52 protein-coding genes and 3 pseudogenes (1 of these 55 only partly in view) are annotated in these 57,147 nt (G+C 55.9%); 31 read left to right on the forward strand and 24 right to left on the reverse strand.

What is annotated here, in order from left to right; genetic code table 11:
• The coding region (locus tag INT33_RS13830) for a transposase (RefSeq protein WP_193092183.1) at positions 1-552 on the forward strand (552 nt) is incomplete at its 5' end.
• A gap of 566 nt (positions 553-1,118) precedes the next feature.
• Here the strand turns inward: INT33_RS13830 and INT33_RS13835 are convergent.
• From INT33_RS13835 to INT33_RS13855, 5 genes and pseudogenes are all read right to left on the reverse strand, one after another.
• Complete coding sequence (locus tag INT33_RS13835) at positions 1,119-1,457, reverse strand: hypothetical protein (protein ID WP_193092184.1); 339 nt, start codon at positions 1,455-1,457, stop codon at positions 1,119-1,121.
• 80 nt (positions 1,458-1,537) lie between these two features.
• A pseudogene (locus INT33_RS13840) lies at positions 1,538-1,759 on the reverse strand (bacteriophage T4 gp5 trimerisation domain-containing protein); the annotation flags it as partial.
• A 156-nt stretch (positions 1,760-1,915) separates the two neighbouring features.
• Positions 1,916-2,395 carry an SMI1/KNR4 family protein gene (locus tag INT33_RS13845; protein WP_192539968.1) on the reverse strand — a complete coding sequence of 160 codons (480 nt, stop codon included), beginning with the start codon at positions 2,393-2,395 and terminating at the stop codon, positions 1,916-1,918.
• A 187-nt stretch (positions 2,396-2,582) separates the two neighbouring features.
• Positions 2,583-3,395 (reverse strand): PoNe immunity protein domain-containing protein, encoded by an 813-nt coding sequence (locus tag INT33_RS13850; protein WP_192538830.1) that lies wholly within the window; start codon positions 3,393-3,395, stop codon positions 2,583-2,585.
• A complete protein-coding gene (locus INT33_RS13855; RefSeq protein ID WP_192538829.1) occupies positions 3,392-4,150 on the reverse strand; it encodes a PoNe immunity protein domain-containing protein in 759 nt (252 codons plus the stop codon). Before INT33_RS13855 ends, INT33_RS13850 begins: the two co-directional genes overlap by 4 nt.
• A 126-nt stretch (positions 4,151-4,276) precedes the next feature.
• On the opposite strand from INT33_RS13855, the pseudogene INT33_RS21180 reads away from it, so the two are divergent.
• Positions 4,277-4,776: pseudogene (locus INT33_RS21180) on the forward strand (transposase); the annotation flags it as partial.
• Positions 4,777-4,916: 140 nt separating this feature from the next.
• On the opposite strand, the gene INT33_RS13860 reads toward INT33_RS21180, so the two are convergent.
• The 6 genes from INT33_RS13860 to INT33_RS13885 form a co-directional block, all read right to left on the reverse strand.
• Positions 4,917-5,360 carry an SMI1/KNR4 family protein gene (locus INT33_RS13860; protein WP_192538828.1) on the reverse strand — a complete coding sequence of 148 codons (444 nt, stop codon included), beginning with the start codon at positions 5,358-5,360 and terminating at the stop codon, positions 4,917-4,919.
• Between the two features lie 5 nt (positions 5,361-5,365).
• A complete protein-coding gene (locus INT33_RS13865) occupies positions 5,366-6,880 on the reverse strand; it encodes an HNH/ENDO VII family nuclease (protein ID WP_192538827.1) in 1,515 nt (504 codons plus the stop codon).
• Positions 6,877-8,028 (reverse strand): DUF2169 family type VI secretion system accessory protein, encoded by a 1,152-nt coding sequence (locus INT33_RS13870; RefSeq protein ID WP_192538826.1) that lies wholly within the window; start codon positions 8,026-8,028, stop codon positions 6,877-6,879. Before INT33_RS13870 ends, INT33_RS13865 begins: the two co-directional genes overlap by 4 nt.
• Before the next feature lies 1 nt (position 8,029).
• Positions 8,030-10,237, reverse strand: a complete 2,208-nt coding sequence (locus INT33_RS13875) for a type VI secretion system Vgr family protein (RefSeq protein WP_192538825.1) — start codon at positions 10,235-10,237, stop codon at positions 8,030-8,032.
• A 203-nt stretch (positions 10,238-10,440) separates the two neighbouring features.
• Positions 10,441-10,737: a MarR family transcriptional regulator gene (locus INT33_RS13880; RefSeq protein ID WP_192538824.1), complete on the reverse strand. Its 297-nt coding sequence runs from the start codon at positions 10,735-10,737 to the stop codon at positions 10,441-10,443.
• Complete coding sequence (locus INT33_RS13885) at positions 10,730-13,054, reverse strand: FdhF/YdeP family oxidoreductase (protein WP_192538823.1); 2,325 nt, start codon at positions 13,052-13,054, stop codon at positions 10,730-10,732. Before INT33_RS13885 ends, INT33_RS13880 begins: the two co-directional genes overlap by 8 nt.
• 196 nt (positions 13,055-13,250) lie before the next feature.
• Here INT33_RS13885 and djlA point away from each other — a divergent pair, with 196 nt between their 5' ends.
• Both djlA and INT33_RS13895 read left to right on the forward strand, forming a co-directional pair.
• Positions 13,251-14,012 carry a co-chaperone DjlA gene (gene djlA / locus INT33_RS13890; protein WP_192538822.1) on the forward strand — a complete coding sequence of 254 codons (762 nt, stop codon included), beginning with the start codon at positions 13,251-13,253 and terminating at the stop codon, positions 14,010-14,012.
• 204 nt (positions 14,013-14,216) lie between these two features.
• The gene (locus tag INT33_RS13895; protein WP_192538821.1) at positions 14,217-14,837 is read left to right on the forward strand and encodes a glutathione S-transferase family protein; all 621 of its coding nucleotides are present in this window, start codon (positions 14,217-14,219) and stop codon (positions 14,835-14,837) included.
• A 12-nt stretch (positions 14,838-14,849) separates the two neighbouring features.
• Here INT33_RS13895 and trhA read toward each other — a convergent pair whose 3' ends face one another.
• The 4 genes from trhA to ribA form a co-directional block, all read right to left on the reverse strand.
• The gene (trhA, locus tag INT33_RS13900) at positions 14,850-15,521 is read right to left on the reverse strand and encodes a PAQR family membrane homeostasis protein TrhA (protein ID WP_192538820.1); all 672 of its coding nucleotides are present in this window, start codon (positions 15,519-15,521) and stop codon (positions 14,850-14,852) included.
• Between the two features lie 218 nt (positions 15,522-15,739).
• On the reverse strand, positions 15,740-16,276 hold the full coding sequence (locus tag INT33_RS13905) for a hypothetical protein (RefSeq protein WP_192538819.1): 537 nt from the start codon (positions 16,274-16,276) through the stop codon (positions 15,740-15,742).
• 22 nt (positions 16,277-16,298) lie between these two features.
• Positions 16,299-17,468, reverse strand: coding sequence for a zinc-dependent alcohol dehydrogenase (locus tag INT33_RS13910; RefSeq protein WP_192538818.1), 1,170 nt, complete (start codon positions 17,466-17,468; stop codon positions 16,299-16,301).
• A gap of 160 nt (positions 17,469-17,628) precedes the next feature.
• On the reverse strand, positions 17,629-18,264 hold the full coding sequence (ribA, locus tag INT33_RS13915) for a GTP cyclohydrolase II (RefSeq protein WP_192538817.1): 636 nt from the start codon (positions 18,262-18,264) through the stop codon (positions 17,629-17,631).
• A gap of 227 nt (positions 18,265-18,491) precedes the next feature.
• Here ribA and hemE point away from each other — a divergent pair, with 227 nt between their 5' ends.
• The 7 genes from hemE (at position 18,492) to INT33_RS13950 (ending at position 26,084) form a co-directional block, all read left to right on the forward strand.
• Complete coding sequence (hemE, locus tag INT33_RS13920; protein WP_192538816.1) at positions 18,492-19,604, forward strand: uroporphyrinogen decarboxylase; 1,113 nt, start codon at positions 18,492-18,494, stop codon at positions 19,602-19,604.
• Positions 19,604-20,464 (forward strand): polyamine aminopropyltransferase, encoded by an 861-nt coding sequence (speE, locus tag INT33_RS13925; RefSeq protein WP_192538815.1) that lies wholly within the window; start codon positions 19,604-19,606, stop codon positions 20,462-20,464. Before hemE ends, speE begins: the two co-directional genes overlap by 1 nt.
• A 75-nt stretch (positions 20,465-20,539) precedes the next feature.
• On the forward strand, positions 20,540-21,556 hold the full coding sequence (locus tag INT33_RS13930) for an amino acid ABC transporter substrate-binding protein (protein ID WP_192538814.1): 1,017 nt from the start codon (positions 20,540-20,542) through the stop codon (positions 21,554-21,556).
• A gap of 214 nt (positions 21,557-21,770) precedes the next feature.
• Positions 21,771-22,796, forward strand: coding sequence for an amino acid ABC transporter substrate-binding protein (locus INT33_RS13935; RefSeq protein WP_192538832.1), 1,026 nt, complete (start codon positions 21,771-21,773; stop codon positions 22,794-22,796).
• Positions 22,797-22,918: 122 nt separating this feature from the next.
• The gene (locus tag INT33_RS13940) at positions 22,919-24,109 is read left to right on the forward strand and encodes an amino acid ABC transporter permease (RefSeq protein WP_192538813.1); all 1,191 of its coding nucleotides are present in this window, start codon (positions 22,919-22,921) and stop codon (positions 24,107-24,109) included.
• A gap of 20 nt (positions 24,110-24,129) precedes the next feature.
• Positions 24,130-25,230, forward strand: a complete 1,101-nt coding sequence (locus INT33_RS13945; protein WP_192538812.1) for an amino acid ABC transporter permease — start codon at positions 24,130-24,132, stop codon at positions 25,228-25,230.
• Between the two features lie 125 nt (positions 25,231-25,355).
• A complete protein-coding gene (locus INT33_RS13950) occupies positions 25,356-26,084 on the forward strand; it encodes an amino acid ABC transporter ATP-binding protein (protein ID WP_040460265.1) in 729 nt (242 codons plus the stop codon).
• 15 nt (positions 26,085-26,099) lie between these two features.
• On the opposite strand, the gene INT33_RS13955 is transcribed toward INT33_RS13950, so the two are convergent.
• On the reverse strand, positions 26,100-26,696 hold the full coding sequence (locus tag INT33_RS13955; protein WP_192538811.1) for a histidine phosphatase family protein: 597 nt from the start codon (positions 26,694-26,696) through the stop codon (positions 26,100-26,102).
• A gap of 230 nt (positions 26,697-26,926) precedes the next feature.
• On the opposite strand from INT33_RS13955, the gene phnD reads away from it, so the two are divergent.
• The 9 genes from phnD (at position 26,927) to INT33_RS14000 (ending at position 39,297) form a co-directional block, all read left to right on the forward strand.
• Entirely contained in the window at positions 26,927-27,919 is a 993-nt protein-coding gene (phnD, locus tag INT33_RS13960; protein WP_193092185.1) for a phosphate/phosphite/phosphonate ABC transporter substrate-binding protein, read from the forward strand.
• Positions 27,920-27,976: 57 nt separating this feature from the next.
• Complete coding sequence (phnC, locus tag INT33_RS13965; RefSeq protein WP_192538809.1) at positions 27,977-28,774, forward strand: phosphonate ABC transporter ATP-binding protein; 798 nt, start codon at positions 27,977-27,979, stop codon at positions 28,772-28,774.
• A complete protein-coding gene (gene phnE / locus INT33_RS13970) occupies positions 28,761-29,573 on the forward strand; it encodes a phosphonate ABC transporter, permease protein PhnE (RefSeq protein WP_192538808.1) in 813 nt (270 codons plus the stop codon). The genes phnC and phnE (INT33_RS13970) overlap by 14 nt, the downstream gene beginning before the upstream one ends.
• A complete protein-coding gene (phnE, locus tag INT33_RS13975; protein WP_192538807.1) occupies positions 29,567-30,376 on the forward strand; it encodes a phosphonate ABC transporter, permease protein PhnE in 810 nt (269 codons plus the stop codon). Before phnE (INT33_RS13970) ends, phnE (INT33_RS13975) begins: the two co-directional genes overlap by 7 nt.
• Before the next feature lie 103 nt (positions 30,377-30,479).
• Positions 30,480-30,911, forward strand: coding sequence for a host attachment protein (locus INT33_RS13980; protein WP_192538831.1), 432 nt, complete (start codon positions 30,480-30,482; stop codon positions 30,909-30,911).
• A gap of 119 nt (positions 30,912-31,030) precedes the next feature.
• Positions 31,031-32,893 (forward strand): methyl-accepting chemotaxis protein, encoded by a 1,863-nt coding sequence (locus tag INT33_RS13985; protein WP_193092186.1) that lies wholly within the window; start codon positions 31,031-31,033, stop codon positions 32,891-32,893.
• Positions 32,894-32,925: 32 nt separating this feature from the next.
• Positions 32,926-35,037 (forward strand): methyl-accepting chemotaxis protein, encoded by a 2,112-nt coding sequence (locus tag INT33_RS13990; RefSeq protein ID WP_192538805.1) that lies wholly within the window; start codon positions 32,926-32,928, stop codon positions 35,035-35,037.
• A 32-nt stretch (positions 35,038-35,069) separates the two neighbouring features.
• Positions 35,070-37,241 carry a methyl-accepting chemotaxis protein gene (locus INT33_RS13995; RefSeq protein ID WP_226940204.1) on the forward strand — a complete coding sequence of 724 codons (2,172 nt, stop codon included), beginning with the start codon at positions 35,070-35,072 and terminating at the stop codon, positions 37,239-37,241.
• A gap of 133 nt (positions 37,242-37,374) precedes the next feature.
• Positions 37,375-39,297: a methyl-accepting chemotaxis protein gene (locus INT33_RS14000; RefSeq protein ID WP_193092187.1), complete on the forward strand. Its 1,923-nt coding sequence runs from the start codon at positions 37,375-37,377 to the stop codon at positions 39,295-39,297.
• An 8-nt stretch (positions 39,298-39,305) separates the two neighbouring features.
• On the opposite strand, the gene INT33_RS14005 is transcribed toward INT33_RS14000, so the two are convergent.
• On the reverse strand, positions 39,306-40,232 hold the full coding sequence (locus tag INT33_RS14005) for a LysR family transcriptional regulator (protein WP_193092188.1): 927 nt from the start codon (positions 40,230-40,232) through the stop codon (positions 39,306-39,308).
• 164 nt (positions 40,233-40,396) lie between these two features.
• Between INT33_RS14005 and INT33_RS14010 the strand changes: the two genes are divergently transcribed.
• Complete coding sequence (locus tag INT33_RS14010; protein ID WP_018916848.1) at positions 40,397-41,173, forward strand: ferredoxin--NADP reductase; 777 nt, start codon at positions 40,397-40,399, stop codon at positions 41,171-41,173.
• Positions 41,174-41,374: 201 nt separating this feature from the next.
• Here INT33_RS14010 and glnK read toward each other — a convergent pair whose 3' ends face one another.
• The 3 genes from glnK to INT33_RS14025 form a co-directional block, all read right to left on the reverse strand.
• Positions 41,375-41,713 (reverse strand): P-II family nitrogen regulator, encoded by a 339-nt coding sequence (gene glnK / locus INT33_RS14015; protein WP_026285650.1) that lies wholly within the window; start codon positions 41,711-41,713, stop codon positions 41,375-41,377.
• A 163-nt stretch (positions 41,714-41,876) separates the two neighbouring features.
• Positions 41,877-43,124 (reverse strand): ammonium transporter, encoded by a 1,248-nt coding sequence (locus INT33_RS14020; RefSeq protein WP_192538801.1) that lies wholly within the window; start codon positions 43,122-43,124, stop codon positions 41,877-41,879.
• Positions 43,125-43,170: 46 nt separating this feature from the next.
• Positions 43,171-43,509, reverse strand: a complete 339-nt coding sequence (locus INT33_RS14025; protein ID WP_018916845.1) for a P-II family nitrogen regulator — start codon at positions 43,507-43,509, stop codon at positions 43,171-43,173.
• A gap of 84 nt (positions 43,510-43,593) precedes the next feature.
• Here INT33_RS14025 and INT33_RS14030 point away from each other — a divergent pair, with 84 nt between their 5' ends.
• The 5 genes from INT33_RS14030 to INT33_RS14050 all read left to right on the forward strand — a co-directional run bounded on the left by INT33_RS14030 (position 43,594) and on the right by INT33_RS14050 (position 49,664).
• On the forward strand, positions 43,594-43,803 hold the full coding sequence (locus tag INT33_RS14030; protein WP_192538800.1) for a hypothetical protein: 210 nt from the start codon (positions 43,594-43,596) through the stop codon (positions 43,801-43,803).
• Positions 43,804-43,863: 60 nt separating this feature from the next.
• Complete coding sequence (locus INT33_RS14035; RefSeq protein ID WP_192538799.1) at positions 43,864-44,235, forward strand: accessory factor UbiK family protein; 372 nt, start codon at positions 43,864-43,866, stop codon at positions 44,233-44,235.
• A gap of 95 nt (positions 44,236-44,330) precedes the next feature.
• Positions 44,331-46,475, forward strand: coding sequence for a TonB-dependent receptor (locus INT33_RS14040; RefSeq protein ID WP_192538798.1), 2,145 nt, complete (start codon positions 44,331-44,333; stop codon positions 46,473-46,475).
• A 19-nt stretch (positions 46,476-46,494) separates the two neighbouring features.
• Positions 46,495-47,427 carry a helix-turn-helix transcriptional regulator gene (locus INT33_RS14045; protein ID WP_193092189.1) on the forward strand — a complete coding sequence of 311 codons (933 nt, stop codon included), beginning with the start codon at positions 46,495-46,497 and terminating at the stop codon, positions 47,425-47,427.
• A 119-nt stretch (positions 47,428-47,546) separates the two neighbouring features.
• Positions 47,547-49,664 carry a TonB-dependent siderophore receptor gene (locus tag INT33_RS14050; RefSeq protein ID WP_193092190.1) on the forward strand — a complete coding sequence of 706 codons (2,118 nt, stop codon included), beginning with the start codon at positions 47,547-47,549 and terminating at the stop codon, positions 49,662-49,664.
• Between the two features lie 7 nt (positions 49,665-49,671).
• Here the strand turns inward: INT33_RS14050 and soxR are convergent, their stop codons facing one another.
• Positions 49,672-50,103, reverse strand: a complete 432-nt coding sequence (gene soxR / locus INT33_RS14055) for a redox-sensitive transcriptional activator SoxR (RefSeq protein ID WP_192538795.1) — start codon at positions 50,101-50,103, stop codon at positions 49,672-49,674.
• Between the two features lie 125 nt (positions 50,104-50,228).
• Here soxR and INT33_RS14060 point away from each other — a divergent pair, with 125 nt between their 5' ends.
• The 4 genes from INT33_RS14060 (at position 50,229) to INT33_RS14075 (ending at position 53,340) form a co-directional block, all read left to right on the forward strand.
• Positions 50,229-50,642, forward strand: coding sequence for a RidA family protein (locus tag INT33_RS14060; protein WP_192538794.1), 414 nt, complete (start codon positions 50,229-50,231; stop codon positions 50,640-50,642).
• Positions 50,643-50,689: 47 nt separating this feature from the next.
• Positions 50,690-51,217, forward strand: a complete 528-nt coding sequence (locus tag INT33_RS14065; RefSeq protein WP_192538793.1) for a TetR/AcrR family transcriptional regulator — start codon at positions 50,690-50,692, stop codon at positions 51,215-51,217.
• Entirely contained in the window at positions 51,214-52,377 is a 1,164-nt protein-coding gene (locus tag INT33_RS14070) for an MFS transporter (RefSeq protein WP_193092191.1), read from the forward strand. Before INT33_RS14065 ends, INT33_RS14070 begins: the two co-directional genes overlap by 4 nt.
• A gap of 69 nt (positions 52,378-52,446) precedes the next feature.
• Complete coding sequence (locus INT33_RS14075) at positions 52,447-53,340, forward strand: ABC transporter substrate-binding protein (RefSeq protein WP_193092192.1); 894 nt, start codon at positions 52,447-52,449, stop codon at positions 53,338-53,340.
• A 62-nt stretch (positions 53,341-53,402) separates the two neighbouring features.
• Here the strand turns inward: INT33_RS14075 and INT33_RS14080 are convergent, their stop codons facing one another.
• The 3 genes from INT33_RS14080 to INT33_RS14090 all read right to left on the reverse strand — a co-directional run bounded on the left by INT33_RS14080 (position 53,403) and on the right by INT33_RS14090 (position 56,364).
• Positions 53,403-53,903, reverse strand: a complete 501-nt coding sequence (locus tag INT33_RS14080) for a type II toxin-antitoxin system YhaV family toxin (RefSeq protein ID WP_193092193.1) — start codon at positions 53,901-53,903, stop codon at positions 53,403-53,405.
• Positions 53,900-54,238 (reverse strand): type II toxin-antitoxin system PrlF family antitoxin, encoded by a 339-nt coding sequence (locus INT33_RS14085; RefSeq protein WP_193092194.1) that lies wholly within the window; start codon positions 54,236-54,238, stop codon positions 53,900-53,902. The genes INT33_RS14080 and INT33_RS14085 overlap by 4 nt, the downstream gene beginning before the upstream one ends.
• Positions 54,239-54,315: 77 nt before the next feature.
• Complete coding sequence (locus tag INT33_RS14090) at positions 54,316-56,364, reverse strand: TonB-dependent siderophore receptor (RefSeq protein WP_193092195.1); 2,049 nt, start codon at positions 56,362-56,364, stop codon at positions 54,316-54,318.
• Positions 56,365-56,522: 158 nt separating this feature from the next.
• On the opposite strand from INT33_RS14090, the pseudogene INT33_RS14095 reads away from it, so the two are divergent.
• Positions 56,523-57,147: pseudogene (locus tag INT33_RS14095) on the forward strand (YifB family Mg chelatase-like AAA ATPase) (its annotated part continues 224 nt past the right edge of the window); the annotation flags it as partial.

A 57,147-nucleotide genomic window follows, 5' to 3' on the forward strand; every position in this document is an offset into this window, starting at 1 on the left:
AACAGCCGGCTGCTCAAGGAAGTGGACGTCCCCATGATGCTGGTGCGCAAGACCCAATGGCAGGTGGGAGGGAAAGTAGCGGGGACGTTCCGCTTCCAGTATCAAGCCCGCTCCTGGAAATACCCACGCTGGGTGGTGGCCCGCCTAGAAGAAGGTGAGTTAGGCTCTAATCCCCGGTTTATCATCAGCTCTCGTTACGATGACGGCTTCAAGCTTTACTACGAGCAGTACTGTGCCCGGGGTGACATGGAGAACCGGATCAAGGATCAACAACTGAGCCTGTTTGCTGACCGGACCTCCAGCACGCACTGGTGGGCCAATCAGTGGCGGCTGATCTTGTCGGGCTTCGCTTATACGCTGTTCGAGCGCTTACGCACTTACCTGAAGAAGACGCCTTTCGCGCGCATGAGCCCAAGCAACCTGAGGCTCAAACTCATCAAAGTGGGCGCAGTCATCATCCGCAATACGCGCCGAATCCGGGTGTTGATGAGTGACAGCTACCCCTATAAAGCGCAACTATCCGATCTCGTCAGGCGGTTGGTGCCGAACTGAATGCTCGGGCTCCCCCGGCCCGACGCAATGGGGGAAAGGGGGAAGTGTGTCTTAACGACGGAAAGTGGTTAAAAAGTAGGCAATTTAAGATGTACCAATAGGTTTTTAATAGCATGGCGGCCTGGGTGCGGTACTTGCTGAGGTGCTATGAGAAATCCGGGTTAGGAACGGTATAAGTTTCGCCGCCATTGATGACATGCATTTCATGGCGGTGGACGAGGTGGGTTTCGTCGCGGTCGATGTCGGTGGTGCGGCCATTACCTCTTGTCCATAAAGAGGCCATATTCTGACTCAGCTCAGGAGGTAAATTCCACACTCAGTGACTAAGGACCGTTTCTAATGAAGAATCTCCCTTCGTTTAGCTCACGAATCATTCTACTTTTGAGCACCCTGTTTTTTTAGAATTAACATACAGCCAGGCAGGCTACCAAATCATCTAGCATGGGATACTGTACACTCTAAATACAAAAAGTAATGGTGGTTGTTATCTGTGTATTTCTGGGCTTTTTTTCAAATTTTGATTGCAAGGCATAATACCAAATTAAGCACTCTACTAATCATAAAACTCACTCTAGGGTAGCTAGCATATTAACGCAAACTCCTTTTGTTAAAGCTCCTTCTATCTTGGAGTTTGCTAAATAGTGAATTACACTGTCAATTTCCATATGATTATTTTCCTCAAAATCAATATCTTCTCGGCATTCTATGACGTTTGCCCATTTTTCAAGACTTTCAGGATCAAGTTCATCGATTAAGAATCTTTTCAACACTGATCTAATATGTGAAGCAGTAAGAACGATAGGTTCGCCATCATAATCCCAACTATAACTTTTTAGGATATTAGACAATTCATCAACCGGCTCGCTAAACTCAATAAGTTTTTTCAGAACATCAAATCTTTCCATCACTCACCTCATAGCCATTACTGGTATACGCCACAATTAAGCTTGTCTTTAACATGAATAATATTTCCTGATGGATCATAGTTGAGGGTCAGCAGGTCAAGATCCTTCTGGGCGTGAACCCAGATCTGCTCCTCCCCGGCTTCATCTTCGAAGCGCAGCTCATTGAAGCCAGCGGCCTTGTGGCTTTGGGTGCGGATGACCGTGCGGGTCTTGTTGGCCGGCAGTGGGTACGGCGGAATATCCGAGGCGTGATAGGTGCGCCCGGTGATCAGTGGCTGGTCCGGGTCACTCTTCAAAAAACTAAAATATCATGGCCGATACAGGGCTATGCTGCCGTAACCACCTGCTAAGCTCTGGGCCTTATGAGTATAAGAGACCTTCTGTGTTCTTGCTGAACCATTTAAATATTATACTCAATTACAGCATGGTTTTATTTAAAATAAAGATTTCAAGTTAAATTATTCATCATCCTCATAAAGGGCATCTAAAAAACTACTAAAGGTATTAGATACCTTTATGATGCTTTCGGGCAGTATATTGTTACTCGGGTTAAAAGGAGACTTATCTTCGAATTCATGATCTTTGTAAAAGATATGCCCATAAGAGTCATCTCGCAACGACAGTAGAAAAAAGTTACCCCCATGAGTATTTGCAATAAAAACAAGACCTAATGGAAGGTTATGACCAACCTCTTTCATCTTATAGAGAATATCATTTGCTGGCTTTGCATTCAGCCCATAAAACTTTTTCACCTCATCACCTGGCAGATTTAATTTTTCAGCCTCAAAATCAATATAACTTTCTAGCGGCACGCCTCCGTTATATTTTAATAAAAATTTTTTATACGCAACAGGCAATTCATATCCCAGCTCATTCTCAGCTCGTTCCAAATCTTCCGGGCCTAGCCTCTTTCCAGTAGCAGTCATATCACTTAGCATTTTAAACGCCCATTAACGGTAACAAATGCCACTGGAACTCCTGCACGCGATAGACGAGTCGTTGTTTAAACAATGGCCCTACCTGGAGCTTACTCATCAAACCACTCATGAGGCCAGGATAAGCGTCATTATAAAAGTAGATACTGTAATAACTCGGCAGGGCGATACGTTGCAGAGAAAAAGAGCATCAGGCAGAAGTACGAGAGTTCCGATAATACGCAACCAGGTCTGCCGGATAGTTCGGATGATCACGAAAGCTCGTATCATCAATATCATAAAGCGCGACGATCAGAGCGGCTTCGAAGCACCAGTAGCCGACATAAAAATCCGCCAGTTCGTACTCGTCATCCTCGCTGAGATGGTTATCGTACCAGGCGGCTGGAGCGCAGCGTGGATACCAGTCGTCTAGGTAGCGCTGCAGGTATTGCGAACGCAAAGACGGCGCCAACTGGGTGATCTCAAGCAGCGGCGCGTGAATATCGGGATAGCACAGTGAATCCGCAATAGGCCGCTCAAGGGCTGCGAGCCGAGCCGCCAGCTGATCAAACAGCGCATCTTGCCCCGCATTTCCCGTGACCGCCAGCATCCGTTGACGATATTCGTCACTTACGCCCAGGCAAATCGCCAGCGACCACCACCAGAGGTGGTAAAGGTAGGTATCAACGGTGTTGAAGCGAGGGTCGAACTGCTCCAGCGAACGCCGCATGACCTGTTGACGTTCCGGCAGCTTCTCGCCGTACTCGGCCAGTTGCTCGCGTCGCCTCAACACATCATCCAGGTAGGGTTGTAAGCTATCCAGCGCGCTTCCTTGCGAGTAGTGTGCGACCAGGCGATAGAGCGCGCCCTCAAACAGCTGCCAAGCGCTGCGTACCCGGTCGTCCGGCAATCGGTTGACGGGGTCGGTCGGCTCGCCTTGCAAACCCAGGTCCAGTTCGCTGAGAAGCGCGGTGAAATAGGCCGGTGACTTGCGAGTATCGCGCATCGATATTTCAGCACTCATATCGGGTCTCCGTGGATCAAGGCAGCAGGATAGAGCGGGTGGTCGCGGAAGGTACTGTCATCGATGTTGAACAGCTTGACGACCAGCGCGGCCTCGAAGCACCAGTCGCCTGGGTGATTTTTCCATTCTTTCTCACGGATGATAGAGATTCCCCACTTTCTGACGGTATTGGCATAGCCATCAAGAAATTTCTTGATCAATTTACCCTGTTGATCAGTGGGCGCATCCAGTGCCTCATAGAGTGGGGCATAGGGCTTGGGGTAGAGCAGATCTGTGGCCACCGCACGCTCACTATCTCCCAGAGCGATAGCAACTCGGTCAAGCAACGCATCAACTCCGGCGTTATCGATCAGTTCCAGGGCGCGTTTAATATGTGCATCGCCGACTCCCAAACAGACGGCCATGGTTAACCAGCGGCTGTACTCAATATAAGCCCCATCGCTTAAGCGCTCGTACATCAACCTATTCTCTTGCTTTTCCTCAGGTAATGCATCGCTGTAGTAAAGTAGCTTTTCGCGCTGCTCAAGTAAATCCGGTAGGTAGTCTTGGATAATGGTCAAATCATCCCCCCGCGAATAACGGGCGACAAGATATTCCATAATACTCGAAAAAAGCATTGCAGCCCCTATTACCTTCCCCGTCGCCGGAAGAGCATCAGGAGAATCAATTTCGAGCTTGTCTCGAGCGATAGTAGTATCTTTAAAAGCAATATATTTATCGAGATTATCTCTATCCAGGCTCTTCTCACGTAGCATGCGCTTTTCTCCCTAATACTTTAAAAACCCGGGGCATCACCTATTACTCTAGCATTCTCGTCTAGCAATCTTACCCGCGATGAGCCATCGGCTTTGACGCGTATCAAGTATTTATCAACCCTCCCTGCACGCATGGATAGCGTTACGTTGCCAGCCAAAAAAAAGGGGCCGCTACCGGCCCTAGCCCGACAGACCAAGGTTACCCAGGAACCAAGCGGCACTTACTGACAGATCGGCGAGGCGTTCCACTAGTGGTCCTATCATCAGGTGCCAATATGAATGACATGCCACTGAGTGCTTTGCTGGATCATGTTCATCTGGGGTAGGGCCGATGTGAAAGACCACGCAGCCGTCCAGATAAGCTCCACGCTGACAAGGCGTATGATCATCGCCGCTGCCGCCGATCATGCCATATACGAAATATTTAACCTCGTGTCGTGCGCCGAGGCATTGAAGACAGCCAACGATTTGGGCGCCATCGCGGGATAGTCGAACGCACCTTTGCTTGGTTAAGTAAATTTAGGCACCTGGTCACACGGTATGAGCGCCAAGTTGACATCCACTATGCTCTTACGCTTCTTAGCCGCTCGCTTATTTGCTATAATGGATGGCAAGGCAGGTTTTGAAACGTACTCTTATCCTTGAGCAATGGCAAAAAGAGTCCGAAAGGTTTTCTAATGATCCGAACCCTCAATTCGAGGGACCAAACACCTAATTCAGGGGAAAGGTCACTGACAAAGCATTGAACACTCTTAAAGCTATGTAGCTATTCGTCCTCTTCCTCATCTAATAGATAGGAAAAAAATTCTTTGTAACTCCTCCAGGTGTCCGGCTGATTATTAAAACTTAATGAATTAATATTCTTTGCCTCTACTGCATCACACCAGATGACAGCAGGCTGCTCATCAGTGTTTAAAACAATTAAACTCTCAGAGGGTTCAGCTATTACCACATAGCAATCCAGTAAGCCGATAGAATGTCTCAATCTTAATGTTTCCTGAACAATATTTGTGGCCTCACTTATATTTGCTATTTCGTGATGACTGATACCCCCCAGCAGGCCACCGGAATAAAATGTTGATATTTCTTTAAAATCTTCGGGCAGCCTAATACCTAATTTTTCCTCAATCTCAAAGATTGCAAAATCATTACACGGCTCACTCCCGTATATAGCCTCATAACGAGTTCTCAAATTATTTATGTCTGTCATTAAGATTACTCCCTTCTATTTTTTGAGCGCCACTTCCAATATTCGCGCGTATCAACATCGAATTTTCTGCGATCCGGTTGCAGCGTTGGATGTGGTTTACTTCTACCATATTGGCTATGCAGGATATCTTGCCCAGGTTTACCTACACCATGATACCTTGTGCTTGCTTCTACCAATGGCCCTGGAGATTTTTGACCAAGATGGTGAAGCGTCGCAAAATTACCATCAGGTAATTGAGGGGAAAGCCCTTTTGCAGCAGCCTCAGCATTTGTCTTATCAACAAATCGCTTATCACCTGCTGTTCTAATTTGCCCCCAATCAATATCATTTCTTTGGAATACTTCGTAATCGAACTGTGTCCCCTTTGGACGAGATGCACTCCAATCTACTGGTTCATTATTAAAAAACCTTGTATCGCGACTGTGGCTCTCATCACTTTTTAGTCTAGTAGGTGCCTGCTCTACATGCACCCCATGATCAGGGGTTCTAGGCGGCGTCTCCGGTGTACGCCGAGCCACACTCCCCAGCTCGCCCGCCGTCTTGGCCGCTCCCGCGCCTTTGCCGCCTATGAGCTCGAATGTTATCGCTGCTGCGCTCATCTCGATGGCACCGAAGAAGCCGTTGCGCTCCTCGGCTTCCTGCCAGGCTTCCACGCCTGCGTCCCAAATACCGCCCCAAGCATCTCCGGTGCGCTGCAACTCCTCTCCGAGCCGTCCGGCGCGTTCCGCATCGCCGGTGGCCCAGCCGACGGCGCTATCGGCGATGTCCATCAGGCTAGGCCCGGCCAGTGTACTCAGCCCTTCGTAAGTGTCTTTGGTGCTCTGTACGATCCGTCCGCGGGCGGCGTCCGTGGAGGCCTCATCGCGGGTGAAAGGCAGTGATTCCCAGGCCGTCTTGGCCGCCGCTTTGGCACCTTCCCATTTGTCGCGGACGACGCGGCCGCCCTCCTCGCCGGGGTTATAGTCAGGCCCTTCACCGCTCGCTGGCTCGGGCGTACTTTCCACCGTCTTTTGCACGGTGGTGAGATAACCAGCGGCGCCCCCTACTCCAGAGGCATTACAGTTGATCTGGCAGGGGCTGTCATGGCGAGCTATCGGCAAACCGTTGGCTTTGACGTTGTCCTGCCCACCGGTAATCAACACATGCCCGCTGCCCTGCGAAGTGCCGGAAACCACGTGTTGCCCAGCATCGCCCTGTACGCCCTGAAACAGGTCACCGACGCGATAAAGCTCGCGTCCCGCCGCGACCACGTTAGGTGAGTAACGCACCGGATTATCCAGCGTGGCCGTGGAATCGAAGCCCACCACGCTGTTGCCCACGCGGCAAAAATCCGGCTCGCTGCAGGCGGCAAGGTACGTATAATCGGCCAGGCCAACGTGCAGCGTTTGCCCGCTGAGCGGTTCCGTGGGCGGCGGCGGCGGGGGCGCCGACGGCATGTCTTCGTCATCGGGCGGCGGATACCGATCCGCCACCACGGTCAGGGTTTCCAGTCGTTCCGGTTCGTTGAACTCGTCGCTCATGCCCGCCTCCTGGTGCGAAGCGCAGAAGCGGCAACGATCATTCGCCGTACGGGATCATCGGTGGGAAAGAGCGCGCGCCACGTCAGGGTTAGCTCGCGCTCATCGAGATCAATACTGATGGTGTCCAGTGCCAACGTGGTGACGGTGCGCTTGCCGCTAGGCTGCTCGGCCAACGCCTGAATATTGAGGCCAGGCAAGCGGCTCCGGTGGGTATAAAAGCTGCTCGTCCCTTGGCCGGCGGGCATTAATTGGCTCCCGGCCAGGCAATTGGTCAGAATGATCTCTTCATTGCCCTGCACATACTCCGGCATGATGAGGTCGGGATGAGCGCTGTTATAGAAGCGAGAATTGAAGTCCTCCGGCCACAGCGGGTAGCGGTGGGCCAGCCACGTCTCATCGAGTGTGCCTTGATGGTCAAGGCGCGGTTGCCACCAGCGGGCGATGGGCCCGAAGCCGGCCGGTGATGGCCTGTCCAAAGGAGAGGCAATCGGAAAATCAGGATCTTCGAGTTGCGGTGCGGGGAGCTGTGCGATTGCCTCCAGCTCCTGCTTGAGCGGCCTGGCAATCTCTTTAGGCAAGCGCCGGTAATCGGCCCGTGTGGGCAACCAGCCGCAGCCTGCCGGGTTATGTGGATAATAGAGCAAAGAATCCGCGCTGGCGGCCGCATCATGCGCTTCTGCCGGGCTAAAGTGCCCGCCGAAGGCGTAGCGGTAGTCCAGAGGTACTTCATGGACAGGTTCGGGTGGGGTAACCTTCCAGCCACCCATTAGCCGCCACTGAAAATCGCGCGGGCCATATACTCTCAAGTACTTGCTCACTGCCCCAACCTTGACCCCCACCCGCCAGGTGCTGCTGGGCTGGCCCGTGGGCGCGCGCAAAGTGCCGCTGACGTGAATATCCGTTGTTGGCTTGCCGACGATGAGATCGCTGTCGTTGACAACAAAACGCTGTTGACTGCCTTCCGGGCCACCCGCATACGTTTCCTGCCAGCGAATGGGATGCTGGGTAGCGGACAATCCTAACGGCTCTCGATCTCCTCTAAACCGGAAGGTGCCACGTACGGCCAGTACCTGGTATTCCAGACCGCCCGGCCCGAGCTTGCGATACAGCGCATGCGGAAACGGCGTTGGGTTGGTTACATTGGCCATGTCACCACCCTGGAGTATTGCCGTCTTTGACCATGGGGTCGTTCATCGGGTCGCTCTCGGCGCCGTCTTCCTCGCTGCCGGGGGCGGGCTGGGCGGTGCCGGTGTTGAGCAGCACATCATCCGGGCCGTCGATATGCACCTTGGTGCCCGCCTTGACGTGGATCTCGCCCGCGTCGAGGTAGATCGAATTTTCAGTGAGCACCAGCCGGCTGTTGCCCACCTGAAGTGTCAGCTGGTTGCCCGCCTTGAGGGTGATGTTGCGCCCCACGTTCAGCGAATGATTGAGCCCCACTTGCGTGGTCTGGCTCAGCCCCACCAGAGTGTTCATCAGCGCGCCGACGTTGAGGCTGTAGCCCAGGCCTACATTCTCCATGCGCGCCAAGCCGACATTTTGCAGGTACGCCTTGCCGATGGTTTCGGTCTTGTTCTTGCCCACCTTGGTCGACCAGTGCTTGCCGATGCGGTCGGTTTCATTGCCGTCGATGGTCTTGCGCCGGTGCTTGTGCACGGTGTGGGTTTCGTTGCCGTCCACGATATGGGTTTCATGGCGATGAACGAGATGCGTTTCGTCGCGGTCGATGTCCGTGGTGCGGTCCCGGTAGACGTGCAGGGTATTGTCGCGTTTGACCTCTTCGCTACGGTCGTTGAGGGTCAGCAGGTCAAGATCCTTCTGGGCGTGAAGCCAGATCTGCTCCTCATTCGCTTCATCCTCGAAGCGCAGCTCGTTGAAGCCAGCGGCCTTGTGGCTTTGGGTACGAATGACCGTGCGGGTCTTGTTGGCCGGCAGTGGGTACGGCGGAATGTTCGAGGCGTGATAGGTGCGCCCGGTGATCATTGGCTGGTCCGGGTCGCCCTCCAAAAACGACACCAAAATCTCATGCCCGATACGCGGAATGGCCATGCTGCCGTAGCCGCCGCCGGCCCAGCCCTGAGCCACGCGGATCCAGCAGCTGGCGGTTTCGTTCGCCTGGCTGTATCGATCCCAAGGGAACTGCACCTTGACCCGGCCGTGCTCGTCGCAGTAGATTTCTTCGCCTTCAGGGCCCACTACAAAGGCTACCTGGGGGCCATCCACGCGGGGTTTGGGGTTAGGCGTAGGCCGCCAGATCTGGTCCCTCGGCATAATGACCACGTTATTGTGGTAGCGGGTCATCTGCTCGCCCGCCTGGTCCGAGGTCGCGCTGCCACGCGCCATGCCGTCTTCTTCTAGCGCCTGGGGCTGTTCACCATAGTGGACGACGGATACCACCTGCCAATCGCCGTTAAAGCTCTCGACATCGTGGTCGGTCAAAGTAAAGCATCGGCCGGGGGCGAGTTCGGGCAGGTCGCTTTCAGCCTCGGCGGTAGAGGCATCGGCACGCAAAGATTCTAACCGATGGCGGGTGAACGGCTTGCCGGAGGCATCCTTCTTGTAGCGGCCCGGATAATCGTAGTGCTCGTAATCTTCCCGCTGAGCGTGTTCGCCAAGCCCCGGTGCCAGATGCTCATGGCGCTGGGCATAGCCTGGATTTTTAAAGCTGTAATCTTTTAGCGAGGCTGAAGCGGGGCGTACCCGACTAATCTGGCGCAGCTTGCGTATATGCCGCTTGGGTGAAGACCCGCCTGCTCGCGCGTGGTAGGCACGTTCGCCAATATTGGGCAGCATAACCGTGGCATCGGCAAACACTAGCCGATGCGCGCCGCCCTCGGCGTTTTCAAACTCATGAAAATAGAAGCACCCCTCCTCAGCCGCCAAGCGCTCGATAAAGGCCAGGTCTGTTTCTCGATACTGAACCAAAAACTCCCGCGTAGGTGGCGTTCGTGTCGTAGCAAACCCTAAATCAGTAATACCGCGTTCGCTGGCTAAGATATTGATAGCCTGATAAGGATTGGTATCTTGAAAAATACGCGAGTTATGACGCAAAGAAAGCCGCCACAACGCCGGGCGGATTTCCACATGATAGAAGGAGCGGCGGTGCCCGCGGTCTCCGCGGCCAAATTCACTTACAATGCCATGGATGCGGCGTAGCGGCTCGCCATCCTGCCAGATCGTGAGCGTAGCGGCCTGGTCCAGGCAATCGGAAGGTGATAAATCGTGGATGCGGCTGGCGAACTCCACTGAGAGGATAAATGGCTCGGAAAGCGCTTCGCGATGGGTAAATCGCACCACAGCGATGCCATTCGCCCCCGGTAGGGTCAACGTAAATTGCAGCCCTGTCTTATCCGCCATTTTCCCGCTCCTTGGTGCACTACGTGCTAATAAGAAGCGCTTAGAGTAGCGAGCTAGACTGGCAGGGCAAGAGCCCAACGCTTTAAAGCGTCAATGTCCTACAAAAAATTAAGCTATATCTTACAAAATAGTGCCAGACTCACCCTACCAAGTTAGTAATGCCGTGTTGATGCTTCGTCAGGCTAAATCTATATGCTTAACGCTCAAATGCTGGCCAGTAAGCTCACCCGTAACGCCGGGCTGGCGCCGCCTGCGGGCTGGGTACTCACCCAGCCCGCATCTTCAAGCTCCGCGCAAGCGCGGCGGATCAAGGCATGTTCGATATTAAGATGCCTGGCGAGTAGCGCACTGGAAATGCCTTTTTCGGCGGGCGGTGACTCGCGCAGTGCCAGCAACACCAAGGCTGCCAGCGTGTCGAGTTCAGGGTGAGCATCCTGCAGCGCCGCGAGTGCGCGCTGCAGTTCCTGCTGATTCGCCATTTGATCAGATAGATCAAGCAATCCGTGTGCTCGGCTCTAAACGAATGGCAATCGACTTGGACGCTGGGGTATGGCTTTGATCGCCCTTATGATCCAGCGGAATCAGCGGGTTGGTTTCAGGGTAGTAGGCCGCGGCGCAGCCTTCGGGCGTGTCGTAGGCCACGACTTTGAAGCCGTCCACGCGCCGTTCGATACCATCGCCCGACTCACCGATCAAATCCACCCACTGCCCGGCGCTAACGCCTAGCCGGTCGATGTCCTTACGGTTCAGGAAAATCACCTGACGGCCGTTTTCGATACCCCGGTAGCGGTCATTGTAGCCGTATACCGTGGTGTTGTACTGGTCGTGAGAGCGCATGGTTTGTAAGGTGAGCCAGCCGCCTTGGCGGGTCGCCATTTGTTGATGGATGACTTGCTCAGGCAGGGGCGCATCAGAAAACTCGGCCTTGCCGCTCTCGGTAGGAAAGCACAGCTCGAACGCGGGGTTGGTTAGCCAAAATCCCCGCGGCACGCGAACGCGTTCGTTGAAGTTCTCAAAGCCGGGAATGACCGCTTCGATATGCTCGCGAATCACGTCATAGTCTTCGCGCATGGCTGCCCAGTTCACTACCTCGCTGCCCAACAAGCGCTCAGAAATGCCGGTCAAAATGGTGATTTCTGAAGGCAGCGAGGCATCTACCGGGCGATTAATTCCTGCCGAGCTGTGCACCATGCTCATGGAATCTTCTACCGTGATCAACTGAGGCTCACCCGCCTTGTTACGGTCGATTTCGGTACGCCCCAGGCAGGGTAGAATCAACGCATCGCGACCGGTAATCAGATGGCTACGATTCAGCTTGGTGCTGATAAACGCCGTGAGCTGGCACTGCGCCATCGCCGCCTCAGTCACCCGGCTATCAGAAATCGCCCGGGTAAAGTTGCCCGCCAGGCCGATAAATACCTTGCCGGGCTGATGGCGCATGGCGTGCACGGCGGCCACGGAATCCACGCCATGTTCACGCGGCATGGGCTTGTTATAGCGAGCTTCCAAGGCATCCAGCAGTTCATCGGAGGGCTGCTCAAAAATCCCCATGGTGCGGTCACCCTGCACATTGGAGTGGCCGCGTACCGGCGAGGTGCCCGCACCGGGTTTACCTAAATTACCGCACAGCATCAGCAGGTTAACGATCTCACGTACCGTCGGTACCGAGTGCACGTGCTGAGTGATGCCCATGGCCCAGCAGATAATAGTGGCCTTGGAGCGCGCATACAGTTCGGCCGCCTCTTCCATCTGTGCGCGGCTTAAGCCTGATTGAGCCTCCAGCGTTTCCCAGGCGGTTGCTTCCACTAAGGTACGATAAGCATCCAGCTCAATGGTGTGTTCGGCCATGAAAGCGTGATCAAGCACCGCTTCGCCTGCCGCGTCACGCTCAAACAGGGCTTTGGCCATTCCACGCACCGCCGCCATGTCGCCGCCCAGTTTGGGGCAGAAGTAATGGGAACTGATCCTATGGCTGCCGTTATGTAGCATCTCAAGGGGCTTTTGCGGGTCGGCAAACTTCTCAAGCCCGCGTTCGCGCAGGGGGTTGAAGCTGACGATGGTAGCGCCACGCTCAGCCGCTTCGCGCAGCGTGCCCAACATACGCGGATGGTTGGTGCCAGGGTTCTGGCCAAATACGAAGATTGCATCGGCCTTTTCAAAATCTTCCAGCCGTACGCTGCCTTTGCCCGTGCCCAGCGCTTTGGTCAGCGCAACGCCGCTGGCTTCGTGGCACATATTGGAGCAGTCAGGCAGATTGTTGGTGCCATAAAGCCGCGCCAACAGTTGGAAAACATACGCCGATTCGTTGCCCGCCTTGCCCGAGGTATAGAAGATCGCATCATCCGGCGTGGGCAGCGCTTTAAGCTCGGCGGCAACGAGATTCAGCGCCGCATCCCAGGTAATCGGCTCGTAATGATCGGTCTCGGCGTTATAGCGCATCGGCTCGACCAGACGCCCCTGGTCTTCTAGACGGTAGTCATCCCAGGTTTTAAGCTCGCTGACGGTGTGCTTGGCGAAGAAGTCCCGGGTAACACGCTTGGAGGTGGCCTCCCAGGTCACGGCTTTTACCCCGTTCTCGCAAAATTCAAACGAGGAGCCGTGTTCAGGATCGCCCCAGGCACAGCCTGGGCAATCAAACCCATCGGGCTGGTTAAGCTTGAACAGCGAGCGGGCGTTGGTGGCCGGGGAGCGGCTATGCAGCAAATGCTTGCTGACCGCCTTGAGTGCGCCCCAACCGCCTGCCGGGTTGTGATACTCAAAAACCTTGGGATCGTGTACCGTAGAGCTTTTTGGAGCGTCCGGATCTGGCGAGGCCATAGCTTCTCCATAGAAGAGGAAAGGTGAGGGAGCAATTATGGTAAACGATTGCAGTAAACGTTAGCCTGCTTCCTTTTCAACTATAGTAGTACGTTCGGCGAAACACGTCGCCTTGTTTAAACCGCTACTTGAAAGTCTGCATCGCCCTTTGTCCATATCCGGCTGTACACCTGTTCTACTGACGTTAGAGAGAGCCATGCTACTTCTGATTGTGTTTTTTGCCCTGATTGGTCTTGCCATAGGCGGCCCCATTGGTTTGTTAATTGGTGGCGCCTTGGGTTGGTGGTTAGGGCGTCGCCTTGGCCGTCGCCTGATGGAGGCGCGCATGCGTCTTCAAGAAGGCTTTTTAGAATCGATTTTCTCGGTGATGGGCTGCCTTTGCCAGGCCGACGGAAAAGTCACTGACGGCGAGCTCGGCGTTGCCGAAAAGCTGTTTGACCAGATGCACCTTCAAGGCGAGCAGCGGGCCAAGGCACGCGCGGCCTTTGAGCGTGGCCGTGCGGATAACTTCGACCTTGATGCCGAGCTTGCCAGCGTCGGCCGTCTAACCCGCAACCAGCCGGTCATGCGCCAGGTATTTTTACAGGTCCAGCTCTCAGCCATCGCCGCGGACGGCGTACTGCATCCTGAAGAGCATACAATGATCCTGCGAGTAGCACGGGGCATTGGGTGTAGCGAGGCCGAAGTACAGCAAATTGAAGCCATGCTACATGGCGCGGCGGCTAACTCTCAAGGGGCAAGCGAAGAAGCGCTTAAAGATGCCTACCGCGTGCTGGGCGTTTCTGAGGATGCCAGCGACGCCGAAATCAAAAAAGCCTACCGCCGCTTGATGAGCCAAAACCATCCGGACAAACTGGCCGGTAAAGGCTTACCAGAAAGCATGCGCGAGGTGGCCCAGGCGCGCACCAGTGAAATCGGCAACGCCTACGAACGTATCCGTAAAGCGCGCGACAGCTAAGAGTCTCGTAAGCATTGGCCGTTTAACAGGTGCTGCAACGCTTTTATATAGCGCTCTAGCACCAGCTTCAGCGGTGCCGAGTGCGCGGCCCCTCTGCGGGCCGCGTTAATAACCTTGCCTATATCGACATCCTGGCATCGGGCCGCTAGATTGAAGGCGTCTTCTTTTCGCCAGCGACGGCTGGCACCTTGTCAGGAGCACGCCATGATTACGCTGTACAGCTTTCCCCATTCTCGCTCACTGCGCGCCGCCTGGACGCTTGAAGAGTTGGGTATGGACTACGATTGTCGCTATGTCGCGCTAGATAAAGGTGAAGGCCATACTCCGGAGCATCTGGCGCGCCATCCAGATGGCAAAGTGCCGGTGCTGGAAGACGGCGAGCTTACCCTGTTTGAATCCTCGGCCATTTGTCGTTATCTGGCCGAGCAGTATGGCAATGGCAGTTTGCTACCCGCTAACGCCGCCGAGCGAGCCCAAGTTGACCAGTGGCTAAGCTTTATCGTTACCGAAATAGAACAGCCGCTGTGGACCCACGCCAAGCATAAGTTTGCACTGCCTGAAGACAAGCGTGTGCCGACTATCGTGCCGACGGCTACGTGGGAATTTCAGCGTGCACTGAGTGCGTTAGAACGGCGTTTTCAAGGCCAGGAAACCCTGGTGGGCAATACTTTCACGCTGGCGGATATATTTCTCACCCATACGCTTTCCTGGGCGATCAGCATGAAGCACCGCCTGCCAGAGCCGCTTGTGGCCTATCACAAACGCCACACCCAACGCCCGGCCTTGGCAAAAGCGGTGGCGCGTGAGAAGCAAGCGGCCGAGTAAACACTTAACGCTTCAAGTCGAATAAGGCAACACGGCTGCCACTACCGCAAAGTAGTGGCATACGCTGCCCGCCACTACAAACAGGTGCCAAATAGCATGATTATAGGGGATCGCCCGCACGGCGTAGAAAATCACGCCCAGCGTGTAGAACATACCGCCCGCCGCTAACAAGGTAATCCCGGTTACCGAGAGGCTGGCGGTCATTTCTTCGGTTGCCAACACAATCATCCAGCCCATCAGCAGATAAATCACCACTCTCAAGATCGCGAAGCGCTGCGGCCATAGCAATTTGCAGATAATCCCGATCAGCGCGAGCGACCACACGGCGGCAAATAGCGTCCAGCCGGTAGGGCCGCGCATATTCACAAGCAAAAACGGTGTATAAGTACCCGCGATAAGAAGATAGATCGCGCAGTGATCCAGTAGCTGGAAGCGCTGCTTCCAGAGTCGATGCGCAACACCGTGATAAAGGGTAGAAGCGGTATACAGCAACACCAGCGTTATGCCGTACAAGCCAAGGCTCACCAGCTTCCACGGGTCTACGTGGGCAGCAATACTCGCCATCACCAGCAGCACCATGACCCCAATTAAGCTCAGTAACGCGCCTACCCCGTGGCTAATGCTGTGCAGGCGCTCTTCTAAAGCGCTGAATTCTTCAGGTTCAACATCGTGTGCGTTGTTCATGCCCTGCTCCATTTTAAGAGCTGCCGTCATTGAGCGGTGAGAGCCAATCACCAGACATCACTCTACCTCTCAAATATGACAAAGCCCAGGCGCCGTTGGTTGAGCGCCTGGGCTTTGTAAGGTCATGAAACAGTGGCCGCTGTACTTAGAACGCTGTGTTTAATACATAACGCTTAAAACAGCGACATGTCTGCACTATTAAAGTAAATAAAATAAAGCTAAAGCGGCAAGCTGGGTAGCGCATCCTGCATATCATTGGGCACTTTAAAATCACGCGCCGCGCCGCGGGCGCTTTCCAGGCCTTGTGGGAAGCCGCTGCGGTGGCTGTAATCCGGCGTGACACCAGCTTGGTAAGCATGCCGTTTGCTTAACGCCTGGGCACAGTAGACATCGACTGCGGTAATAATCCCCACGGCGGTTAGCGCCAGATAAAGGTTCTTTCGCTTGGGGTTATGTCTATCCTGAAGCGCGTAGGTCAGTGCAGCCAGGTCAAGAGTATCGCCGCCTACCCGGCTCCAGATCGCAGGCGTTGGATTATCGGTCAGTGCGCCAATGCCGCTGATCATTTCACGCGCGCCGCAGGCACGCACCTTGTTCTCATGGCCGCGCAACCCAAGTTGTTCACCTAGCTTATGCGGCGCCAACAGCTGATAAAGCCCCAGGCCCAGACTTAGCCAGCCAAGCCCGCGGGCGACTCTATCGGCGGTGCTTAATGAACGGGTCATATGTTGTGATTGATGATATTGATGGTGCATAGCTACCTCCATGGCTTGTTGATCAAGGTTTGAGAATCACCTTGACGCAACCATCCTGCTTCTCGCGGAAGGTCTTATACATTTCAGGCCCCTGATCCAGGCCTACGGAGTGGGTAATGACAAAAGAGGGATCAATCTGCCCTTCATCGATACGCTTGAGCAGGTCATCGGTCCAGCGATTAACGTGGGTCTGGCCGGTGCGCACGGTAAGCCCCTTGTTCATTAGCGCGCCCATGGGGATTTTATCGACAAGCCCGCCGTAAACGCCGGGAATGGACAGCACGCCAGCTGGACGACATACGTAAATCATCTCGCGCAGAACATGGGCGCGGTCACTTTCCAGCATCATCGCCTGCTTGACCCGATCATAGGCAGAATCCAGTGAGCGCGTGGCATGCGCTTCAAGGCCTACCGCATCGATACATTTTTCCGGGCCTTTGCCGTTGGTCAGCTCCTGCAAGCGGCCAAGCACACTCTCATGCTCGAAATTAATCGTGATCGCCCCGCCCGCCTGGGCCATGGAAAGGCGTTCAGGCACGTTGTCGATCACCACTACCTGGCGGGCACCCAGCAAGACGGCGCTGCGAATACAGAACTGACCAACCGGCCCCGCCCCCCAGATAACGACCGTATCGGTGGGCTGAATATCGCACTGCACGGCGGCCTGCCAGCCGGTTGGGAAAATATCCCCGAGGAATAGCACCTGCTCGTCGGTAAGTGTGTCGGGAACTTTGATATGCGTTGTATCGGCAAACGGCACGCGGACAAATTCCGCTTGGCCGCCTGCATAGCCGCCGGTTAAATGTGAGTAACCAAACAGCCCGGCACCGCCGTGGCCAAAGGCCTTGTCGGCCAGGGATTTATTACGGTTGGAGCGTTCGCAAACCGAGTAATTGCCGCGTTGGCACTGCTCGCATTCACCGCAGAAAATAGTGAACGGCACCACCACCCGGTCGCCGACCTTTAACGTCTTGTTAGCGCTGCCCACCTCCATGACTTCGCCCATAAACTCATGGCCAAGCACGTCGCCGCATTGCATACCGGGTATAAAGTGATCGTAAAGATGCATGTCAGAGCCGCAGATAGCGCAGCTGCTTACATTGATAATCGCATCGCGAGGATGTTCTATTTCAGGATCGGGAACCGTGTCGTAACGAACGTCATTTTTGCCATGCCAGCAAAGTGCTTTCATCGTTGCTCCTCCTTACTCTTTTGCAGATAATTAGCGTCCTGCTATGTATCAGCATCGGTCTGTATCAAAACCGGTCTGTATCAACATAGCCCAGACGCCGGGCAAAAAAGTTTAAGAAAAAGCAATTTTTGGCAGTTTTAACCGCATTAAGGCGTTATTTTCAGCCTTTTCGCTCGATATCCACATCGCTTGCCTGGGTAAAATCACCCAGCGCCATCATATGGCCAAGCTTGCCTGCCTTGGTGGCTAGGTACTGCTCGTTATGCGGGTTGAGGCCGGTGGTGATGGGCAGCCGTTCGACCACATTGACGCCATCCCGAGTCAGCGCATCCACTTTACGCGGGTTATTGGTCATCAGCTTTAGCGCGGTAATACCCAAATGGTTGAGCATAGGCACGCACAAATCATAGCGGCGCATATCGGCACCAAAGCCTAGCTGCTCGTTGGCCTCTACCGTATCCGCGCCCTGGTCTTGCAGATGATAGGCGCGGATCTTATTGAGCAAGCCAATACCGCGCCCTTCCTGGCGCAGATAAAGCAGTACGCCCCGGCCCTCTTCGGCAATACGCTTAAGCGCTTCCTGTAGCTGGTAGCCACAGTCGCAGCGCATGGAAAAAAGCGCATCGCCGGTCAGGCACTCGGAATGTACGCGCCCCAATACAGGCTCACCGCCCTTAACATCGCCGAGCGTTAAAGCGATATGATCTTTGCCCGTCGCTTCGTCTTCGAAGCCATGCATAGTGAACGTGGCCCAAGGGGTGGGCAGTCGGGAAGCAGCAATAAAGCGAATGGTCACAGGTTACCTCGCTGATTAACCAAACCAGTTAACCACACCAATGTTGGTAAAATAGGCGGGTAGTTTATCAGGAAGTCGCCTTTAGCTCACGGGTCGCATAGGGTGTGAGCCACGAGAAAAATTGTCGGGTTGCGACGATTTTTGCCATGCACATCACTGCCTGGCACCTATCTTAAAGTACAATTGCTCGCCTACAATGCGGGCAAATTTCCTAAGGGCTAGTATTTATGACCCCCACACCTCTGCAAAACGACCGTTTCCTGCGCGCGCTGGCGCGTCAACCTGTCGACCGCACGCCGGTGTGGATGATGCGCCAAGCCGGCCGCTATCTACCGGAATACCGCGCCAGCCGTGCAGATGCGGGCAGCTTTATGGACCTGTGCCGCAACCATGACCTGGCCTGCGAAGTCACTCTGCAGCCGTTGGAGCGCTATCCGCTAGACGCTGCGATTCTGTTTTCAGATATCCTGACGATTCCTGACGCCATGGGCCTGGGACTCTATTTTGAAACCGGCGAAGGCCCCAAATTTCGCAAGACCGTGCGCACCCCGGAAGAAGTCGCCGCACTCAGCGTACCGGACGCCGAGCGCGACCTGGACTACGTCATGCGTGCGGTATCCACCATCCGCCGCGAGCTGAACGGGCGTATGCCGCTGATCGGCTTCTCGGGAAGCCCCTGGACCCTGGCGACTTATATGGTGGAAGGTGGCTCAAGCAAGGACTTCCGCCACCTGAAAACCATGCTCTACGACACGCCAGACACCATGCACCAGCTGCTGGATACCCTGGCCCAGTCGGTAACCGACTACCTGAATGCCCAGATTCGCGCAGGCGCCCAGGCGGTGCAGATTTTCGATACCTGGGGCGGCGCGCTGTCTACCCCGGCGTACTTGGAGTTCTCGCTGCGCTACATGGAGCAGATCGTTTCCGGGCTGATTCGCGAGCACGACGGACGCCGCGTGCCGGTGATCCTGTTCACCAAGAACGGCGGCCAGTGGCTTGAGCATATCGCTTGTGCCGGTGCTGACGCACTCGGTATCGACTGGTCAACCGAGCTTTCAAACGCCCGCGCCCGCGTTGGCCATAAGGTCGCGCTACAAGGCAATCTGGACCCTAACGTACTGTTTGCCCGCCCGTCGGCGATTCGTGCCGAAGTCGCCCGCGTGCTGGAAAGTTACGGCCATGGCCCGGGCCACGTGTTCAACCTGGGCCACGGCATCAGCCAGTTTACCAATCCGGATAATGTCACCGCCTTTATGGAGGCACTGCACGAGCTAAGCCCGCAGTATCACCAAGGCATTCCCACCCACTCCAACACCCCTTCCTCAGGAGCCAATTGATGAGCGAATTACGCGACGACCAGTGGTTTACCGAAGTGTTTGATAGCCACGGCAGCGCCTTCTCGCTGAAGATCTCTGAAAAGCTATTGGATGTGCAGAGTGAGTACCAGCACCTGGAAGTGTACGCCACCGAAACCTACGGCAACTTGATGGTGCTGGATGGCTGCGTGATGCTCACCGACCGCGACAACTTCCTGTATCACGAAATGATCGCCCACCCGGCACTGTTTACTCATCCAGCACCCAAGCGCGTGGTGATTATCGGCGGCGGTGACTGCGGCACACTGAAAGAAGTGCTGCGTCATCCAGACGTTGAGAAAGTCACCCAGATCGATATCGATGAGGAAGTCACCAAGGCCGCGGAGCGTTTCTTCCCCGCGCTGGTTGAAGCCAACGACGACCCGCGTGCCGAGCTGCTGTTCGCTGATGGCGTCAAATGGGTGGATGACGCTGCCGATGAAAGCATTGACGTGCTGATTATCGACTCCACCGACCCGGTTGGCCCCGCCGAAGGCTTGTTCAAGACCGACTTCCTGAAGCGCTGTCATCGCATCCTGAAAGCCGATGGCGTGATGGTTCAGCAGAGCGAATCGCCGCTTTATCACAGCGGCTCGATCATTCGCGAGCTGCGCCATGATATGCGCGAAGCGGGCTTTTCAAGCGTTGCCACGCTGCCCTTCCCTCAGCCGGTTTACCCGTCTGGCTGGTGGAGCGTGACGCTGGCCGGTAAAGGCACCAACGTGGAAACCTTCCGCGAAGAGGCTGCCGCTAGCCACGAAATGCCGCTACAGTACTACACAGTGGATGCCCACCGTGGCGCCCTGGCGCTGCCGCCGTTTATGCGCAAAGCATTCGCGTAACGCACGCGCCAGCAAGCGATAAAGGCCGGGCTGCTCTGCCCGGCTTTTTTGTGTCTCAACGTTAAGGAAACAACAATGAAAACCGTACGTTGGTTAAGTATTAGCGCCTGTGCTCTGGTTCCCGTATTCGCCCTGGCGAATACCCTTACGCTTGAAAAAGTGCAATCCCGCGACAGCGTGCGCTGTGGCGTTAATGCCGCGCAGCCCGGCTTCTCCTCTCTGGATGATGGCGATCAGTATCGCGGCCTGGACACTGACGTTTGCCGTGCGGTTGCCGCCGCTGCCCTGGGGGACGCCAGTAAGGTAGATTTTGTACCACTGGACTCGGTCGAGCGGTTTACCGCGCTACAGTCTGGCGAGGTGGATTTGCTGTCTCGCACCACCACCTGGTCGTCAAGCCGCGATACGACGCTGGGCCTGCAGTTTACTGGGGTAACCTACTACGATGGTCAGGCCTTTATGGTCGCAAGCGACCTAGGCGTGCAAAGTGCCGAGGATCTCGACGGGGCGGCGGTATGCACCCAGTCGGGCACGACCAGCGAGCTGAACCTTTCCGACTACTTCCGTATTAATGACATGAGTTACGACGCGGTGGTCTTTGACTCCCCTGAGCAATCCATTGCGGGTTTCGAAGCGGGCCGATGCGATGTTTTAAGCTCTGACGCTTCTCAGCTTTACGCCCAGCGTATGCAGCTGGCCGACCCGAATATGGCCGTCGTACTGCCCGAGATCATTTCCAAAGAGCCACTTGGCCCTGCCGTACGCCAAGGCGATGACCAGTGGTTCAATATTGTGAAGTGGTCGCTGTTTGCCATGCTCAATGCTGAAGAGTACGGCGTGACCAGCGAAAACGTCGATGAACAGCGCAGTACCAATAACCCGGATATCGCGCGCTTGCTTGGTCAAGACGGTAACTATGGCGAAGGCATGGGCTTGAATGAAGACTGGGCCTACCAAATCATCAAGCAAGTAGGCAACTATGCGGAAATTTATGAGCGTAACGTGGGGGCGGATTCCAACTTCAAGATCGCCCGCGGCTTGAACGCGCTGTGGAAAGATGGCGGTATCCAGTACGCGCCGCCCATTCGTTAATCACTTTTAGCAGTCAATCGGCGGTTACTGCACCAAGTCAGAGCGTGCAGTAACCGTTTCTAATTTTTTGCACCTAAACTTTCGTCGGAACCGGGATGTTTTGCGTTGAAAAGCGCTGAATTTGGCGATATCCCATGTTGGCATCTTCCTTGCTAGTTTTATATGTCATGCCTCTGCATGCATAACAAGACTAAACATAATGGGAAACTCTATGATGCTAACTAAAAAACACTTAGTACTGCTGGCCTCGGCAGGCGTGGTTACGCTAGCAGGCACCTCAACGGCGAATGCAGCCACTTTGGAAGATACCATCGAGCGTGGTGCGGTTCAGTGCGGCGTTAGTGACGGTTTGCCAGGCTTCTCCGCACCCGACGGCGATGGCAACTGGCAAGGGCTGGATGTCGATGTGTGCCGTGCCGTGGCTGCTGCTGTTCTGGGCGATGCCGACGCGGTGAATTACATTTCGCTTAATGCGGTAGAACGCTTTACGGCTCTTCAGTCAGGCGAAGTGGATCTGCTTTCGCGCAACACCACCTGGACCACTACCCGCGATACCACGCTGGGCCTGAACTTTGCTGGCGTCAACTTCTACGACGGTATCGGCTTTATGGTCAGCCGCGACTTAGAAATTAGCGGCGCTGATGAGCTGGACGGCGCGGCGATCTGTATCCAAACCGGCACTACGACCGAGCTAAACGTGGCCGATTATTTCCGCGCCAACGATATGCAGTTCGACCCCATTGTGTTTGATACCTCAGAACAGACCGTGGGCGGCTTCCAGGCCGGTCGCTGTGACGTATTGACCTCCGATACCTCTCAGCTGGCAGCCCTGCGCATTCAGCTAGACGATCCGGATGGTGCCGTCATTCTACCCGATATCATTTCCAAGGAGCCGCTGGGCCCGGTGGTTCGCCAGGGCGATGACACCTGGTTCAACATCGTGAAATGGTCGCTGTTTGCCATGCTGAACGCTGAAGAGTACGGCGTGACCAGCGAAAACGTTGACGATATGACCAGCTCCGAAAATCCCGATATCGCGCGCCTATTGGGCCAGGACGGCAACTACGGTGAAGGCATGGGCTTAGAAGCTGACTGGGCTTACAACATTATCAGCCAGGTGGGTAACTACGCCGAGAGTTTTGATCGCAATGTCGGCATGGACTCTCCGCTTGAAATCGAACGGGGTGCTAACGCCCTTTGGAACCAAGGTGGCTTCCAGTACGCACCGCCGATTCGCTAAGCGTCTCGCTTGACCCGGCCCGTCGCCCTTATCAGGTACGCATTCAGTACGTGCTTTAAGTTCCTGTTTTAAGGGGCAGGCGGGCCATTTGATTGACCTTCCGTATCGCGGAGACGCCACCCATGTCGGTAAGACCCAATACTCGCCCCGCTGGCCAAAAGCCGCCGTTCTGGCGAGACCGCGCTAAGCGTGCACTGATTTTCCAACTTCTTTTAACGGCGGCGGTCGCCGTCTTCCTGCTATATATCGTGGGTAATGTTCAGGACAACTTATCCTCCCGGGGGATCACCACCGGCTTTGGCTTTTTAAATAACACCGCAGGCTTTGGGATCGTCCAAAGTCTGATCGACTACTCCTCTCAGGACACCTATGGCCGAACCTTCTTGGTCGGGTTGCTCAATACATTATTGGTGGGCGGGTTCGGGGTATTAGCGGCCACCACGATTGGCTTTATCGTGGGGATTGCTCGCCTTTCACCTAACTGGCTACTGGCACGCCTTGCCACCGCCTATATCGAAACCTTTCGTAATATTCCGCTGCTGCTGCAAATTTTCTTTTGGTACTTTGCCGTACTGCGGGCTCTACCAAGCGCCCGGGAGAGTTTGTCTTTTGGCGAAGTTCTATTTCTTAACGTGCGGGGCCTTTATTTGCCCGAGCCGCTTTTTGAGTCGGGCTTCGGGTTAATTCCGGCAACGTTTTTGGTAGCGATTGTGGCCAGCGTTATTTTAGTGATCTGGAATAGGCGTCGTCACGAGGCCACGGGCAAGCGCCTGCCGGCTATCTGGATCTCACTGGCGCTCATTTTTGGTTTACCGCTGCTGGTCTTGCTCGGAACAGGTGTGCCGGTGACCTGGGATATACCTGAGCTGCGCGGGTTTAACTTCCGGGGCGGCTTTACGATCATCCCCGAGTTTTTAGCCTTGTGGCTGGCGCTGTCGATCTATACCGCCGCGTTTATTGCCGAAATTGTCCGCTCGGGTATCCAGGCGATTTCTCATGGGCAAACCGAAGCGGCGCAGGCGCTAAGCCTGCCGCGTAACCTTGTGCTGCGTCTGGTGGTCATTCCTCAAGCGCTGCGGGTCATTATCCCCCCGCTGACCAGCCAGTACTTGAACCTGATCAAGAACTCGTCACTGGCTACCGCGATCGGCTACCCCGACCTCGTTTCAGTGTTTGCGGGCACTACGCTCAACCAAACAGGCCAAGCCATTGAGGTCATTGCCATGACCATGGCGGTGTATCTGACCATCAGTCTGTTGGTTTCCATGTTTATGAACTGGTTCAACGCCCGCGTGGCGCTGGTCGAGCGCTAAGTGACGGTGAGGATTTCTGCATGATTCATAATCAAACCATGATCAATCAGCGGCCAGCGCCTACCAACACCATTGGTCCGCTTGCCTGGCTTCGCGCCAACTTATTCAGCGGCCCTATTAACACGCTGTTTACCCTGATTGGCCTTTACGTGCTGTATCTACTGCTGGTGCCGACCATTCAGTGGGCATTTATCAACGCTGACTGGACTGGCACCACACGGGAAGACTGCTCGCGCGAAGGTGCCTGCTGGGTATTTGTGAAGGCGCGCTTTAGCCAGTTCATGTATGGCCTCTACCCACGCGATGAGGTTTGGCGGGCCAATATCGTCTTTGCGGGCTTCTTTGCGCTTATTGCATGGCTTGCCATACCGCGCATGCCGTTTAAACGCTGGGTGGCGGTGCTTGCGTTAGTGGGCTTCCCGGTCGCAGCTTACGTGCTGCTGCACGGCGGTTATTTTGATTTGCCACGTGTACCGACCCACCGCTGGGGCGGCTTAATGCTAACGCTGCTGCTGGCTTCTGTGGGCATGATTGGGGCACTGCCCATCGGCATTGTGCTGGCCCTGGGGCGGCGTTCCAACATGCCGATCGTGAAAAGCTTTTGCGTCATTTTTATTGAGTTCTGGCGCGGCGTGCCACTGATTACCGTGTTGTTTATGGCCTCGGTCATGCTGCCGCTCTTTCTGCCTTCGGATATCACTGTCGACCGCCTGGTGCGCGCTCTGATCGGTCTGACGCTGTTTCAAAGTGCGTATATGGCCGAGGTGATCCGCGGCGGCCTGCAGGCGATTCCCAAAGGTCAGGAAGAGGCGGCTGCCGCGCTAGGGATGACGTACTGGAAACGCATGGGGCTTATCGTGATGCCGCAGGCGCTGAAGATGATGATTCCAGGCATCGTCAATACGTTTATCTCGCTATTTAAAGACACCACGCTGGTCATGATTATCGGGCTGTTTGATCTATTGGGGATCGTGCAGGCTGCGCTTTCCGACTCGAACTGGCTGGGCTTTTCCATTGAAGGCTATGTATTTGCAGCGTTCGTTTTCTGGATTTTCTGCTTCAGCATGTCGCGCTATAGCCAGTATCTGGAACGCAAGCTCAATACCGGCCATAAGCGCTAACGCCGCTTTCCTTAAAGATTTTGAGTAGGATTTCACACATGACACAAGCAGCCACTAATAGCTCTGATACAAGCACTCATGACACAAGTACGGATACAAGTACGGACACAAGTACTTCTGATCTGATGGTTGAAATGCGCGGCGTTAACAAGTGGTACGGCGACTTTCACGTACTCCGCGATATTGATTTCGAAGTAAAACGCGGTGAGCGTATCGTTATCTGCGGCCCGTCTGGTTCGGGTAAATCGACGCTGATTCGCTGCATCAATCACCTTGAAGAGCATCAGCAAGGCGAAATAGTGGTCGGCGGCGTGCCGCTTACCCAGGATGTAAAACGTATCGAGCAGATTCGCCGCAGCGTCGGCATGGTGTTTCAGCACTTCAATCTTTTCCCCCATTTAAGCGTGCTTGAGAACTGCTGTATCGCGCCGATGTGGGTACAGAAAAAGCCCCGCAAGGAAGCCGAGGCCCAGGCGATGCGCTATCTGGAACGGGTAAAGATTGCAGAACAGGCCAGGAAATACCCCGGCCAGCTTTCCGGCGGCCAGCAGCAGCGCGTAGCCATCGCCCGTTCGCTGTGCATGCACCCGGATATCATGCTGTTCGATGAGCCCACCTCCGCTCTTGACCCGGAAATGATCAAGGAAGTGCTGGACGTAATGGTGGAGCTTGCCAATGAAGGCATGACCATGCTCTGCGTCACCCATGAAATGGGCTTTGCCAAAACCGTCGCCGACCGGGTGATCTTTATGGACCAAGGGCAGATTATTGAAGAAAACGCACCGGAACCGTTCTTCAATAACCCACAGTCGGAGCGTACTCAGCTGTTCTTAAGCCAGATACTGGGTCACTAAAGCGTTGCCGTGCGCTTAACGTGCGCCTACCGCGGTAATACTGGCCGGTAATAAGGCAAGCTGCTCACGATGTTGGCTGAGCGGCTTGCCCGCCAATGCGGTAAGCAGGATTTGCAGCGGGTCACCGTGGCTTACCAGCAAAATTGTTTCATCATGGGTTTGCGCTTCCCAGTGCTCAATCACGGCCATCATTCGCGCCGCCACTGAGCTAACCGCTTCCACCTGGCGGTGGCAATGCTCAGCGTCATGGGCATCCAGCGCCCATACGTCCGGATAATGAATATCCCCCTCGCCTTCGAATTCACCAAAATAGCGTTCACGCAAACGCTCATCCCTGCTCATCTCAAGCTTAAAGGCACTCGCAACACGCGCAGCCGTTTGGGTGGTGCGCAGAAAATCGGAATGAATCACACGGTCAGGCGTTGGCCATGCCCACTTGGCCACCACCTGCGCGAGCTGCTGTTCGCCCATTTCTGAAAGCCCAAAGGCGTCAATACCGCGCTCCGGACTGCTAATAATCAACTTTTGCTGATTCGCCTGGCTATGACCATGGCGCATTAATAAGTAGCGGTTGCGCCAATGGTCGGAGGAGGCAAGAAAAGTGTTTGACATAACTTTGTCACAAACCCTAGATTGAAAGAGTTGATTTTCGAAAACCAATATTTAGGCGGCTAAATGTGCACTTTCGAAAAGCGAGTGTCTCCATGAAGGTGACATAGCGCAGAGAAAAGAACACTTAAGCGCTTATTAGCTACCTTTAATACAACCATTAATAATGCACCAACAAATAGCACGATCATAAACAGCAAGACCATAAAAATAACTTACTAATGAGGTTTTCCATGGCTACGTCGCTTTTTTGCAAGCGCCCGCTTGCGTTACTGACTGCTTCAACGTTACTCCCCCTCGCACTGCTTTCCTCACACGCTTATGCCGAATGTGAGCGCGGTGATCTTGATGCCCTTTACTGTGATGAAAATGGCGATATGGTTGCTGATCGTCCAGCCGATGAGTCGGAATGGGTCAATCCAGATACACTAATTTTTGCTTACACCCCGGTTGAAGACCCGGCGATTTACTCGGATATCTGGCAACCCTTTATCGACCACCTTTCAGAAGTGACCGGTCGCGACGTACGCTTCTTCGCGGTCCAATCCAACGCGGCCCAGGTAGAGGCCATGCGCAGCGGACGCCTGCATATTGCTGGTTTCTCGACGGGCCCCACGCCGTTTGCGGTGAACCTGGCAGGCGCGGTTCCGTTTGCGCTGATGGGCTCTGATGATGGCCAGTTTGGCTACACGCTGCAGCTATTCACCCATGCCGATTCCGATATCCAGGAACTTTCAGACCTTAAAGGCAAGCGCGTTGCCCATACCTCACCCACTTCCAACTCGGGTAACCTGGCGCCTCGCGCGCTGCTGCCGGAGCTCGGCATAACGCCTGAGGAAGATTACGAGGTGGTCTACTCCGGTAGCCACGACCAATCCATGCTGGGCGTTGTGGCACGCGATTACGATGCCGCCCCGGTTGCCTCGGAAGTCGTGGACCGCATGGCCGCGCGAGGGCTTTACGATACCGACGACGTTCGCCTGATTTATGAATCAGACCGCTTCCCCACGACGTCCTACAACTATGCGTACAACCTGCATCCTGATCTGGTTGAAAAAATCGAAGAAGCGTTCTTCAGCTTTGATTTCGTAGGTACAGAGCTTGGCGAAGAGTTTGAAGGCGTTGAGAAGTTTATCCCCATTAACTACAAGGATAACTGGCAGGTTATTCGCACCATCCAGGCCGCCAATGGCGTGAGCTATACGCCTGAAAATCTGGAAGAGTAACACGCACCGCGCCACGGCTGCGTGGCGCGGTTATTCCTAGCAGATGGAAGCGAAAACATGCTGGAAATTAAAAATCTGGTCAAACGTTATGGCCGCGATAAGGCCGTGCTGGAAGGGCTGGATCTGAAGGTAGAGGGCAATAGCGTCGTGTCGATTGTGGGCGCCTCAGGTGCCGGCAAAAGCACCATGCTGCGGTGTATCAATCGCCTGGTAGAACCTACCTCCGGCTCAATCACCTTAAACGGCACCGAACTCGTTAACCTTAAAGGCGCCGACTTGCGCCGCGCCCGCCGCAAAATCGGCATGGTCTTTCAGGGCTTCAACCTGCTCGACCGCCTGACCGTTATGGAAAACGTGCTGGCCGGGCGGCTGGGCTACGTAAACCTCTATCAGGCGATTACCCGCCGCTATCCCCAGGCGGATATTGAGCGTGCGTTCATGTTGATGGAGCGCGTAGGCATTGCCCAGTACGCCAACAAGCGCGCGGATGAGCTATCCGGTGGCGAACGCCAGCGAGTGGGTGTGGTGCGTGCGTTAATGCAGGAACCTGAAGTGTTGTTGGCCGATGAGCCCACCGCGTCGCTCGACCCGCGCACCTCTGAACAGATCATGATGCTGCTGCAGAGCCTGGCAAGCGAGCTGTCGCTGCCGGTACTGATCAATATTCACAACGTCGCCCAGGCCAAAACCTACACCGAGCGTATCGTGGGCCTGCGTCACGGCAAGATGATCTTTGATGGTGTGCCAGCCGATTTCAATAAAGATGCCCTGGACGCCATTTATGGCGGCATCGAAGCACCTGACGAGGCCGTAAGCGACGCCCCTGCCGAGGAGCGCGCCCATGACCCGGCCTGACACTCATGCCACGGTGCCGCGTACTTGGAAAAAGCCGCCGTTTATTGCTAACCCGCTAATTCGTTATGGCATTCTCATTTTAGCGGTCATCTACCTGGTGTGGGCGTTTGGCTCACTGCCGTTTAACTGGGCGCGCATTTCAGAAGGCCTGCCCCGCGCGGCGCGTATTTTCAGCGGCGGGTTTCCGCCCAATCTTGAGCGCTACGAGCTGCTGCTAACGGGCTTTAAAGAAAGCTTTCAGATTGCCATTCTGGCCACCCTTCTGGGCGTTTTTCTGTCGATTCCGTTTGCCGTGATGGCTGCGCGCAATGTCGCCCCCATGCCCATTTATCTGGTGGGTCGCGCGGTGATCATTATCTCGCGCAGCTTTCACCCGGTCATTGTGGCTATCTTGTTTGTGGCAGCCGTCGGCTTTGGCCCGCTGGCAGGCATTTTAACGCTCACCCTCTACTCGATTGGCTTTGTAGGCAAACTGCTCGCCGAAGAGATTGAGGAGATTGACTGGGGGCAGGTAGAGGCGATGCGCGCCACGGGCGCCGGCTACTTGGCAACACTCTTTTATGCCGTATTCCCGCAGATTTTACCGCGCCAGGTAGGGCTTTCCATGTACCAGTTGGACAGTAACCTGCGCGCCTCTGCCGTGGTGGGTATTGTCGGGGCCGGCGGGATTGGCAGCACCTTGATGAACGCCTTTGGGCGCTACGATTACGATTTCGCCTTTGCGATCTTGCTGGTCATCATTGCGGTTATTTTGCTCAGTGAAGGCATCAGCGGCTGGGTAAGGAAAAAAATATGGTAGATCACGCACAAAAGCTCGCCGATCATGTCTGGCAACGTTTTGATCGCAAGGAGCGCCTCATTCGCTACGCCGTACTGCTCGTAACCCTGATGGTAGTGGTATGGGCGGTGCGCGATATCGATATTTTCTGGCCCTGGGTGTGGGATGCGCCCAACCAAATCTCAAACCTTGGCGGCCGGATGTGGCCACCCAGCGCGGCCGGGCTTGGCAATATATTGAACGCGCTGATTGAAACGGTTCACATTGCCACGTTAGCCACCTTTCTGACCATTTTCCTGGCGCTGCCTGTGGCCTATATCGCCGCGCAAAACACCACGCCCAACCGCGCCTGCCTGTGGCTTGGCCGGTTTATTCTGGTCTCTAGCCGCTCGGTGAATACGATTATCTGGGCGCTGCTGTTCGTGGCTATTTTCGGGCCCGGCGTACTGGCGGGCATACTCGCCATCGTGTTTCGCTCGATTGGGTTTATCGGCAAGCTAATGGGCGAAGCCATTGAGGAGATTGATAAGCGGCCAGTTGAGGCCATGGAAGCCACGGGCGCCTCCAAGGCCAAGGTCATCGTCTATGCGATCATGCCTCAGGTCATGCCCGCGTTTTTCGCCATTGTGATTTTACGTTGGGATATCAACATTCGTGAATCTACGGTGCTGGGCCTGGTGGGCGCGGGTGGTATCGGGGTGATTCTGCAAGGCGCGATTGATACCTTTGCCTGGCCGACCGTGGCGACCATCCTGATTGCGATCATTGTGCTGGTGCTGATCGGTGAAGCAATCACCAGCCTGCTGCGGCGTAAAGTGCTCTAGGTACAGTACTCTAGGAGCGTACTCTATATGCTCTACGGGTTGACCGAATGCCAAACGCTTGCCATGGTTAACAGACGCTTAACGACACGGAGGACGTTTAATGATGACAACCTATATCGTGGTAGCTGATGCTGCTCGGGCGCGTATTTTCACCCGTGATGCACTTAATCTGGAGGAAAAAGAGAGCCTGGTTCATGCCGAAGGACGCCTGCATGAAGGCGACCTGATCACTGACAGCGCAGGCGCCGACGTACATGAATCAAGATCGTCGTCATCACGCTCATCCTCTGAAGGGGGCACGGCGTTAAAGCATGAAAATGAACTGTTTGCCAAAGAAGTGACCCAGTGTCTATATAACGCACGCGTCAGTAACAGCATGGAAAAGCTGATTTTGGTCGCGCCGCCCAAGTTCTTAGGCCTGCTACGTGAAAAGCTCGACGCACCGACCCAAAAGCTGGTGACGCACACGTTGGCAAAAGATCTTAGCAAGGCGCCATTGAAAGATATTCAGGAAGCCGTCAGCGACTTGCGTTGAGCGCTTAACGACAATCACCCTATAGTTAACTAAAGTAGCAGTCGCTCTCGCCGATAAGCTTGATAACTTCACTCCGTAGCAGCAGTGCATACGGAAGCTTATCGACACAGAGAGCGACCATGTTTTCCTCCCTTCGAGTACGTATTTTATTAGCCGCACTGGCAGCGATTATTCTTGGCCTAGTGATTAACGGCATCGTCAGTTACATGACGGTAAAACATCACAACAATGTACAGATAGCCAGCAACTTAAAAGCGGTTGTGAGCGGCAATACCCAGGCCTTGAACGAGTGGTTCAATACTCGGCTAAATATGCTGGAAAGCATGGAGACAGCCGCTAACAGTAACGATCCCGGCCCGGCGCTTCGCCAGTTCCTTACCTCGGGTGGGTTTATTTCTACTTATATTGGCTATCCCGATGATGGTTCCATTACCTATGACAACGGAGCATCGCCGAGCAGCGGCTATGACGCGCGCGAACGCCCCTGGTACAAAGCAGCAGTAGCAGCACAGGATACGATTGTTACCGCCCCCTATATTGATGATCAGACAGGCGGGCTGGTCATTACATTTGCCCGTCCGTTCTATCGCAATGCTGAACTCATCAGCGTGGTAGGTGCGGATATTCCTATCGGCAATATTGTCGAAACGGTCACCGGCATTGCGCCGACTCCTGCAAGCTTTGGTTTTCTCACCACTTACGATGGCACATTGATCGCCCACCCCGATACTGGCTTGATCCTCAGCCCGGTCTCCGCCATTAACAGCCAGCTCACGACGGGCTTGATCAATCAATTGACGAGTGCCACCACCCCGCTCCCTCTAACTCTCCAGGGAAGTGACAAGCTATTGCTCGGCCGCGCGATTGGCGGTGAAAACGGCTGGCGTCTTATGGTCGCGTTGGATAAGCATGAGGCAACGGCTGGCCTACGCGCAATCGCCACCTCTTCCATCGTTATTTTAGTGGTTGTGGCGCTATTGACCGCCCTTGCCTTTGGCCTGCTGCTATCACTGCTGCTGCGCCGCCTGCTGATTGTGCGTAACGCCATGGATAATATCGCCTCTGGTGAAGGGGATCTGACCCAACGCCTGCCCGAAGAGGGCGGTGATGAGGTTACTCAAATTGCTCAGGCCTTTAACCGTTTCGTGAGCAAGATGGAAGCGGTATTGATCGATGTACGTAGCAGCAGCGTATCAGTGCACCATGCGGCGACTGAAATCGCCATGGGTGGACAGGATCTTTCCCGGCGTACCGATAACGCGGCTGCCAGCCTGCAGCAAACGTCGGCCTCAATTGAAGAGATTACGAGCACGGTCCAGCACACGGCGGCTTCAGCGCAGGAAGCCAACAAGCTATCGCAAACCGCCTCAGAAGTGGCTAATGAAGGCGGAAAGGTGGTGGCAAACGTGGTGACCACCATGGAAGACATCACTCACGCCTCGGATAAGATCGGCGAAATTGTCACTCTGATGAACAGCATTTCCTTCCAAACTAACCTGCTGGCGCTCAATGCCTCAGTGGAAGCCGCCCGCGCTGGCGAACACGGCCGTGGATTTGCGGTAGTCGCCGATGAGGTGCGCAAATTGGCAGGACGCAGCAGTGATGCCGCCCACGATATCCAAAAGCTGATTGAAGACTCGCAAAGCAGAGTGAATAACGGCACAACCCTGGTACGCGATGCTGGCACCACCATGCAGGATATCGTGGCGCACATTACTCGCGTAACCGATGTGCTTGAAGAAATCACGGCGGCTACCAGCGAGCAGAGTGACGGTATTCATCAAGTCAATATTGCGGTGGCCGAACTGGACCACATGACGCAAGAAAATGCAGCCATGGTAGAAGAATCTACAACCGCCGCAGAGCAGCTGAAAGAGCAGTCCTTGCGTCTTTCCGATGTCGTTGGCAGCTTTACCCTATCAACCCATTCATCGCCCCAAGTAGATGGGCGGCTCGTGCAGCCCCCTTCCCTGCCGCGTTAAGCGGTAACTGAGCATCGAGAGCAACTATAAAAATGAACTTCAAGTCCGTCCGCACGTTGATTACCATTTTAGTAGGTGGCTGTATTCTGCTGGTGGTGACCGCGTTGGTAATCTATTCACTGATTGCCAATGCGCGTTCTCAGGTACTGGTAGAAGACCAGACCCAAGAACTGCTTGAGCGCAATATCGAAGCACGCTTAACGGCCGTTGCCTCAGCGCAGGCAGAGCTTATCCAGGGCCAGTTTGAAAAAACCCTCAAGATTGCCGAAAGCCTGGCCGCCACCAATGCCATGTTGGGCCAGCTGGATGACAACGGCCGACCGGCACTGAACCTGAGCCGCCGCGAAATTTCGCTGCTGGTACGCCAAACGGTGGCTACCAACCCCGAAATACTCGATGCCTATATTGGCTGGGAGCCAAACGCCTTTGGTCTGGATGCACGGTTTGCCGGACGTGAGGGCCTTGGCTACGGTGCCGATGGGCGCTTTCGCCCTTGGTGGTACCGCACCGAGAACGGTGATTTAGCCGCGCTTCCGCTAAGCGACGCTATGGAGAGTGAGGCTATCCAGGCAAGCGGCGTGCGCAGCGGCGAGTACTATCTATGCCCGCGTGAAACGCTAGCCCCCTGTGTCGTTGACCCGTCGCAGTTTGATTACGACGGCGAACTCACGCTGGTCACCTCGTTCAATGCCCCTATTATCGTTGATGGCGAGTTTCGTGGCATTGCGGGCGTTGATTATACGGTCGACTTTATTCAATCGATACTTAACGAGGCCAACCAAACGCTATACAGCGGCGCGGGCGAAATAGCGCTTATCGCTTCGCAGGGAGGCGTTACGGCCTACACCAGCGATGCCTCCCTGGTGGGAAAATCCTCAAGCGAAGCATTTACCTCTTCCCTACAGGGGAATCTTCGCCGTGCCCAACAAGGTGAAGTGGTCCGCAACGTTGACCAGGCGCAGGGCATGATCGAACTCTATTGGCCCTTTACCATCGGCGGCACTGAGGCACCATGGGTGTTGATGCTTCGCTTGCCCGAGCAAGCCGTGTTTGCTGGCTTAAACAACATGCAAGAGCAGATGCAGGAGCAACGCACAGCCTCCACGTTGAGCATGCTTGGCATGGGTCTAGGCATCGCGTTTCTGGGCCTGTTGGCCAGTTGGCTATTGGGAACCAGCATCTCTCGCCCGCTGAAAAACCTGGCCGATCGTATGCGTGACATTGCCTCGGGCGACGGCGACTTGACGCAGCGCCTGCCTGTGCGCGGACGCAATGAAAGCGCCGAACTTGCCATCCAGTTCAACGCCTTTGCCGTTAAAATCCACGATGTGCTGGTCGATGTACGCGCCAGCAGTGAATCCGTTCATCATGCGGCCAACGAGATCACCCAGGGTGGTCAGGATCTTTCACGGCGCACCGACCAGGCCGCGGCCAGCCTGCAGCAAACCTCGACCGCCATGGAGGAGATCAGCAGCACAGTGGGCCATACCTCCAGCGCTTCCACGGAAGCCAGCGGACTTTCTCAAACGGCGTCGCAGCTGGCCTCGCGGACCAATTCGGCGTTTGAGCAGGTGGTGGTCACGATGGATGACATCCGCACGACGTCGGCTGAAATTCAGAAAATTGTAACCGTGATCGACGGCATTGCCTTCCAGACCAACCTGCTGGCCTTGAACGCGTCGGTAGAAGCGGCGCGTGCGGGTGAACATGGCCGTGGGTTTGCGGTGGTTGCCGATGAAGTGCGTAAACTGGCGTCTCGCAGTAGCGACGCTGCCGCGGATATCCGCCAGCGCATTGATGCCTCAACCGGCAAAGTGGAAAGTGGCACCCAGCTGGTCCAGGGCGCTGAAACAGCCATGCATGAGCTGACGGAAAGTGTCACACGCGTCACCCAGATGCTGGCCGAGATAAGCACCGCGGCAAGCGAGCAGAGCGACGGCATCAGCCAGGTCAGCATCGCGGTGAGCGACCTTGACCAGATGACCCAGCAAAACGCGGCGCTGGTAGAAGAGTCCACCACCGCTGCCGAGCAGCTCAAGGATCAGGCCGAGCGTCTCGCAGCACTGGTGGGCGGCTTTACCCTGGCAAGCAATTCAGCTTCTTCAAGCCAACGGCTTATGCCGCCTGCTTCCCTGCTGCGTTAAGCAGTAACTGAGCCCAGAGAGCAATAACAAAAATGAACTTCAAGTCCGTCCGTACGCTGATAGCCACTCTGGTGGGTGGCTGTATTCTCCTGGTGATTGCGGCGCTGGTGATCTACTCGGTGATTGCCAACGCACGCTCCCAGTCGTTGGTGAGAAGTGAAACACAGACGCTACTCGAAAGTAATATCGAGGCGCGTCTCACCGCCATTGCCTCAGGTCAGGCTGAAGAGATAAAGGGTCAGTTGGAGCATGCGCTAACGCTTGCGACTAATCTGGCGCATACCAACGCCATGCTGGGCCAACAGGATGCCGACGGCCGGCCGTTGATGTCCTTGAGCCGGCGTGAGGTATCAATGCTGGTACGTCAAACGGTGGTTAACAACCCTGACCTGCTGGACGCCTTTATTGGCTGGGAGCCAGATGCGTTCGGTAGTGATGCTCGCTTTACTGATCGTGAAGACCAGGGCTATAGCCCCGATGGCCGTTTTATGCCGTGGTGGTATCGCACTAACAGTGGCAGCATTGAAGTTCTCGCGCTGGGCAGTGACATAGAAAACCAGGAACGCGATGCAGACGGCATTCGCCGCGGAGAGTACTACCTGTGCACCAAGGAAACCCAGCGCAGCTGTATTGTCGACCCACACTTGTACGACTATAACGGCGAAACCTTACTGGTGACCTCGTTTAACGCCCCCATTATCGTGGACGGCGAGTTTCGCGGCAGTGCTGGCGTAGACCTCTCGGTTGAATTCATTCAGGGCTTGCTTGAAGAGGCTAACGAAACCCTTTATGACGGCGTTGGCGAAATGGCCCTGGTTGCCGCTCACGGTGCTCTAGCCGCCTATACCGGTGCGCCGGAACGGATGGGCAAGCGTGTAGAAAACGTGCTCGACCCTGAACTTCAGGCCAGCATCGCTCAGGCCCAGCAGGGCGAGAGTGTGCATAAGCTTGATACTGAGCAGGGCATGACCGAACTGTACTGGCCGTTTGCTATCGATGAGAGCGGCCAGCCGTGGGTATTGATGATTCGCCTGCCTGAAAGTGCCGTCATGGCGGGTCTCTATGGTTTGCAAGATCAGCTTAGTGAACAGAGCAAAGCCTCCATGTGGGGAATGATCCTAATGGGGCTGCTGATTGCAGGCCTCGGCCTGTTGGCCAGTTGGCTATTGGGAACCAGCATCTCTCGTCCGCTGAAAAACCTGGCCGACCGCATGCGCGATATCGCCTCCGGCGACGGTGATCTGACCCAGCGGTTGCCGGTGCGCGGGCGTAACGAAAGCGCTGAGCTGGCGATCCAGTTCAACGCCTTTGCCGTTAAAATCCACGATGTGCTGGTCGATGTACGCGCCAGCAGCGAATCGGTCCACCACGCCGCGAGCGAAATCACCCAGGGCGGCCAGGACCTTTCACGGCGCACCGACCAGGCCGCTGCCAGCCTGCAGCAGACCTCGACCGCCATGGAAGAGATCAGCAGCACCGTGGGCCACACCACCAGCGCTTCGCAAGAGGCCAGCGGGCTTGCCCAAACCGCCTCGCAACTCGCCTCGCGCACCAACGGCGCTTTCGAGCAGGTGGTCATCACCATGGACGATATACGCACCAACGCCACCGAGATTCAAAGCATCGTCAGCGTGATCGACAGCATCGCCTTCCAGACCAACCTGCTGGCCCTGAATGCCTCGGTGGAAGCCGCCCGGGCAGGCGAGCACGGTCGCGGGTTTGCCGTGGTGGCAGATGAAGTACGCAAGCTGGCCGGGCGCAGCAGCGATGCGGCGGCGGATATCCGCCAGCGCATCAATGCCTCGTCAGGCAAGGTAGAAAGCGGCACTCAGCTGGTGCACGACGCGGGAAGCGCGATGCATGAGCTATCTGAAAGCGTGACGCGGGTCACCCAGATGCTGGGCGATATCAGTACCGCCGCGCGTGAGCAGAACGACGGTATCAGCCAGGTCAGCATTGCGGTGAGCGACCTTGACCAGATGACCCAGCAAAACGCTGCCCTGGTCGAAGAGTCCACCACCGCCGCCGAACAGCTTAAAGAGCAGGCCGAACGGCTTGCCGAGCTAGTAGGCGGATTTACGCTTGAAGGCGACAGTGCCACCGCCCATTACCGGCTGCCTTCTCCAACCCCAGCAGGTTACTACCCCACTCCATCGATTATCTTGAACGCTTGTCGGGGCCTCGTTATGAGGCCCCTGTTTTAGGTTACACACTTTATCGCCACCTATTTCAGCACCTAGCTAAAGTCGTACTTATCAATGCCGATAGCATGACAACAGATATAGCCCATAAGGCGGCCTCCCTCCGTCGCCCCCCTGCCTTAAAGAGATTTCATTCATGCTGTCATCCCTGCGCTTGCGCATCCTGGTCATCACTCTGGTGGTGATTACTCTTGCATTGACCATCAACGCCGCGGTCAGCTATCTCACCTTGAAGACACATAACGATGAACAGGTGACCCAACAGTTGGCGTCCATCTCCCAAGGGAATGCTCTGGCGATCGAGGAGTGGATTGCTTCCCGTACGGCGATGATAGAGGCAGCGCGTACGCCGTTGCTCAATGGCGACCCGACTTCACCGCTCATCCAGCTCGCCGAGTCAGGCGGGTTTATGATTGCGTTTTTTAGTCAAACCGACGGCACCCACACCACTTCTACCGGATTGGTACCAGGCGGTGATTACGATCCTCGCACCCGGCCCTGGTACCAATTAGCCGTGGCGCAGGATGCAACCACCGTGTCTCCACCCTACGTAGATGCAGATACCGGTAAATTAGTGGTTACTTTTGCAACGCCCGTCAAACGCAATGGAAGCCTTTACGGCGTCATCGGCGGCGATGTGGCGATCGATAATCTGGTCAGTCAGGTCAATGCCATTAGGCCAACACCGTCGAGCTTCGCCTTTTTAAGTAGCGCTGGCGAGACAGTGGTTGCACACCCGGAGGCGGCGCTTACTCTGCAGCCGCTTACCCGGCTTAGCGATACCTTGACGCCCACTACTATCGAGCGGCTAAATGCAACCCGCAATGCTTGGGAACCCATCAAAGTCAATGGCCAGAACAAGCGGATTACGACAACCCCCATTGCAGGTACCGACTGGGAGCTCGGCGTAGCGCTTGATGAGTACGAAGCAACCGCAGGCCTACGCGCTATTATCAAGGTCGCACTGATTACTCTGCTCACCATTATTGCCATCACTGCCGTGCTGCTAAGCCTATGGCTAAAGCGTACTTTCTCTGGCCTTGAGCGCGCACGGGATGCGCTAGATGATATCGCGAGTGGTGAAGGCGATCTGACCCGCCGGCTGCCAGAGCAAGGTCGTGATGAAGTGGCCCAAATAAGTGGTGCCTTCAACCGCTTCGTCGGCAAAATGGAAGCGGTATTGATGGATGTACGCGCAAGCAGTGAATCCGTACATCACGCCGCCAATGAAATCGCTATGGGTGGCCAGGATCTTTCCCGTCGTACCGATAACGCAGCGGCCAGTCTTCAGCAAACGTCCGCTTCGATTGAAGAAATCACCAGTACCGTCCAGCATACGGCGGCCTCGGCGCAGGAAGCCAACAAACTTTCGCAAACCGCTTCAGAAGTCGCTAACGAGGGCGGAAGAGTCGTGGCAAATGTGGTGACCACCATGGAAGAGATCACCCGCTCCTCCGACAAAATCGGTGAGATCGTCACCCTGATGAACAGCATTTCCTTCCAGACCAATCTGTTGGCACTCAACGCCTCGGTGGAAGCTGCGCGCGCTGGCGAGCATGGACGCGGATTTGCAGTGGTGGCTGATGAAGTACGCAAGCTAGCGGGGCGTAGTAGTGATGCCGCCAGTGATATTCAGAAGCTGATCGAAGATTCACAAAACAAGGTAAATAACGGCACGACGTTAGTCCGTAATGCTGGCACGACCATGCAGGATATCGTGGCCCATATCACCCGCGTGACCGATGTTCTGGAAGAGATCAAGGCAGCCACCAGCGAGCAAAGCGATGGTATTAATCAAGTCAACATTGCGGTTGCCGAACTGGATCGTATGACCCAAGAGAACGCAGCCATGGTGGAAGAGTCCACTACTGCCGCTGAGCAACTGAAAGAGCAGGCCGACCACCTGGCGGGCACCATCGGTAGTTTCAAGATGTCACAGGCCAGGCCCGCTGCCCACACCACAGCGCCGATGACGGCCCCGACGAAGAGGCCAGCGCTCGCATCACAGTCCCGGCAGGCACCAGCCGTCACTACCCAGGACGAGTGGGACGAATTCTAACGCAGCGTTCAAGGCACCGGCGGCAGCTCAATATCATCACTGCGCTTGGCGCTAGCGGTCATTTCGCGGCACAGGCGCAGGAACTCGCGTACGCCGGTCGTCAGGTACTTGTGGCGATGCCAGATAAAGGTGAACTGACGCTTTAGATCCAGCTCCGGCGTGGGTAGCGGTACCAGGCTGCCACGCCGGAAGGCATCGCGCAGCGCCAGGCGAGATACGCAGCCGATACCCAGGCCAGACTCCACTGCACGTTTAATCCCTTCGGTATGTTCAAGCTCCAGCAGCGTATTAAAGCGGCTGCGCCGGTGGCGCGCGGCATGCTCCAGGGTCATCCGGGTGCCTGAGCCCTCTTCGCGCATGATCCAGTCTTCGCGCAGCAGTTGCTCAAGCTCAAGATGGTCTTTTCCGGCTAAAGGATGGCGCGGCGAGCAGAACACGCACAGCTCATCTTCGACCCAGGGCTGGCTGATGATCATCTCGTCGTCGCACTGGCCTTCGATCAGGCCCAGATCCAGCGAGTGCTGGCGCACGCTTTCGATAATATGGCGTGTGTTGCGCACCGAAAGGCGCACCCGGCTGCCGGGGTAGCGCTGCATGAAATCGCTGATCAGAAGCGTTGCCAGATAGTTGCCGATTGTCAGGGTCGCGCCTACATCCAACGTGCCTACGCCCTGCTGCCCGCGCAGCAGCTCCTCGATCTCCTCGCCACGGTCAAGCAGAGCAACCGCCTTGGGCAGAAGTTGGAAGCCCAGCGCATTGAGCTTTAAGCGCTTGCCTATGCGGTCAAGCAGCTGGCAATCGAACTGTCTTTCCAGTTCAGCCAGAGCGGTACTCGTAGCCGACTGCGACATGGCCAAGGCGCGGGCGGCGTGAGAGACGCTTTCATGCTGGGCTACCGCTACAAACACTTCCAGCTGGCGCAAGGTGTAGTGCATACAAGGCCTATATCTATTTTAGAGATAAACGTTATCAATATAATTTGCTTAACAGATATACCACTCTTTGCTTAGACTTACTGACAACGTTTTAAGAAATTTTTATTCTTTTTAAGTATATGAGTGGTGAGGCTAACGCTTTATCACCTGAGGGAGAAGTCGGCATGAGTAAGTTTGCGTTAGAAGAAGTACTCAGCGTTCACCACTGGAACGATACCCTGTTTAGCTTCCGCACCACGCGTGAGCGTAGCCTGCGCTTCAAAACTGGCCAGTTCGTCATGATTGGCCTTGAAGTTAATGGCAAACCGCTGATGCGCGCTTACTCCATTGCCAGCCCCAACTACGAAGACCACCTTGAGTTTTTCAGTATCAAAGTGCCCGATGGTCCGCTGACCTCACGCCTTCAGCACCTGAAAGTGGGCGATCAGATCATGGTCAGCCGCAAGCCAACCGGTACGCTGGTTTGCGACGACCTGCTGCCGGGTCGCAACCTGTATATGCTTTCAACCGGTACGGGGCTGGCGCCGTTTATGAGCCTGATTCAAGATCCGGAAGTCTATGAGCGCTACGATAAAGTCGTACTGGTACACGGCGTGCGTGAAGTCTCTGAGCTGGCCTACGCCGACTTTATTACCAAAGAGCTGCCTGCCCACGAGTATCTGGGCGAAGATATCGCCAACAAGCTGGTTTATTACCCCACGGTAACCCGTGAAGAGTTCCACACCATGGGGCGCTTAACCGACCATATTCGCAGCGGTAAAATCTTCGAAGATACTGGCCTTCCGCCGATCGACCCGCGCCAGGATCGCGCGATGATCTGCGGTAGCCCCGCCATGCTGGACGACACCAGTGCGCTTTTGGATGAACTCGGCCTGAATATCTCCCCGCGTATGGGCGAGCCGGGTGATTACGTGATCGAGCGTGCGTTTGTTGAGAAGTGATTTGTTGGTGAAGGGTGAAGGGTGAAGGGTGAAGGGTGAAGGGTGAAGGGTGAAGGGTGAAGGGTGAAGGGTGAATAGAAGATTCTAGCCACTATCGCTAACACCTCATTAACAAAAAGCCCCTGCTGGAAATAATCCACAGGGGCTTTTTCTACTACTCACCACTCACGCCTTACCATTCACCACTCACCATTCACCAGATTAAACCGCATCTTTACCCGTTTCGCCGGTACGGATGCGAATGACCTGCTCAAGCGGCATTACGAAAATCTTGCCGTCACCGATTTTACCCGTGTTGGCAACCTGGGTAATCGCATCAATGACTTGCTCCACCAAATCATCGTCAACGGCTACTTCGAGCTTCACTTTAGGCAGGAAATCCACCACGTACTCAGCACCACGATAAAGCTCAGTGTGGCCTTTTTGACGGCCGAAACCTTTTACTTCTGTGACGGTAATGCCCTGCACGCCGATATCGGAGAGCGATTCACGTACGTCATCAAGCTTAAACGGCTTGATAATGGCTGAGATCAATTTCATTGCGACATCCTCTAGCTTGGTGGCCATTGTCTTGTCTTTTGGGTGCGGCGAAAGCCAGCCACCTCTAACGCTAAGCATACACCGCTACAGGCAGAGAATAAAAAGGCCTTCCTCGAAAGGAAGGCCATAAGGAGCACGCCAGCTCACTTGCTTAGCATTATGCTTATTTCTTAACGCTAAACTCGGGGTAGGCTTCAAGACCGCATTCTGCGATATCCACGCCTTCATACTCTTCTTCTTCGCTAACCCGGATGCCCATGATGGCTTTAAGCACCAGCCAGACCACCAGGCTTGCAAGGAACACCCAGGCAAAGATGCCGACGATACCGATCAGCTGAGCGCCGAAGGAGGCTTCCTCATTAGTGATCGGCACAGCCAGAACACCCCAGATACCTACCACGCCGTGCACTGAAATCGCACCGACCGGATCGTCCAGCTTCAGCTTATCAAGCGTGATGATCGCGATAACCACAATCAAACCGCCCAATGCACCGATAGTTGCAGCCCCTAAACCTGTTGGGGAAAGCGGGTCGGCGGTGATCGCGACAAGGCCCGCAAGCGCGCCGTTGAGCGCCATGGTGAGATCCGCCTTACGGAACCACAGCTTGGCCAGAACCAATGCAGCAATCACGCCGCCAGCCGCAGCAGCATTGGTATTCACAAACACTTGGGCGACGTTGTTGGCCGAGCCGATATCCGACATTTTCAGCTCAGAGCCACCGTTAAAGCCGAACCAGCCCATCCACAGAATAAACGTACCCAGCGTTGCCAGCGGCATGTTGGCGCCGGGGATCGCATGGATAGCGCCATCTTTACCGTACTTGCCTTTCCGTGGGCCGAGCACCAGCACACCGGCCAGGGCCGCCGCAGCGCCGGCCATATGCACAATGCCTGAACCGGCGTAATCCGAGTAACCCACTTCAGACAACCAGCCGCCGCCCCAGGTCCAGTAGCCGGAAATAGGATAGATAAATGCTGTCATCACCACAGCAAACGCCAGGAAGGCCCAGAGCTTCATGCGTTCAGCCACGGCGCCCGACACAATCGACATCGCGGTTGCAACAAACACGACCTGGAAGAAGTAGTCCGCGCGCATGGAGTAGTACGGCGCATCTTCACCGCCGGCCGTCACCGCATCCATGCTGTTTTCAGCGCCAATCAAGAAGCCCAGGCTCGGCAGGAAGCCGCCTTCGCTGCTTGAATACATGATGTAGTAGCCCACCAGTAAGTACATGGTGCAGGCAATGGCGAATAGCGCGATGTTTTTAGTTAGAATTTCCGCGGTATTCTTGGAGCGCACCAGGCCTGCTTCGAGCATGGCAAAGCCCGCGGCCATCCACATGACCAGCACACCGCAAATCAAGAAGTAAAACGTATCGAGCGCGTAGCTCAGATCAGCCAGTTCATTCATTGTTAGTTCCCCGTTGAACTATGAAAGTATCCCTGTCACTCACTGCCTACACAGCGTCTGCGCCGCGCTCACCGGTACGAATACGGATAACGTCCTCAAGCGGGGTGACAAAGACTTTGCCATCGCCAATTTTTCCGCTATTCGCGGCGTTGCAGATAGCGTCGATAACGCTTTCCAGACGCGCATCGTCAACCGCCACTTCCACTTTTACTTTGGGCAGGAAGTCGACAACGTATTCAGCGCCGCGATAAAGCTCGGTATGGCCTTTCTGGCGACCAAAGCCTTTTACTTCCGTGACGGTAATTCCCTGGACGCCGTTATCGGCGAGCGCCTCACGAACGTCGTCAAGTTTGAATGGCTTGATGATGGCGGTGATGAGTTTCATCCCGATCTCCCCTGCTGGATAAGGCCTGCTGGATGTGTAGCGACACGTCGCTAAAAATGGCAATGCCCTACTAATGCGCATACCGTGCCACAGAATTTTTTTATTATTATTTTCATTAACTTATATTTAAAAAATGAAAATCTAAGCACGAAAAAGGAGCATCGCTTGGCTGACGCGGCAAGGCATGCACCAGCACAGCGCAATCAGAATATGCCGCCGCACCAAGAAGAAGCGCAGCGCTTCATTGAAGACAAATCCCTAAAACACGCCATGCAATACATGCGTACTCTTTAAGGGTTGCGTATCCTTGAGAGAGTGCCCACTTTTGTATGACCCCCTATCAAGGAGAGAACGATGGCGCCCCAAGACCGTATTAGCCGATTGGCCCAGCAGATTGGCGATCGTTTACAGAATGCATCACAAGCCCCCGAGGATATTCAGAAAGGTGTACAGCAGGTCGTTCGCGGCGCCTTTGACCGTCTCGAACTCGTCTCTCGGGAAGACTTTGATATCCTGATGGATGTACTGCAGCGCACGCGCTCCCGCGTGGAGGCACTGGAGCGTCAGGTGGCAAACCTGGAAACCACGATTGAAAACCAGAAGTCTGCGCCACAGACGCCCGCGCCCACGGCTTCTGTCGAAGCGACGGAAGAAAAGCCTAAGGCCGACGACACGGCAGCCCCCAGCAAGCCAGCCGCTAGCCGCAATCTGAAAGACGATAAGTAAGGTTACCCTGGCTAACGATGAGAACATTTATCATTGCGTTTCCTCTCGCCAATGATAGGATCACGGTTAACAACAACCTGTTCTCTGGATAACCCATGAACCGCACTATCGTATTAAGCGTCGGTCTTTTGAGCGGCGCTTTTCCTTTGCTGGCCTTTGCACAAACCTCCAATGCACAGACAGCAGCTGCCCACACGAATGAAAGCGCCGCCCAGGAAACGCTAGTCGTCGTAGGCTCGCGTACGCCAACGCATATCAGCCAGATTTCAGGCGCCGTTCATATCGTTGAGAACGAAGAGCTTCAGCAACAGATCAGTACGGGCGGCGACCTGAAAACGGCCTTGGGCAAGCTGGTACCGGGGCTCGATTTTGGCCCGCAGGGCCGCACCAACGCGGGGCAGAACATGCGTGGGCGCAGCGTTCAAGTATTGATTGACGGCGTTTCACTGAACAATTCGCGCGGCTTATCGCGCCAGTTCGATGCCATTGATCCGTTCAATATCGAACGCGTCGAAGTGCTCTCGGGCACCAGCAGCCTGTATGGCGGTGGCGCCACGGGCGGGCTGATCAACATTATTACCAAGCAGGGCGAAAGCGGCGCCCCGCATTTTGAAACCCAGGCTAGTGTCACCGGCGGCTTCAACCACAGCCATGATCTTGATCGTCGCCTCTCCCAGTCGGCCAGCGGCGGTAACGATACGGTACAGGGGCGCATTGGCGTATCGCTGGTCGAAAATGGCCGCCAGTACGACGCCAGAGGCGATGAGATTTTTCCTGATATCGCCCAGAGCGATCTGCAGGACAACCGCAGCCTGGATATTTTAGGCAACGTGCGCGTCGAGCTAAGCGATGAACAGACGCTAACGCTCAGTGGCCAGCTTTATGAGTCAGGCAAGCAGGGCGACCGTGGAGTTTACTATCCCAACCTGGCGGCCGCTGCGCCAAACCTTGACGATGCCGATATCCGCGACGGCTTTACCGCCGACCGCGACCCGCGCACCGACCGCAAAATGTTTAGCGTCAATTATCACCATGCCAATCTGCTGAATCAGGATTTCTATCTTCAGGCATTCCATCGTGAAGAAGAATCCAGTTTCCACCCATTCCCCTACGCAGCCCAAGGCGGTGGCTATTACTTTGCGGCCTCCCAGCAGAACACCACGCTAAGCGGCTTGAAAGGACTTTTCTCGGCGGACCTGACGGACAGCCTTAACCTGACCTATGGCGCCGACCTGGACCGTGAATCCTTCGACGCCACGCAGATGCGCTTTGATCGCGCGGCAAGCGATGCCTCCGGTGGGCTCGTGCAGCGCGCCGACCGTATCACACCGCGCTACCCGGGCTTCGAGATCGATACTCTGGCGCTGTTTGCCCAGAGCGAGTGGTGGGCAACGGATCAGCTCCAGCTCAGCGGCGGCATTCGCCACCAGCGCATGGACGTGGATATCGACGACTTCAACAACGTGCCGGGCGGCTCGAGTGACTACGACGTCACGCTGTATAACGTAAGCGCCCTGTACGACTTCGACAACGGCCACCAGAGCTGGCTGGGCTACTCGGAAGGCTTCGAGTTGCCCGACCCTTCCAAGTACTACGGCCGCGCCGGGCAAACTGTGGCGGACAATCCGTTGGACGGTATCAAGACCCAGCAGGTGGAGCTTGGCTGGCGCTACCGTGGCGGCGACTGGATGACCCAGGCCGCGGTTTACTATGCCTGGTCGGATACCGCCATGGAGCTTGATAGTGACCTGAACGTTACTCAGGTCGACGACGACCGTCGCGATTACGGGCTGGAAGCCTCGGTCACCCGCTTTATCGGCGACCACTGGGAAGTGGGCGGCACGCTGCATACACTCGTCTCAGAGCGCAAGGAAGATGGCCGTTGGCAGGATCGCGGCATTACCGTGGCGCCCTACCCTTCGCAGGATAGCCTGACCGCTCATATTGCCTGGGCAGATAATGATCGAACGCTGCGCCTTCAAGGCAGCCATGCGCGCGATTACAAGGACAGTGACGATGGCCGCATCGACGGCTTCACTACCTTCGACCTGATCGGCAGTCAGGATACCGCGCTGGGTACTCTCAGCCTGGGTATCAGCAACTTGACCGATGAGCAGTATTCAACCCCTTGGGGGCAGCGCGCCGTAGGTTTCTACTCACCCACCTACGGGCCGGCATACCTCTACGATTACCAGGGTCGTGGCCGTACGTTCACACTGGGTTGGTCACTGGATTACTAAGCCATAGGTCAGTCTATCGATGCCGACTATTACGTCTCTCACGCCGTCGACCCTGAGTCAGCTGGGGCATAAGTTCGGCATCGATTACTTACATGCCTATCAAGGGCATGATCACCCCATTGCGCTGGGCAGCGTCAGCGACTTGCCGCTACCCCCTGGCCTGCATCTCACGTTATCCGACCTTGAGGTACGCCAACGCTACGCCTCGCGCTCCACGCAGACGGTGCCGTGGTTTTTATGTGTCGTGATGGAAGGCGGTATTGAGATCGCCCAGGGACAAAAGCGTTTGGTGATTAGCGCCGGTCAGGGGCTATGTGCGCATTTCACGCCGCAGGCACCGCTGATCGTCGAACAGCCCGCTCAAGCACGGCTACGTACGCTGAACATTGCCGTTCTGACCACCGAGCCTTATGCGCTACCCAGCGCTCACGAGCCTCAACTGCACGCCTGGACGCTCCCTCCCGCGCTCTTTGAACAACTGTGTGCCACCCGTGAATTTCCACTCGACGACTGGCGACAGTCGTTAGTCTGGCACGGGCTTGCCTTGCAGCTTCTGGGGCATGGACTACCCCTATCGTCATCCCGCAATATTAAGCCCGCTCCGGGCATTAAGCATCGCGAGCGCGAGCGGCTCGCCCGCTTACATGCCGAGCTACGCGATAACCCCATGATCGATTACCGCCTGAGTGACCTGGCCCGCAGTGCGGCGATGAGCCCCAGCAGCCTGCGGCAAAAGTTTAGCGCGCTTTACGGCTACTCAATATTTGAGCACTTACGCCAATGTCGGCTCCAGCGGGCGTATTGCGTGTTGGAAAAAGGCTATAGCGTCCAGCAGGCAGCCCATACCTGCGGCTATCGCCACGCGACCAACTTTGCCACCGCCTTCAAGCGCCACTTTGGCATCCCGCCCACGGACGTTAATCGGCACGCCTATAAAACGCCCAAGCTGTGAAAGCGGATGTTTTGCTTAAGAGTTAGCATTACGCATATCAGGTTTGGCATCTGGCATAGCTCAGCAAGCCATTAAAGATCAATAATTCTCATTACTATAAACGGTTGAGACTTATTGTCATGCTTATGCGCCAGCACCGCTTCCCCTATCGCTACCTTGCCTTATCCATTGCCCTGGCAGGCGGCTCGATATCCGTCACCTATGCACAAACAGCGCCGGAGTCTTCCCGTCAGTTATCCACGGTGACGGTCACCGCTCAGCAGGCCGCTACCAAGGTAGAAACACCGTTTATTGAAACGCCGCAAAGCGTTTCAACGATTACCCAGGAGCAGATGGAAAATCGTGGGGTAAGTACCGTTCAGCGAGCGACCGATTACACGCCCGGCGTTTATTCGAATCAGGTGGGCGCCTCCAACCGCTTTGACTACCTGGTGCTGCGCGGCTTTTCCGACGGCAGCTTGAGCAATACTTTTCTAGACGGCCTCAAGGTAATGGGCGATGCCAACTCGCACAGTTCCATGCGTATTGAACCGTGGTTTCTGGAAAGCATTGAAGTCGTCCGCGGTCCCGCGTCCGTGCTTTATGGCCGCGCATCCCCAGGCGGCGTGGTGGCACTCAACAGCAAGCGCCCTGAGTTTGAGCAGGGCGGCGAGCTGCGCTTGCGGGCGGGCAACAATCATCAGCGCAGCGCCGCGTTTGACCTTACCGGGCCGATTGGCGAGCAGCAGCGGGTGGCGTTCCGCCTGACCGGTATTGCCAGCGCCGCCGATACCCAGTTCGGCCCTACGGAAGAGCAGCGCTACGCCATCGCTCCGCGTTTGACGTGGGATATGACCGACGACACCAGCCTGACCGTTGAAGCCTACCTGCAGGATGAACCCGAAGGCGGTTATCACTCAGGCGTGCCTTATGAAGGCGCCGTGGTACCCCGCAACGGGCGTAAAATCAGCAATAACTTCTTTGACGGCGAGGAAGACTACGACGCCTATGAGCGCACGCAGCGCATGTTCGGCTACTCGCTTGAGCACCGTTTTAATGACCAGATGACCGGTCGCCAGATGCTGCGTTACCTCAACTCGGACGTAGTACTTAACCAGCCTTACGGCTTTGGCTGGACGTCACCGACCTCCAATGAGCTGAACCGCTACTACTCCGGCAGCGACGAATCCCTTCAAGCCTGGACGATCGATAACCAGCTGGAAGCCCGGCTCAGCGACGGCTTTATGGATCACACGCTGCTCTTGGGGGTGGATTATCAGCAGCGCGAAAACGAGGTTGCCTGGCCTTCCGGCGCCTTTGAACCCATCAACGCGTTTGAGCCGGTCTATGGCACTGGTCCGGTGGCCTTTTACGACCCCATTCGCGAGCGTCATGAAATCGAACAGACCGGCGTTTATTTACAGGATCAAATCGCGCTCGATAACTGGCGTTTCACCCTGGGCGGGCGCTACGACTGGGTCAGTATCGATAACACGGACCTGGATACCGACGCTTCAAGCTCACTCAGCGATACCCAGTTCAGCGGCCGTGTCGGCGTGGTTTACCTGTTCGATAACGGCGTGGCGCCTTACCTTAGTTACTCCACCGCGTTTACCCCCACAAGCTTTGTGGACGCGCGCGGCGATTTACTCGCCCCCATGGAAGGCGAGCAGTGGGAAACCGGGGTGAAATACCAGCCCAGCGGTAGCGCCAGCCAGTACAGCGCGGCACTTTTCCACATCAGCCAGGAAAACGTGGCGACCAAAGAGCAGCCCTCTGACCCGTACCGCGCCGTGGGTGAAATCGAATCCCAGGGCCTTGAGCTGGAAGCCCAGACCCAGCTGACCGAAACGCTCTCGCTACAGGCAGGCTACAGCTTCACTGATATTACCTATGCCAAGAGCGACGACGGCAACCAGGGCAACAACGCCATTTACTCCCCCCGGCACCAGGTGCAGCTATGGGGCCATTATGCAGCCAATAGCGGTTGGCTAAACGGCGTGGATGTAGGCGTTGGGGTACGCCATTACGCAGACATCGCCGCGGACCGCGCCAATACCGAAACCGTGCCCGACTACACTCTGGTGGACGCCACCATCGGCTATGACTGGAGTCATGTCGGCGTTAACGGCGTCGAAACCCGCCTGAACGTCAACAACGTGCTGGATAAAGAATACGTCGCGTCATGCAACTCGCTGGACTACTGCTACTTCGGCGCCGAGCGCGGGATTACCGCAAGCGTTCACTACCGTTTCTAAACACGTTTTATGAAAGCCGCTGAGCCCCGTTGCCCTGTTGTGCCAACGCATCTTCGGGGTTCAGCAAGCGGCATGCTTTCATGCTCAAGCACCCACAGCCGATACAGCCGGTCAGGTTATCGTTCAGCGATTGAAGCCTGGCCATCTTGGCGGCCAGTTCCTTTTGCCACTTCACGGCCACCCGCTCCCAGTCGCGCTTGGTGGCCGTTCGGTTCATGGGCAGACACGCAAGCTCACCGGCGATTTCCTCCAACGTAAACCCCACCGACTGCGCCACCTGAATCAGCGCAATACGCCGCAGCATCGACGGGTGAAAACGGCGCTGGTTGCCGCTGGTGCGCACCGACGCAATCAGCCCACGAGATTCATAAAAACGCAGGGCGGACGCCGCTATGCCGCTTCTTTGCGCCAGCTCACTCACCGTAAGAAATCGTTTCAAACCATCCTCTCTGCTGTCGTCTTGTTAGTCATCGAATGCTTGGCCGAAAAGCCGTTTGACTTAATGTTAACTTGAACTTTTACACTTCGCCTGCCATTCCCACTTTATGAAAATCAGGTAGCGCGATGACTAAACCCCTGGAGTTTCAAAACCCCGACGCACTTTTTGACCCTACGCCCTACGGCTACTGCCATACGGTGAAAGCCCCGCCGGGCGGCCAGCTGGTGTATATATCCGGCCAATTCGGCGGCGAAGGAGCCGCGAATACGCTCAGCGACGACTTTCGCCACCAGACTCAGGCAACGCTCAACAATCTGGGCAGGGCGCTCAAGGCGCATGGCTTGGACTACACCAACATCATGAAAATCACCGTGCTGATCGTTGATCACAGCGCCGAGAAGCTGGCGGTCTGGGGCGAGGAGATGCGCCACTGCTGGCCGATGGAAAAACTACCCGCCAGCACGCTGATACCCGTTCCCCAACTTGCTCTGGAAACCATGCAGATCGAGGTGGACGCTGTGGCGTGGAAAGCCTGCTGAGGATTTATTTTCTTGACGGTGTAAAATGATCGTTTTACATTGAATGTATGACTATTAAAACGAAGCTTATCTCCGCCGCAGAATCCCTTTTCGACCGGCACGGATTTACCGCCACCGGGATGGACCGGCTTACGCAGGCTGCCGGCATGTCGAGCAGAACGCTCTATAAACATGCGGGCAGCAAACATTCACTGATCGCCAGCGTGCTTACGGAACGCGACCGTCGGTTCTTGCGCCGAACCGACGTGGACAGCGTTAATGCGCTTTTCAAGGCACTTGAAGACTGGGTGCGGGTAGAAGGCTGCCGAGGGTGCCTATTTCTACGCGCTTATGGGGAAACCGGTGGTGATATACCGGAGATCGCCGAGGCCATGACCGCTCACAAGGCCGGGGTCTGGAACAAGATTCAGGAGATCGTTGCACTCGAAACCAACGGACGTGGCGATGAGCAGCTCGCCGAGCAAATTCTGATTCTGTTCGAAGGCGCAACGGCGACCGCCATTTATCGCGGCGCGGATGCCGTTGCTACCGCTCGGCATTGCGCGGTTCGCCTAGTCAAACAGGCATCATCATGAGTCCGGGCATGACGCTCGGCGCCGTGGGATTTGGGCTCATTGCCATCTGCTACGGCTTTGCCCGCTTTGCTTTTGGGCTGTTTCTTCCCCAAATCGATGCGGATCTCTCTTTATCCTCAACCGTGGGCGGGTTGATATCAGGTGGCTCTTTTCTGGGCTATTGCGTGGCAATCGTAGTCTCTGCCCACCTGACCGAGCGGCTAGGCCCCCGCGTGGTGGCAACCGGCGCGGCACTCGTAGCCGCAGTGGGCATGACAGGCATCGCAGCAGCCCCCTCTTCGCTATGGCTTGCCGGTGCTGTAATGCTGGCAGGTTCCAGCACAGGCCTTGCGTCGCCGCCCATGGCTGCGGCCGTGGCCGCTGCGGTCAAGCCCGCCCGCCAAGGTGCTACCAATACACTCATCAACGCAGGAACCGGCGCAGGCGTGGTACTTTCAGGGCCCGTGGCGCTATTGATGGGCGGCCATTGGCGGATCGCTTTTTTGATCTTTGCAGCAACGGCATTGTGCATGGCGATAGCGGTCGCCATCAGCGTACCGGGTAACGCCCAATCAGCCGAAAATCGCGAAAAAGGCTTACCGCCACTCAACAAGACACTTAAACGACTAATTATCGCGGCCTTCCTGATGGGCGCTTCAAGCACTGCTTTGTGGTCTTTTGGCAGCCAGCTGGTCACGTTACGCCTGGATTGGGGCCATACCGGCGCGGGCCTCCTGTGGATGGCCATTGGCACGGCAGGCATGGCGGGCGCGGGGGCAGGGTCGCTCGTTGCCCGGTTTGGCATTGACCGGACACACTGGCTGTTTCTGGGTACGCTGGCAGGCGGCATCCTGCTGGTGGGCGTTGAAGGCACCACTCCCGCGCTGACGCTAATCGGTGGTGCGTTGTTCGGTTTGGCCTACATCATGCTTACCGGCGTCTATCTGGTATGGGGCGTTTCGGCATTGCCCAGCTGCCCCGCAACGGGCCTGACCATCGGTTTTCTCACCATCGCTATCGGCCAAACGGCAGGCGCCCCCCTGTTTGGGTTGATCATGGATCAATGGACGCCCACCTACGCCGTCATTGCCTTTGCCTGCCTTGCCTTTACCGCCGGATTGGCGAGGGTAGGCAATGCAGAAAATAAAAAATCTCCAGAGCCTGCCCTTCCGAATGCTTGAAGGCAAGGCGTTGCAAGCAAGAAGGATTATCGTTTAAATACAGCTCTTCTTTTAAAATGGCTCTTTCCCATGCGCCGTACCGTGACGCTTCTTTTCGCTCGAGCCGCGCTCCTGCTTACCAGCCTGCTGGCATTTACCAGCGCGCACGCTCAGTTTGCCACGGTGGACTGGACCATCGCCGAGACGCTGGTGGCCATCGGCGCACCGATCAGCGGCGTGGCTCAGCAGCCGGATTACTACGACTGGGTGGGCGAGCCGCGCATTCCTGCCAGTGCCACTGACCTTGGGCTGCGCGCTCAGCCCAATTTTGAACTGCTGGCCCAGCTTGCCCCCGAGCAAATATTGATATCGCCAATGTTCGCCTCGCTCACGCCGCGCCTGGAGCGTATTGCGCCGGTTACCTCGCTTGCGCTCTTTTCACCCGGTACGGATACCTGGCAGGAAATTCAGGCGCTGACGCGCGAGCTGGGGGAGCTGACCGAGCGTGAAGCGGCGGCGGAGGCGGAGGCGGAGGCGGAGGCGCTGATTGAAGACACGCAAGCGCTGATGGCATCGCTGCGCGACGCACAGCCAGATACCGCACCGCTATTGATGGTGCAGTTCATGGATGCACGGCACGTGCGAATATTCGGCGACAACAGCCTGTATAACGCAGTACTTGAACAGCTTGGCCTGGCTAACGCCTGGGAGGAACCCACCAATGCCTGGGGCTTTGCCTTGACAGGGATTGAAGCGCTCGCGGGCTATCCCGACGCCCGGCTGGTGATCATCGACCCGTTGCCGCTCGGCGTGGAGGAGCAGCTGACCACCAGCGGCCTGTGGCAGCAGCTACCGATTGTGAAAAACGCCAACCTGCTGCGCCTGCCGCCGGTATGGAGCTTTGGCGCACTGCCTTCGGCACAGCGCTTTGCTCGCGTGCTGACCTCGGCACTGAAGGAAGCACCAGCCGCTTCGCTAGATTGATAGGAAAGTAAACACGAAAAGACAGAACGTTAAGCCCCTCTAGCTATCATAAGGGCTGGCTATCATCGGGTCTCGCTATCATCCGCCGCCAACAGCGTTTTGAGATGCTCGGCGCCACTCAGTGAGGCGTTATGCAAGGCCTGCCAGCTATCCGGCGGATGGCCATCGCCAAGCATCTTCTTGAAGACGGCATACGCATCTTGCTTGCTTTCATAGGCGCGCTTTGTAGCGTCATCATTGACCCAGGCGTAAATGATGATTTTGCTCGCCGCATCAAAGCGAAAGAACAGCCGGTACTGCTGATAAAATTTTGCCCGCTGCCAGTGGGTGTGCCCAGGGCCGAGCGTATTTCCCTGCCGGTACTGAGCGCCGGATGGGTCCTGAGGAATATCGTTCAAAGCCAGTTTGATGATGGCAGCCAGACGCTTGGTGGCCGGTTTGCTGCGATAGCCTACGGAGTCCTTTGCCTGAAGGCGTTTGACCTTAACGGTGAGTGCTTCGACCTGCTCCATAAACAGCGGATGGGCGTATAGGCTCCATCCATTCACTGTGAGCGGCTTCATTCCTCTTCATCGTCCACTTCTTCCAGCACTTCATCAAGATCTACCGCCATCCCTGCGGTAAGACGCTCAGCCTCGGCAAAACTGCTCGCGGTAACCGGTCGAATGATTTCCGGATGCGCGACCAGATCGCGCTCCAGAAACTCGAGAAAACTGGCTACCACAGGATCATGCCGGACTTCATCACTGGTACGAGAGAGCATGACTTCACCGTTCGGGCGAACAGTGTAGTGGATACGGTCGCGACGCTTGAGCTTCAGCGCTCGACGAATTGAGGCAGGAACAGTCGTTTGATAGCGATCCGTCAGAGTAGAATCATCTTCGATAAGCGTGTTCATCACCAATCTCCGCTTAGTGGTAATGCAGAAGCAATGCATCAAAGTTAATGCAACTGCATTACCTCGTCAAGCGACGTTTACCAGCGGTAGCTGACGCTGCCGATCACGCTGCGCGATTCCCCGAAGTAGCACCAGTAGTCGCAGCTGGCTACATACTCTTTGTCGGTCAGGTTGTTGACGTTGAGCTGAGCCTGCCAGTTATCAAGAAACTCATAGCCGATCATGGCATCGGCCAGGGTAAAGCTGCCCACCTGGATATCGCCATCCACGCTTTCACCTACGTAGCGCACGCCGCCACCCAGGGTCACGCCATCCAGCGCGCCACCGGTAAAGGCGTAGTCCAGCCAGGTAGATGCCTGGTGACGCGGAATCAGGCTGGCGCGCTGGTCATCTTCCAGGCGCGAATCGGTATAGGTATAGGCCGCAGTGACTTTCAAGTCATCGGTGACGTAGCCTACCCCTTCCAGCTCAAAGCCCTGGGAGGTGCGCTCGCCTTCCTGCACCTGGAAACCGGCCGGTGAAGTTACCAGCGTGTTGCTCTCCTCCAGATCGAACACCGCGGCGGTCACGTAGCCATCCCAGCCGATGGGCGCATACTTCACACCCGCTTCCCACTGGCGGCCTTCACGCGGGTCATAAAGATTGCCTGCGCTATCGGACTGAGCAATCGGCTCGAACGATTCGGTGTAGCTGACGTAAGGGTTGATGCCGTTCTCACCCAGATACATAACCCCGCCAGACCAGGAGAGCTGATTATCGTCAGAGCGCTCGGAGGTGCCCGCAGTTACATTGGTGTTCTCGGTCTCGGCATGGTCGTAGCGCACACCGCCCAGCAGCACCCAGCGGTCATCCAGGCGCAGCTGGTTTTGCAGGTAAACGCCGGTCTGCTCTTTGTCGATATGCCGCTCGACCAAGTCTTCATCGGCAAACGGGGTGTAGTTGCCGTAGGTGGGCGTGAAGATATCGATCGGCGCGCCAAAGGCGTAGTCGTCGCCCTCCTGGCCCTTGAGGCCCAGGTTCTGGTAATCGACGCCCACCAGCAGGGTATTTTCGGTGCGTTCGGTGTACCAGTTGCCTACGAAGCGGTTATCCACCGTCCAGCTATCGGCCTTGCCATCGCGCAGCGTCAAACCACGGGAAGCGCGCCGGTCATCCACCATGGAGAGCGCGTAGGTACTGCGCAGTTCCAGGTCGAGTTCGCTGTAGCGCAAATCCTGTTCGAACGCCCAGGTGTCGTTGACCTGATGGCGCAGCTCGTAGCCTAGCCCCCATTGGGTGCGCTTGTTGCGGTCATAATCAGGCTCGCTAACGTTGGACTGCGGGCTGACCCGGCCAAAGGGCGTATCCTGGATGCTGCCGTAGGGCAGCTTGAAGCCATTGACGGGCACGCCGTCGTCCTTCTGCACGCTGGCCAGGAAGGTAACGCTGGTATCTTCACTGACATCCACCGCCAGACTGGGCGCAAAGTAGTAGCGCTCGTTATCGGTGTTATCCAGATCGCCGTCGCGCTCTTTATACATGCCCACCACGCGGTAGCGAACATCATCTGATTCGCCTACCGGCCCGCTGGTATCCACGCCTATTTGGCGATGGTTGCGGTTACCCATCTGCAAGTTCACGTTGCCCTGGGGCGTATCGGTCGGGCGTTTGCTCACCGCGTTGATCAAGCCACCGGGAGGCGCCTCGCCGTAAAGAATCGAAGACGGCCCTTTGAATACATCAATCCGCTCAAGGCCGTAAGGCTCCGGCAGCCACTGATAGAAGCCTTCGCGATAGATACGCAGGCCATCCTGGTAGGTGGATTGATCAAACCCGCGCACCTTGAACCAGTCGGTATCATTATCGCTGCCGTAATGGCCGGCCAGCACCCCCGCGCGGTAGCGGAAGGTTTCATCCAGCTGCTGCACGTTGCGAGTTTCAAGCTCTTCACGGTCAACGCTTGAAACCGGGCGCGGCGTTTCCACCAGCGGGGCGTCCACTTTCAAGGCCGTGCCGACCACGACAACGGTATCGTTATTGACCGTCTCCTGAGCGCTGGCGGTGGCGCATACAAGAACGGCGGTGACAGGAATCAACGCGGCAATGGAACGCGCCAGGGGGCGGCGCACAAACGGTAAAGACGGCATGTTGAGCACTCGGTTTGGTTAGGAGCAGAGGGGCAGAGAATCTTTTTTTAGTGATAATCGTTGTGATTTATATTCACTATACCGCCGCCAGCCCTGCGCTATCAACGTCTACTTAAATAAGTTAAGTTAGGGTTAAGTAAACCTAGCGAGGAAGCACAATGACATTGGCCATTGTTGCCACGCGCGCAGGCGTGGGGTTAGACGCACCGGCGGTGCATGTAGAAGTACACCTGGCCAACGGCTTACCGGGGCTGACGCTGGTGGGCCTGCCTGAAACCGCCGTGAAAGAGAGCCGCGAACGGGTGCGCAGCGCCCTGGTCAACGCTGGGTTTGATTTCCCCAACACTCGACGGATTACGCTGAACCTCGCACCCGCGGACCTCCCCAAGGAAGGCGGCCGGTTTGATCTGCCCATCGCATTGGGGATTCTGGCCGCCTCGGGCCAGATTCCAGTGGAGACGCTGGAAGGCATGGAGTGCGCGGGCGAGCTGGCACTGGATGGCAAGCTGCGCGCCGTACACGGCATTCTGCCCTTTGCTCTGGCAACGCGCCGGTCTGGAAAAGCGCTGATCATTCCCCGCGAATGCGCCGATGAAGCCGCGCTGGCGGGCGACTTGCCGGTGCTGCCGGCCGATACGCTTTGGCAGGTTGTCGCTCACCTGCTCGGCCAGGAAAAAATTCCGCCCCACCGCTTGCCTGCTTCTGTCAAGACCACCACGCCGATGGCCGATCTGGCCGATGTGCGCGGCCAGCAGCAGGCACGCCGGGCGCTTGAAGTGGCCG

The organism is Halomonas colorata, from assembly GCF_014897985.1.
Classification (GTDB): Bacteria; Pseudomonadota; Gammaproteobacteria; order Pseudomonadales; family Halomonadaceae; genus Vreelandella; species Vreelandella colorata.

What these genes read in the sequence shown, in the direction of transcription:
- INT33_RS13835 (WP_193092184.1), bottom strand. Translation starts at nt 1,457, where the DNA reads ATGGAAAGATTTGATGTTCTGAAAAAACTTATTGAGTTTAGCGAGCCG.
- INT33_RS13845 (WP_192539968.1), bottom strand. Translation starts at nt 2,395, where the DNA reads ATGCTAAGTGATATGACTGCTACTGGAAAGAGGCTAGGCCCGGAAGAT.
- INT33_RS13850 (WP_192538830.1), bottom strand. Translation starts at nt 3,395, where the DNA reads ATGAGTGCTGAAATATCGATGCGCGATACTCGCAAGTCACCGGCCTAT.
- INT33_RS13855 (WP_192538829.1), bottom strand. Translation starts at nt 4,150, where the DNA reads ATGCTACGTGAGAAGAGCCTGGATAGAGATAATCTCGATAAATATATT.
- INT33_RS13860 (WP_192538828.1), bottom strand. Translation starts at nt 5,360, where the DNA reads ATGACAGACATAAATAATTTGAGAACTCGTTATGAGGCTATATACGGG.
- INT33_RS13865 (WP_192538827.1), bottom strand. Translation starts at nt 6,880, where the DNA reads ATGAGCGACGAGTTCAACGAACCGGAACGACTGGAAACCCTGACCGTG.
- INT33_RS13870 (WP_192538826.1), bottom strand. Translation starts at nt 8,028, where the DNA reads ATGGCCAATGTAACCAACCCAACGCCGTTTCCGCATGCGCTGTATCGC.
- INT33_RS13875 (WP_192538825.1), bottom strand. Translation starts at nt 10,237, where the DNA reads ATGGCGGATAAGACAGGGCTGCAATTTACGTTGACCCTACCGGGGGCG.
- INT33_RS13885 (WP_192538823.1), bottom strand. Translation starts at nt 13,054, where the DNA reads ATGGCCTCGCCAGATCCGGACGCTCCAAAAAGCTCTACGGTACACGAT.
- djlA (WP_192538822.1), top strand. Translation starts at nt 13,251, where the DNA reads ATGCTACTTCTGATTGTGTTTTTTGCCCTGATTGGTCTTGCCATAGGC.
- INT33_RS13895 (WP_192538821.1), top strand. Translation starts at nt 14,217, where the DNA reads ATGATTACGCTGTACAGCTTTCCCCATTCTCGCTCACTGCGCGCCGCC.
- trhA (WP_192538820.1), bottom strand. Translation starts at nt 15,521, where the DNA reads ATGAACAACGCACACGATGTTGAACCTGAAGAATTCAGCGCTTTAGAA.
- INT33_RS13905 (WP_192538819.1), bottom strand. Translation starts at nt 16,276, where the DNA reads ATGCACCATCAATATCATCAATCACAACATATGACCCGTTCATTAAGC.
- INT33_RS13910 (WP_192538818.1), bottom strand. Translation starts at nt 17,468, where the DNA reads ATGAAAGCACTTTGCTGGCATGGCAAAAATGACGTTCGTTACGACACG.
- hemE (WP_192538816.1), top strand. Translation starts at nt 18,492, where the DNA reads ATGACCCCCACACCTCTGCAAAACGACCGTTTCCTGCGCGCGCTGGCG.
- speE (WP_192538815.1), top strand. Translation starts at nt 19,604, where the DNA reads ATGAGCGAATTACGCGACGACCAGTGGTTTACCGAAGTGTTTGATAGC.
- INT33_RS13930 (WP_192538814.1), top strand. Translation starts at nt 20,540, where the DNA reads ATGAAAACCGTACGTTGGTTAAGTATTAGCGCCTGTGCTCTGGTTCCC.
- INT33_RS13935 (WP_192538832.1), top strand. Translation starts at nt 21,771, where the DNA reads ATGCTAACTAAAAAACACTTAGTACTGCTGGCCTCGGCAGGCGTGGTT.
- INT33_RS13940 (WP_192538813.1), top strand. Translation starts at nt 22,919, where the DNA reads ATGTCGGTAAGACCCAATACTCGCCCCGCTGGCCAAAAGCCGCCGTTC.
- INT33_RS13945 (WP_192538812.1), top strand. Translation starts at nt 24,130, where the DNA reads ATGATTCATAATCAAACCATGATCAATCAGCGGCCAGCGCCTACCAAC.
- INT33_RS13950 (WP_040460265.1), top strand. Translation starts at nt 25,356, where the DNA reads ATGGTTGAAATGCGCGGCGTTAACAAGTGGTACGGCGACTTTCACGTA.
- INT33_RS13955 (WP_192538811.1), bottom strand. Translation starts at nt 26,696, where the DNA reads ATGTCAAACACTTTTCTTGCCTCCTCCGACCATTGGCGCAACCGCTAC.
- phnD (WP_193092185.1), top strand. Translation starts at nt 26,927, where the DNA reads ATGGCTACGTCGCTTTTTTGCAAGCGCCCGCTTGCGTTACTGACTGCT.
- phnC (WP_192538809.1), top strand. Translation starts at nt 27,977, where the DNA reads ATGCTGGAAATTAAAAATCTGGTCAAACGTTATGGCCGCGATAAGGCC.
- phnE (WP_192538808.1), top strand. Translation starts at nt 28,761, where the DNA reads ATGACCCGGCCTGACACTCATGCCACGGTGCCGCGTACTTGGAAAAAG.
- phnE (WP_192538807.1), top strand. Translation starts at nt 29,567, where the DNA reads ATGGTAGATCACGCACAAAAGCTCGCCGATCATGTCTGGCAACGTTTT.
- INT33_RS13980 (WP_192538831.1), top strand. Translation starts at nt 30,480, where the DNA reads ATGACAACCTATATCGTGGTAGCTGATGCTGCTCGGGCGCGTATTTTC.
- INT33_RS13985 (WP_193092186.1), top strand. Translation starts at nt 31,031, where the DNA reads ATGTTTTCCTCCCTTCGAGTACGTATTTTATTAGCCGCACTGGCAGCG.
- INT33_RS13990 (WP_192538805.1), top strand. Translation starts at nt 32,926, where the DNA reads ATGAACTTCAAGTCCGTCCGCACGTTGATTACCATTTTAGTAGGTGGC.
- INT33_RS13995 (WP_226940204.1), top strand. Translation starts at nt 35,070, where the DNA reads ATGAACTTCAAGTCCGTCCGTACGCTGATAGCCACTCTGGTGGGTGGC.
- INT33_RS14000 (WP_193092187.1), top strand. Translation starts at nt 37,375, where the DNA reads ATGCTGTCATCCCTGCGCTTGCGCATCCTGGTCATCACTCTGGTGGTG.
- INT33_RS14005 (WP_193092188.1), bottom strand. Translation starts at nt 40,232, where the DNA reads ATGCACTACACCTTGCGCCAGCTGGAAGTGTTTGTAGCGGTAGCCCAG.
- INT33_RS14010 (WP_018916848.1), top strand. Translation starts at nt 40,397, where the DNA reads ATGAGTAAGTTTGCGTTAGAAGAAGTACTCAGCGTTCACCACTGGAAC.
- glnK (WP_026285650.1), bottom strand. Translation starts at nt 41,713, where the DNA reads ATGAAATTGATCTCAGCCATTATCAAGCCGTTTAAGCTTGATGACGTA.
- INT33_RS14020 (WP_192538801.1), bottom strand. Translation starts at nt 43,124, where the DNA reads ATGAATGAACTGGCTGATCTGAGCTACGCGCTCGATACGTTTTACTTC.
- INT33_RS14025 (WP_018916845.1), bottom strand. Translation starts at nt 43,509, where the DNA reads ATGAAACTCATCACCGCCATCATCAAGCCATTCAAACTTGACGACGTT.
- INT33_RS14035 (WP_192538799.1), top strand. Translation starts at nt 43,864, where the DNA reads ATGGCGCCCCAAGACCGTATTAGCCGATTGGCCCAGCAGATTGGCGAT.
- INT33_RS14040 (WP_192538798.1), top strand. Translation starts at nt 44,331, where the DNA reads ATGAACCGCACTATCGTATTAAGCGTCGGTCTTTTGAGCGGCGCTTTT.
- INT33_RS14045 (WP_193092189.1), top strand. Translation starts at nt 46,495, where the DNA reads ATGCCGACTATTACGTCTCTCACGCCGTCGACCCTGAGTCAGCTGGGG.
- INT33_RS14050 (WP_193092190.1), top strand. Translation starts at nt 47,547, where the DNA reads ATGCTTATGCGCCAGCACCGCTTCCCCTATCGCTACCTTGCCTTATCC.
- INT33_RS14060 (WP_192538794.1), top strand. Translation starts at nt 50,229, where the DNA reads ATGACTAAACCCCTGGAGTTTCAAAACCCCGACGCACTTTTTGACCCT.
- INT33_RS14065 (WP_192538793.1), top strand. Translation starts at nt 50,690, where the DNA reads ATGACTATTAAAACGAAGCTTATCTCCGCCGCAGAATCCCTTTTCGAC.
- INT33_RS14070 (WP_193092191.1), top strand. Translation starts at nt 51,214, where the DNA reads ATGAGTCCGGGCATGACGCTCGGCGCCGTGGGATTTGGGCTCATTGCC.
- INT33_RS14075 (WP_193092192.1), top strand. Translation starts at nt 52,447, where the DNA reads ATGCGCCGTACCGTGACGCTTCTTTTCGCTCGAGCCGCGCTCCTGCTT.
- INT33_RS14080 (WP_193092193.1), bottom strand. Translation starts at nt 53,903, where the DNA reads ATGAAGCCGCTCACAGTGAATGGATGGAGCCTATACGCCCATCCGCTG.
- INT33_RS14085 (WP_193092194.1), bottom strand. Translation starts at nt 54,238, where the DNA reads ATGAACACGCTTATCGAAGATGATTCTACTCTGACGGATCGCTATCAA.
- INT33_RS14090 (WP_193092195.1), bottom strand. Translation starts at nt 56,364, where the DNA reads ATGCCGTCTTTACCGTTTGTGCGCCGCCCCCTGGCGCGTTCCATTGCC.